This window comes from Streptomyces sp. NPDC051051 (assembly GCF_040682975.1).
Taxonomy (GTDB): Bacteria; Actinomycetota; Actinomycetes; order Streptomycetales; family Streptomycetaceae; genus Streptomyces.
The window spans coordinates 1-56,004 of the sequence record NZ_JBFBCB010000003.1; the positions used below are offsets into that span (position 1 = coordinate 1).

Annotated in this window: 49 protein-coding genes and 11 pseudogenes (1 of these 60 only partly in view); 28 read left to right on the top strand and 32 right to left on the bottom strand. The window is 70.8% G+C overall.

What is annotated here, in order from left to right:
• Positions 1-241: pseudogene (locus tag AB0N31_RS03140) on the bottom strand (hypothetical protein); the annotation flags it as partial.
• Positions 242-495: 254 nt separating this feature from the next.
• Between AB0N31_RS03140 and AB0N31_RS03145 the strand changes: the two are divergent.
• On the top strand, positions 496-1,221 hold the full coding sequence (locus AB0N31_RS03145) for a leucine-rich repeat domain-containing protein (protein WP_366056830.1): 726 nt from the start codon (positions 496-498) through the stop codon (positions 1,219-1,221).
• A gap of 412 nt (positions 1,222-1,633) precedes the next feature.
• Here the strand turns inward: AB0N31_RS03145 and AB0N31_RS03150 are convergent.
• The 5 genes and pseudogenes from AB0N31_RS03150 to AB0N31_RS03170 all read right to left on the bottom strand — a co-directional run.
• Positions 1,634-2,074 (bottom strand): annotated as a pseudogene (locus AB0N31_RS03150) (DDE-type integrase/transposase/recombinase); the annotation flags it as partial.
• A pseudogene (locus AB0N31_RS03155) lies at positions 2,074-2,304 on the bottom strand (VWA domain-containing protein); the annotation flags it as partial. The pseudogenes AB0N31_RS03150 and AB0N31_RS03155, both read right to left, overlap by 1 nt.
• Positions 2,305-2,571: 267 nt before the next feature.
• Entirely contained in the window at positions 2,572-4,620 is a 2,049-nt protein-coding gene (locus AB0N31_RS03160; protein WP_366056831.1) for a TerD family protein, read from the bottom strand.
• A gap of 409 nt (positions 4,621-5,029) precedes the next feature.
• The gene (locus AB0N31_RS03165) at positions 5,030-5,170 is read right to left on the bottom strand and encodes a hypothetical protein (RefSeq protein ID WP_366056612.1); all 141 of its coding nucleotides are present in this window, start codon (positions 5,168-5,170) and stop codon (positions 5,030-5,032) included.
• A 58-nt stretch (positions 5,171-5,228) separates the two neighbouring features.
• Positions 5,229-5,756 (bottom strand): annotated as a pseudogene (locus AB0N31_RS03170) (acyl-CoA dehydrogenase); the annotation flags it as partial.
• A gap of 199 nt (positions 5,757-5,955) precedes the next feature.
• Here AB0N31_RS03170 and AB0N31_RS03175 point away from each other — a divergent pair.
• Complete coding sequence (locus tag AB0N31_RS03175) at positions 5,956-7,242, top strand: DUF4241 domain-containing protein (RefSeq protein ID WP_366056613.1); 1,287 nt, start codon at positions 5,956-5,958, stop codon at positions 7,240-7,242.
• A 161-nt stretch (positions 7,243-7,403) separates the two neighbouring features.
• On the opposite strand, the pseudogene AB0N31_RS03180 reads toward AB0N31_RS03175, so the two are convergent.
• From AB0N31_RS03180 to AB0N31_RS03195, 4 genes and pseudogenes are all read right to left on the bottom strand, one after another.
• Positions 7,404-7,947: pseudogene (locus AB0N31_RS03180) on the bottom strand (Tn3 family transposase).
• Positions 7,948-8,113: 166 nt separating this feature from the next.
• Positions 8,114-8,344, bottom strand: a pseudogene (locus AB0N31_RS03185) (hypothetical protein); the annotation flags it as partial.
• A 76-nt stretch (positions 8,345-8,420) separates the two neighbouring features.
• Positions 8,421-8,777 (bottom strand): annotated as a pseudogene (locus AB0N31_RS03190) (IS3 family transposase); the annotation flags it as partial.
• A 9-nt stretch (positions 8,778-8,786) separates the two neighbouring features.
• Positions 8,787-9,017 carry a hypothetical protein gene (locus AB0N31_RS03195; protein WP_366056614.1) on the bottom strand — a complete coding sequence of 77 codons (231 nt, stop codon included), beginning with the start codon at positions 9,015-9,017 and terminating at the stop codon, positions 8,787-8,789.
• Positions 9,018-9,330: 313 nt separating this feature from the next.
• Here AB0N31_RS03195 and AB0N31_RS03200 point away from each other — a divergent pair, with 313 nt between their 5' ends.
• Positions 9,331-10,332 (top strand): hypothetical protein, encoded by a 1,002-nt coding sequence (locus AB0N31_RS03200; protein ID WP_366056832.1) that lies wholly within the window; start codon positions 9,331-9,333, stop codon positions 10,330-10,332.
• A gap of 521 nt (positions 10,333-10,853) precedes the next feature.
• Here AB0N31_RS03200 and AB0N31_RS03205 read toward each other — a convergent pair.
• Positions 10,854-11,501: a hypothetical protein gene (locus AB0N31_RS03205; RefSeq protein ID WP_366056615.1), complete on the bottom strand. Its 648-nt coding sequence runs from the start codon at positions 11,499-11,501 to the stop codon at positions 10,854-10,856.
• An 891-nt stretch (positions 11,502-12,392) separates the two neighbouring features.
• Here AB0N31_RS03205 and AB0N31_RS03210 point away from each other — a divergent pair.
• A complete protein-coding gene (locus AB0N31_RS03210) occupies positions 12,393-13,625 on the top strand; it encodes a PP2C family protein-serine/threonine phosphatase (RefSeq protein WP_366056616.1) in 1,233 nt (410 codons plus the stop codon).
• Between the two features lie 376 nt (positions 13,626-14,001).
• Here the strand turns inward: AB0N31_RS03210 and AB0N31_RS03215 are convergent, their stop codons facing one another.
• The gene (locus AB0N31_RS03215) at positions 14,002-14,847 is read right to left on the bottom strand and encodes a DUF3626 domain-containing protein (RefSeq protein WP_366056617.1); all 846 of its coding nucleotides are present in this window, start codon (positions 14,845-14,847) and stop codon (positions 14,002-14,004) included.
• A gap of 464 nt (positions 14,848-15,311) precedes the next feature.
• Between AB0N31_RS03215 and AB0N31_RS03220 the strand changes: the two are divergent.
• Together AB0N31_RS03220 and AB0N31_RS03225 are read left to right on the top strand one after the other, a co-directional pair.
• Positions 15,312-15,665 (top strand): annotated as a pseudogene (locus AB0N31_RS03220) (SUMF1/EgtB/PvdO family nonheme iron enzyme); the annotation flags it as partial.
• A gap of 104 nt (positions 15,666-15,769) precedes the next feature.
• Complete coding sequence (locus tag AB0N31_RS03225; RefSeq protein WP_366056618.1) at positions 15,770-15,907, top strand: hypothetical protein; 138 nt, start codon at positions 15,770-15,772, stop codon at positions 15,905-15,907.
• 27 nt (positions 15,908-15,934) lie between these two features.
• On the opposite strand, the gene AB0N31_RS03230 is transcribed toward AB0N31_RS03225, so the two are convergent.
• The gene (locus tag AB0N31_RS03230; RefSeq protein WP_366056619.1) at positions 15,935-16,486 is read right to left on the bottom strand and encodes a sugar O-acetyltransferase; all 552 of its coding nucleotides are present in this window, start codon (positions 16,484-16,486) and stop codon (positions 15,935-15,937) included.
• A 431-nt stretch (positions 16,487-16,917) separates the two neighbouring features.
• Here AB0N31_RS03230 and AB0N31_RS03235 point away from each other — a divergent pair, with 431 nt between their 5' ends.
• A complete protein-coding gene (locus tag AB0N31_RS03235; protein WP_366056620.1) occupies positions 16,918-17,457 on the top strand; it encodes a GNAT family N-acetyltransferase in 540 nt (179 codons plus the stop codon).
• 881 nt (positions 17,458-18,338) lie between these two features.
• On the opposite strand, the gene AB0N31_RS03240 is transcribed toward AB0N31_RS03235, so the two are convergent.
• Complete coding sequence (locus AB0N31_RS03240) at positions 18,339-18,698, bottom strand: hypothetical protein (protein ID WP_366056621.1); 360 nt, start codon at positions 18,696-18,698, stop codon at positions 18,339-18,341.
• Positions 18,699-18,951: 253 nt separating this feature from the next.
• Between AB0N31_RS03240 and AB0N31_RS03245 the strand changes: the two genes are divergently transcribed.
• A complete protein-coding gene (locus AB0N31_RS03245; RefSeq protein ID WP_366056622.1) occupies positions 18,952-19,158 on the top strand; it encodes an SAM-dependent methyltransferase in 207 nt (68 codons plus the stop codon).
• 93 nt (positions 19,159-19,251) lie between these two features.
• Here the strand turns inward: AB0N31_RS03245 and AB0N31_RS03250 are convergent, their stop codons facing one another.
• Both AB0N31_RS03250 and AB0N31_RS03255 read right to left on the bottom strand, forming a co-directional pair.
• Positions 19,252-19,776: a hypothetical protein gene (locus AB0N31_RS03250; RefSeq protein WP_366056623.1), complete on the bottom strand. Its 525-nt coding sequence runs from the start codon at positions 19,774-19,776 to the stop codon at positions 19,252-19,254.
• Between the two features lie 414 nt (positions 19,777-20,190).
• Positions 20,191-20,568, bottom strand: coding sequence for a hypothetical protein (locus tag AB0N31_RS03255; protein WP_366056624.1), 378 nt, complete (start codon positions 20,566-20,568; stop codon positions 20,191-20,193).
• A gap of 374 nt (positions 20,569-20,942) precedes the next feature.
• On the opposite strand from AB0N31_RS03255, the gene AB0N31_RS03260 reads away from it, so the two are divergent.
• Complete coding sequence (locus tag AB0N31_RS03260; RefSeq protein ID WP_366056625.1) at positions 20,943-22,265, top strand: helix-turn-helix domain-containing protein; 1,323 nt, start codon at positions 20,943-20,945, stop codon at positions 22,263-22,265.
• 98 nt (positions 22,266-22,363) lie between these two features.
• Here AB0N31_RS03260 and AB0N31_RS03265 read toward each other — a convergent pair whose 3' ends face one another.
• Entirely contained in the window at positions 22,364-23,248 is an 885-nt protein-coding gene (locus AB0N31_RS03265; protein WP_366056626.1) for an AraC family transcriptional regulator, read from the bottom strand.
• 349 nt (positions 23,249-23,597) lie between these two features.
• Positions 23,598-23,807: pseudogene (locus AB0N31_RS03270) on the bottom strand (hypothetical protein); the annotation flags it as partial.
• A gap of 72 nt (positions 23,808-23,879) precedes the next feature.
• On the opposite strand from AB0N31_RS03270, the gene AB0N31_RS03275 reads away from it, so the two are divergent.
• From AB0N31_RS03275 to AB0N31_RS03285, 3 genes are all read left to right on the top strand, one after another.
• The gene (locus tag AB0N31_RS03275; RefSeq protein ID WP_366056627.1) at positions 23,880-24,002 is read left to right on the top strand and encodes a hypothetical protein; all 123 of its coding nucleotides are present in this window, start codon (positions 23,880-23,882) and stop codon (positions 24,000-24,002) included.
• Between the two features lie 229 nt (positions 24,003-24,231).
• Positions 24,232-24,510, top strand: a complete 279-nt coding sequence (locus tag AB0N31_RS03280; RefSeq protein WP_366056628.1) for a GlsB/YeaQ/YmgE family stress response membrane protein — start codon at positions 24,232-24,234, stop codon at positions 24,508-24,510.
• A 668-nt stretch (positions 24,511-25,178) separates the two neighbouring features.
• On the top strand, positions 25,179-26,897 hold the full coding sequence (locus tag AB0N31_RS03285) for a SpoIIE family protein phosphatase (RefSeq protein WP_366056833.1): 1,719 nt from the start codon (positions 25,179-25,181) through the stop codon (positions 26,895-26,897).
• Positions 26,898-27,131: 234 nt separating this feature from the next.
• Here AB0N31_RS03285 and AB0N31_RS03290 read toward each other — a convergent pair.
• From AB0N31_RS03290 to AB0N31_RS03310, 5 genes and pseudogenes are all read right to left on the bottom strand, one after another.
• Positions 27,132-27,317 (bottom strand): annotated as a pseudogene (locus AB0N31_RS03290) (hypothetical protein); the annotation flags it as partial.
• 420 nt (positions 27,318-27,737) lie between these two features.
• Positions 27,738-28,124, bottom strand: a complete 387-nt coding sequence (locus tag AB0N31_RS03295) for an SRPBCC family protein (RefSeq protein ID WP_366056629.1) — start codon at positions 28,122-28,124, stop codon at positions 27,738-27,740.
• A gap of 46 nt (positions 28,125-28,170) precedes the next feature.
• Positions 28,171-28,434 carry a hypothetical protein gene (locus AB0N31_RS03300; protein WP_366056630.1) on the bottom strand — a complete coding sequence of 88 codons (264 nt, stop codon included), beginning with the start codon at positions 28,432-28,434 and terminating at the stop codon, positions 28,171-28,173.
• A gap of 869 nt (positions 28,435-29,303) precedes the next feature.
• Positions 29,304-29,996 (bottom strand): DUF4232 domain-containing protein, encoded by a 693-nt coding sequence (locus tag AB0N31_RS03305; RefSeq protein ID WP_366056631.1) that lies wholly within the window; start codon positions 29,994-29,996, stop codon positions 29,304-29,306.
• 79 nt (positions 29,997-30,075) lie between these two features.
• Positions 30,076-30,975: a PIG-L family deacetylase gene (locus tag AB0N31_RS03310; protein WP_366056632.1), complete on the bottom strand. Its 900-nt coding sequence runs from the start codon at positions 30,973-30,975 to the stop codon at positions 30,076-30,078.
• A gap of 279 nt (positions 30,976-31,254) precedes the next feature.
• Here AB0N31_RS03310 and AB0N31_RS03315 point away from each other — a divergent pair, with 279 nt between their 5' ends.
• Positions 31,255-33,564, top strand: a complete 2,310-nt coding sequence (locus tag AB0N31_RS03315) for a helix-turn-helix domain-containing protein (RefSeq protein ID WP_366056633.1) — start codon at positions 31,255-31,257, stop codon at positions 33,562-33,564.
• 157 nt (positions 33,565-33,721) lie between these two features.
• Here the strand turns inward: AB0N31_RS03315 and AB0N31_RS03320 are convergent, their stop codons facing one another.
• Positions 33,722-33,949, bottom strand: coding sequence for a hypothetical protein (locus AB0N31_RS03320; RefSeq protein WP_366056634.1), 228 nt, complete (start codon positions 33,947-33,949; stop codon positions 33,722-33,724).
• Between AB0N31_RS03320 and AB0N31_RS03325 the strand changes: the two are divergent.
• Positions 33,945-34,055 (top strand): annotated as a pseudogene (locus AB0N31_RS03325) (short-chain dehydrogenase); the annotation flags it as partial. The gene AB0N31_RS03320 and the pseudogene AB0N31_RS03325 sit on opposite strands and share 5 nt — an antisense overlap.
• Before the next feature lie 41 nt (positions 34,056-34,096).
• Here AB0N31_RS03325 and AB0N31_RS03330 read toward each other — a convergent pair.
• The gene (locus tag AB0N31_RS03330; protein ID WP_366056635.1) at positions 34,097-34,633 is read right to left on the bottom strand and encodes a 2'-5' RNA ligase family protein; all 537 of its coding nucleotides are present in this window, start codon (positions 34,631-34,633) and stop codon (positions 34,097-34,099) included.
• 256 nt (positions 34,634-34,889) lie between these two features.
• On the opposite strand from AB0N31_RS03330, the gene AB0N31_RS03335 reads away from it, so the two are divergent.
• Positions 34,890-35,459 carry a hypothetical protein gene (locus AB0N31_RS03335; protein ID WP_366056636.1) on the top strand — a complete coding sequence of 190 codons (570 nt, stop codon included), beginning with the start codon at positions 34,890-34,892 and terminating at the stop codon, positions 35,457-35,459.
• 466 nt (positions 35,460-35,925) lie between these two features.
• Here AB0N31_RS03335 and AB0N31_RS03340 read toward each other — a convergent pair whose 3' ends face one another.
• Entirely contained in the window at positions 35,926-36,699 is a 774-nt protein-coding gene (locus AB0N31_RS03340) for a response regulator (protein WP_366056637.1), read from the bottom strand.
• A gap of 115 nt (positions 36,700-36,814) precedes the next feature.
• Here AB0N31_RS03340 and AB0N31_RS03345 point away from each other — a divergent pair, with 115 nt between their 5' ends.
• Together AB0N31_RS03345 and AB0N31_RS03350 are read left to right on the top strand one after the other, a co-directional pair.
• The gene (locus AB0N31_RS03345; protein WP_366056638.1) at positions 36,815-38,419 is read left to right on the top strand and encodes an ATP-binding protein; all 1,605 of its coding nucleotides are present in this window, start codon (positions 36,815-36,817) and stop codon (positions 38,417-38,419) included.
• Complete coding sequence (locus AB0N31_RS03350) at positions 38,416-39,609, top strand: fused response regulator/phosphatase (protein WP_366056639.1); 1,194 nt, start codon at positions 38,416-38,418, stop codon at positions 39,607-39,609. Before AB0N31_RS03345 ends, AB0N31_RS03350 begins: the two co-directional genes overlap by 4 nt.
• Positions 39,610-39,712: 103 nt before the next feature.
• Here AB0N31_RS03350 and AB0N31_RS03355 read toward each other — a convergent pair whose 3' ends face one another.
• Positions 39,713-40,015, bottom strand: a complete 303-nt coding sequence (locus AB0N31_RS03355) for an aldo/keto reductase (RefSeq protein WP_366056640.1) — start codon at positions 40,013-40,015, stop codon at positions 39,713-39,715.
• Here AB0N31_RS03355 and AB0N31_RS03360 point away from each other — a divergent pair.
• From AB0N31_RS03360 to AB0N31_RS03370, 3 genes are all read left to right on the top strand, one after another.
• Entirely contained in the window at positions 39,975-40,175 is a 201-nt protein-coding gene (locus AB0N31_RS03360) for a hypothetical protein (RefSeq protein WP_366056642.1), read from the top strand. The genes AB0N31_RS03355 and AB0N31_RS03360 overlap by 41 nt on opposite strands.
• Before the next feature lie 344 nt (positions 40,176-40,519).
• Positions 40,520-40,888: a low affinity iron permease family protein gene (locus AB0N31_RS03365; protein WP_366056643.1), complete on the top strand. Its 369-nt coding sequence runs from the start codon at positions 40,520-40,522 to the stop codon at positions 40,886-40,888.
• Positions 40,889-41,131: 243 nt separating this feature from the next.
• The gene (locus AB0N31_RS03370) at positions 41,132-41,578 is read left to right on the top strand and encodes a YdeI/OmpD-associated family protein (protein WP_366056644.1); all 447 of its coding nucleotides are present in this window, start codon (positions 41,132-41,134) and stop codon (positions 41,576-41,578) included.
• Positions 41,579-41,804: 226 nt separating this feature from the next.
• On the opposite strand, the gene AB0N31_RS03375 is transcribed toward AB0N31_RS03370, so the two are convergent.
• Positions 41,805-42,239 carry a VOC family protein gene (locus AB0N31_RS03375; RefSeq protein ID WP_366056645.1) on the bottom strand — a complete coding sequence of 145 codons (435 nt, stop codon included), beginning with the start codon at positions 42,237-42,239 and terminating at the stop codon, positions 41,805-41,807.
• Between the two features lie 222 nt (positions 42,240-42,461).
• Between AB0N31_RS03375 and AB0N31_RS03380 the strand changes: the two genes are divergently transcribed.
• Positions 42,462-42,803, top strand: coding sequence for a hypothetical protein (locus tag AB0N31_RS03380; RefSeq protein WP_366056646.1), 342 nt, complete (start codon positions 42,462-42,464; stop codon positions 42,801-42,803).
• Between the two features lie 149 nt (positions 42,804-42,952).
• Here the strand turns inward: AB0N31_RS03380 and AB0N31_RS03385 are convergent, their stop codons facing one another.
• Complete coding sequence (locus tag AB0N31_RS03385) at positions 42,953-43,417, bottom strand: Rrf2 family transcriptional regulator (protein WP_366056647.1); 465 nt, start codon at positions 43,415-43,417, stop codon at positions 42,953-42,955.
• 312 nt (positions 43,418-43,729) lie between these two features.
• On the opposite strand from AB0N31_RS03385, the gene AB0N31_RS03390 reads away from it, so the two are divergent.
• On the top strand, positions 43,730-46,447 hold the full coding sequence (locus AB0N31_RS03390; RefSeq protein WP_366056648.1) for an FAD/NAD(P)-binding protein: 2,718 nt from the start codon (positions 43,730-43,732) through the stop codon (positions 46,445-46,447).
• A 240-nt stretch (positions 46,448-46,687) separates the two neighbouring features.
• The gene (locus tag AB0N31_RS03395) at positions 46,688-47,173 is read left to right on the top strand and encodes a DUF427 domain-containing protein (RefSeq protein ID WP_366056649.1); all 486 of its coding nucleotides are present in this window, start codon (positions 46,688-46,690) and stop codon (positions 47,171-47,173) included.
• A 68-nt stretch (positions 47,174-47,241) separates the two neighbouring features.
• Here AB0N31_RS03395 and AB0N31_RS03400 read toward each other — a convergent pair whose 3' ends face one another.
• The 3 genes from AB0N31_RS03400 to AB0N31_RS03410 form a co-directional block, all read right to left on the bottom strand.
• On the bottom strand, positions 47,242-48,393 hold the full coding sequence (locus AB0N31_RS03400) for an alkane 1-monooxygenase (protein ID WP_366056650.1): 1,152 nt from the start codon (positions 48,391-48,393) through the stop codon (positions 47,242-47,244).
• Positions 48,394-48,557: 164 nt separating this feature from the next.
• Positions 48,558-49,175, bottom strand: coding sequence for a TetR family transcriptional regulator (locus AB0N31_RS03405; RefSeq protein ID WP_366056651.1), 618 nt, complete (start codon positions 49,173-49,175; stop codon positions 48,558-48,560).
• Positions 49,176-49,592: 417 nt separating this feature from the next.
• Positions 49,593-51,014 carry a pre-peptidase C-terminal domain-containing protein gene (locus tag AB0N31_RS03410; RefSeq protein ID WP_366056652.1) on the bottom strand — a complete coding sequence of 474 codons (1,422 nt, stop codon included), beginning with the start codon at positions 51,012-51,014 and terminating at the stop codon, positions 49,593-49,595.
• A 293-nt stretch (positions 51,015-51,307) separates the two neighbouring features.
• Here AB0N31_RS03410 and AB0N31_RS03415 point away from each other — a divergent pair, with 293 nt between their 5' ends.
• The 5 genes from AB0N31_RS03415 to AB0N31_RS03435 all read left to right on the top strand — a co-directional run.
• Entirely contained in the window at positions 51,308-52,255 is a 948-nt protein-coding gene (locus AB0N31_RS03415; protein WP_366056653.1) for an ABC transporter substrate-binding protein, read from the top strand.
• Positions 52,255-53,226: an amino acid ABC transporter permease gene (locus AB0N31_RS03420; protein ID WP_366056654.1), complete on the top strand. Its 972-nt coding sequence runs from the start codon at positions 52,255-52,257 to the stop codon at positions 53,224-53,226. Before AB0N31_RS03415 ends, AB0N31_RS03420 begins: the two co-directional genes overlap by 1 nt.
• 8 nt (positions 53,227-53,234) lie before the next feature.
• A complete protein-coding gene (locus AB0N31_RS03425) occupies positions 53,235-53,987 on the top strand; it encodes an amino acid ABC transporter ATP-binding protein (protein ID WP_366056834.1) in 753 nt (250 codons plus the stop codon).
• Complete coding sequence (locus AB0N31_RS03430) at positions 53,984-55,225, top strand: M20/M25/M40 family metallo-hydrolase (protein WP_366056655.1); 1,242 nt, start codon at positions 53,984-53,986, stop codon at positions 55,223-55,225. The genes AB0N31_RS03425 and AB0N31_RS03430 overlap by 4 nt, the downstream gene beginning before the upstream one ends.
• A gap of 132 nt (positions 55,226-55,357) precedes the next feature.
• Positions 55,358-56,004 carry the beginning of a cyanophycinase gene (locus tag AB0N31_RS03435; protein ID WP_366056656.1) on the top strand. It continues 649 nt past the right edge of the window, so the window shows 647 of its 1,296 coding nt (coding positions 1-647); its start codon is at positions 55,358-55,360; the stop codon falls past the right edge of the window.

The window sequence follows — 56,004 nt, forward strand, 5'->3', positions numbered from 1 at the left end:
AGGTCGTCGCGGATGTCATCGGGCTCCCACTTCGATCCGGCGAGGAGGTGCTGCAGCCCGTCGGGCGTGCGGTGGCCGGCCTGTTCGGCCAGCTGTTCTTGCGGGCCACCGGGGCGAGCAGCCCGCGTACGTAGTCACGCATGCGGCGGCGGAGCTCGACGCGGCCGAAGCGGTGTCCGATGGTCAGGAACAGATCGTCCAGTTCGAGGTCCCACTGCGCGGCGGCATACTCGGTGATCACCCTCGGAGGCTGCCCCGCCGCTGTCACTACCAGCGGCGTTGTCGCACGATCGAGGGGCGGTCCCCGTAAGACCGCCCCCACACGATCGAAGCCGCGCTACACTCCGCCCGCCCGGCGAAAGACCAGGTCAGACAGCGAAATCCTGCTGGAGTACTAAGGACAGTTGATCTTTCCCTAACTGTTTTGCTGTCGCCCGTCGCCGCCGAGGGAGGTCCCGGATGAGAATCGGAGCCCAGACTGCTGACGAAGGGGAGATGGCGGTGAGACACACGCTGAACTTGTGGCGTCAAGAGCTCGGAGAGGTGCCTGATTCGGTCTGGCGACAGACCGAGCTCGATGTGCTGATCCTCGCGGACAACGGACTCACGACCCTCCCGCCGGACATCGGGCAGCTCCACCGGCTGAAAACCCTGGACCTGGGCCACAACGCACTGGCGTCGGTACCCGAGGAACTCGGCAAGCTGACCGAGCTCAGCGACTGCCTCTACCTGCACGACAACCAGCTGTCTCGGATTCCTGACTCTCTGGGAAACCTGACCCGGTTGCGTTACCTCAACGTCGGTGAGAACTCCCTCACCACCCTGCCAGAAACCATCGGTGGGATGAGCGGCCTCATCGAGCTCAGGGCACAGCACAACGGGCTTACCGCCCTGCCCGATGCCATCGGTCAGCTCCGCTGCCTGCGTGAGCTATGGCTCCGCGGAAACGCCATCGAGCACTTGCCGTCGTCAGCAACCAAGCTGCACGAACTGCGTCACCTGGACCTACGCGAGAACTTCCTGACCGAGGTGCCGGAGTCACTGGCCGGCCTACCGCGACTGCGTCAGATCGACCTGCGGAGCAACCACCTGGGCCAGCTGCCCGACTGGCTCGCCCTGATGCCATCGCTGGAGAAACTGGATCTGCGTTGGAACGAGGTCGATCCCTCCCTACCGCTCCTCAGCGAGCTGGAGCGGCTGGGATGCGTCGTCTTGACCTGACAGTGACGCCCGGGCCAGGGCCAGGCCCGGAGGGTGATACCAGGCCGCTACTTGGTGGTCGGGACGGGCCTGCCGATAGTGGCTCAGACCGAGTCGGTGTCACCGGCGCGGAGGCGCTCACCCGTGTGAGTGCCCTCTCCCTGGCAGCCGGGGCTGCTCAGGGCGCGGGCGATCCGGACCGCGCCGGTGTACGCATCGCTGATTCCACAGAATGATCCGGTTGACGTGGCCTTCGACCACGCCGGAGCTCCACGGCAGTGTGAGGCCGGCGGTGACGGCGTCGAGGTCCTGGCGGAGGAAGGCCGCGAACTTGGCGATCGGTGAGAGGTCGGACGGCGCTGTCACGTTGTTGGGCACCTGGGTCTCCGACGGCGCTTCGGAACGTGGCGTGGGTCGGGTTTCGGGCCGGTGCTCAGGCCTCGGCAGGCAGGTCAGCGGCGCCGGTGATCTGGTCCCGGACGGCGAAGCGGACGGTCGTCTCGGCGCGGTAGTCGGTGGCGGTCATCGGGTGGCGGCGAGGCCGGAAGTGGGGTGAAATGCCGCTGAACGCGGACAGGAACCGCTGCGCGGCGCCGGCCGAGCGGAAGCCCTTCATCGCGTGTTCGCGTCGGCGGGTGGGCTGGTGGCTGTTCTCCGCCCGGTTGTTGAGGTACTTCGACCGCCGGTGGTCGACGGAGGGCGTGATGTCGCGGTGGGCGGCGCCGTATGAACGGAGTTTGTCGGTGACGGCCACGCGCGGGACCGCACGCGTCTTCTTCATCAGGCGGCGGAAGAAACGCCTGGCCGCGACCTTGTCCCGGCGGCTCTGCACGAGGACGTCCAGGACGTTGCCGCCGGCGTCGACGGCCCGCCAGTGGAGAAGAACACCACCGGCACGGTGCCGTCGTCATCGAGGTGGGCCGACAGTGACAGAACCTGCTCGGCCAAGTGCTGCATGGTGCCGTTTTGGCAGTAGGGCCGCATCGACCCGGAGCGGTCCAGCACGAGGTACACCGCAGCCCGTACGCTTTCCAGCCCATGACTGCGCACGCTGGCGCCCGCTGTCTTGTACAGGCTGACCAGATCGGGCGCCCTTTCCCGCATCTTGGTCAGGCTGATGGCCGCAGCATGCTCAATGCCGTTCGTCGGGATCACTCCCCCATGGCGGCACCCCGCTTCCCAGCAGGTGCTGGCGGTTGCCTCCTCGGCTGCGAACAGTGCGGTTCGGACTCCATGACCTGGCAGTAACGGGCGGTATGGCGTCGGGTTGTGCGAGCGTCCCCTTGCAGAACTCAGGCCGAGTACGGGCCTGTGCAAGAGGACGGTCTCGCGTCGGGCGCAGATGGCGTTGCCGCCGCCTGCGCCCGGGCGTCATCCCGCTGCCGCGCGTTCCTTGGACGGTGTCCGGCGTGTTGTCGGGGTGTCCAGGTGGACCACGACGGTGGTGTAGAAGCGCTGTACGGCGTCGTCGACGCTGCGGATGAAGCCGGTCTCGGCGTTGCCGCGGCCGCTTCCCATGCTCTTGAGCAGGGACAAACGGAATCCGGTGATCTTGGTGCCGTTGTCCTTGGGGAGCAGGTCCGCCGGTTCGGGGCGCAGCCGCTCCAGCGTTCCGCGTGGCCCCCCGGCTTCGCTGTCGACCAGGGTTTCGATGTGCAGGTCTGCCGGTGCCTCGGCCAGGTGCCGGACGAGTCGCTTGGCCCAGCTCAGGGGGTAGCCCTGCTCGGGAGCAGGGATGTCGATGCCGGTGCGCAGTTTGCCGGTGCGCAGGTCGGCGCTGACGATCAGGACTCCGGGGGTGCCGTCGATGCGCAGCTCCGCCTGAAGCTGCCCATCGAGGCAGAGCTGATCGGCGAGGTGATTTCGGCGCTCGTTGGGGTCCGTTCCGCGCTTGGCGCGCTGGACGGGCAGTACTTTCTGTCCGAGTTCGCCGCCCAGCCTGAGGCAGACCTGGCGAATGAGCCGCTCCCAGTTCTCGACCACCTCCAGCGCCCGCGCGTCGCCCTGGCAGAGGGTTTCGTCGTCGATCCCGTTGCGTACGGGGACCCAGGCCGGACCCATGTTCTGGAAGCCGTGGCAGCCGGAGTTCTCGTGCTGCAGGTAGTGCAGCAGTTCCTGCAGCAGCCAGGCGTGCGTCGCGTTGCCCACTCCCTCGTGTCTGATCAGCATCTGCGCCTGGTAAGCGACTTCCGCCCAGGACAGGTGCCAAAGGGCGACCTTGTGCTTGCGCCGCTTGTCGATCTTGACGTCGACGAGCGGACTGCCCTCCAGCGCGACGTCGTTCGTCAGCGTGATCACGGCCTCGTAACCGCGGCGCGCGGCGATGTCCATGTACGCCTGTACCTGGTCGGCCTTGAGCGCGTTGCCGTTGGTCTTCGTCTCGACCAGCGCGGTCCACAGCTTGCCGGCCCGCTCCACGCGGATCACCCCGTCCGGGCGCCGCGGACTGTCGCCATGGGGCAGGGAGACCTCCGTGAAGGTCTCCATACGGCCCGCCGGAGCCCCGAACCCCGCGGTGAGCCTCCTGCTGAACTCAGGCACCTGCGCCATCACCGACAGCAGCACCGAAGTGGCACGCATCTCACGGTCCCGGTCGCTCTTGAGCACCGAGACGGGGAAGAGCCTGGCCGGCCTCCAGGAGTCGTTCTCCGCCAGGGTCTTCTTGACCGTCTTGGGAAGGGTGACCTTCTTCTTCGCGGTGCGGGGGCGCGCGGCCGACTTCCTCGGCTCGACGGCCTCGCCCTCAGGCCGACGAGGAGCGGGGATGGCCTCCAGCGCCGCCTGCGGAGCCGGCTCCTCGGCCGGTATCGCAGGCGCTGCATCCGCCTGCTCGTCGGCTTCCGTGCCGTCGAGCGCTGCCTCCGTCTCCGCCTCCGTGGCCGCGTCGTCCTCGATGTCGACCCCGAAGTCGGTCGCCAGCCCCGCCAGGCCGCTCTCGTAGCCCTGCCCGACGGCACGGAACTTCCATCCCTCGCCCCGCCGGTACAGCTCGCCGAAGATGACCGCTGTCACCGAGCCGACGTCATCGACGGCGAACCGCAGGAGACTCTCACCGGCCGCGTCGGCCAGCGTGATCCTCACATCCTCCAGCTCACCGAAACGGGCTTCGCCATACCTGCTCGCGGCGACGACGATCCGGTCGATCCCGGACGGCACCGCGGTGAGGTCGAAACTGATCCGGTCCTCACTGCCGTCCGCCGTCGGCGTTTTACCCAGAAGCTGCACGCTCCCGTCAGCGGCCACCGGATGGTTGTAGAAGTAGAAGTCGCTGTCGCTGCGCACCTTGCCGTTCGCATCCAGCAGCAGGACCGACACGTCCGCGTCGCCCTCACCAGTAGGGCTGACCCAGCCCAGACTGACGATCACTGAACCGACGCTGTCACTCAGGTCCGCCAGGGCCACATTCGAACCCATGATCATTTCCTGCACAAAGCCCCCCAACGGCGCACCCTGGGCATGCGGAAGATTCCAGCCCATCTGTCTCTTGCGCGACACAAGCTGACGAGTCGCGCGGAGAAGACTGTAATACGCACCGAGCTCGATCGTGGAGGTTCCGTGAAGCCGGATGTGTAACAGCGGTGTCCGGCGCTGAACCGCGTCTGCTTCCCCCGCACGCCTGCCGCGCCCGTACGCGCAGAGGCCCCGCACCGGAATGTCGGGCGGGGCCGCTGTCATGCGGGGAGTTGCGTGTCACGGTCCGGGCAGGGATGGGCCGACAACCTGTCCATCACGACACTTCGACCCTCGACCGGGGTGAGGCGGCGGCAGGTGTCCTCGACCACACCCGCCTCACCCGCACGGGACACGGCGGAAACCGGTCCGGGACGCGTCACTTGTCGGCGACCGTCTCGGCGAACTGTGACCAGTCGGTGAACCCCCAGTCCCAGCGGTGGCAGAAGCGCTCTTCGGGAAGGTCGTCTTCCGAAGGATCGAGCAGCATCGACTGGGCGTGCTGGCCGTCACCGACCACGAGGGTGAGCAGATAGCCTCCCGTACCCCGCGGACTCGTCCGAGGCCGTGCCGAGGCCTCAGGACATCATCTCGTACGCCCCCGACAGCGCCTCGACGCGCTGCCAGACGCGCTTCGAACGCGCCTCGTCGACCGCCGGGCGCCGGACGGTGCCGAGTGCCCAGAGCTGCTGTTCCTCGGTTGCGGAGTCCTTGCCGTGCAGCTGGACGGCGTGCGCGGAGAAGTCACGTACGAGGACGGCGAACAGTTCGTCGAGGACGTCCTCCTCGACGCCGGCCAGGGCCGCCTGCTCCAGGACCAACTGCCCGTGGGCGACGAGCGCGAAGAGCTGCCCGACGGCGAGGAGGAGGTCGAGGTCCCGGCTCTGCTCCTCGCCGGGAGCGGCCGTGCGTACGAACTCGCAGAGCGCGTCGGCCTGTTCACGGAACCGGGCGACGTTGAGCAGGTGGGCGTAGGTGTCGAAGGCCGGCCGCCAGTCGTGGAAGCGCACCGAGCCGAGGCCGCGGGCCGGGCCCTGGCGGAAGAGGCAGTCGTCGTCGGCCGCGTCGAGGCGGGTCGGGACGGGCTCGTAGGCGACCGGGTCGAGCCGACTGTGTTTCGTCACCTGGGGCGGCCCATTTCGTCGGTAACCCCAGGTTGCCAGCCTCCCACAACCCTATGTGTCACACCTCAGTGGAAGACTGGCGGCACAACGAAGCTTCGGAAGGGCAGCGCGATGCGGCAGGGTCACCCGTCGAGCGCCACTGCTCGGGGGTGGCTGGTGCCACGGGGGGAGATGCGCGGCTGTGATCTTCGACAGTCTTGATGTGTCGTACGGCGACATGTGGGGTTCCCATCGGGGAATGACCCATCCGGACCCGATGTCGCGCGCGGTCGCGGCACGCAGACATGCTGCCGGGATGGATTACGCGGTTCTGCTGTCCGCGCGGGAGCGACCGCTGGCACTGGTCGAATACTGGCCGCGCCGGATGTGGCGTATGTATCTGTTCGACGACAGGTCCTGGTGCATGCAGATGATCGACCTCAAGCCGCACAGCACGGGGATGTTGTTGGCTCACCGGAACACCCGATGGCAGTTTTCCAACGAGCAGGAGCACTCGTCCGGGAAGTGGGATGTTCAGGAGACCACGACCGTCTCGGCCGACGGGCAGGTCGAGGTGAGGTCCGAGTTCGCCGGGCCGAGGGGAGCGTCGACGGAGCCACTGCACGCTCGAACATCCGGTCCGTCGAGCGTCCCCGTGCGGCGGTTCCCGGCGCCCGTCGAAAGCTTCCTCTGCCCCGTACCGGAATTCGGCGACTGGCAGGTGTTCGCGCCGTTCCTCGCCCAGCAGGGCCACGAGCCCGCCACGACCGTAGTCCTGAGCGACGTGTCGGTGGACGAAGGGTCGGGACCGCTGCGCGCCACCGGAATCGAGCAACTGTTCAGTCCGGGCGCGTGCGACACTCCGGACGGGCCGGCCGTCGTCGAGCCCGTTGTCGCCGGCCTGCTGCGGATCACGTCAGGGCAGCTGGCGGTCTCGGACCCCGGCTGGATCGGAGAGACCCCGCGGACCGTCGCTGTGCCACCGGGCGAGTTCCCGGTCACGCTGTCGCTTTTGCGCACGACACGCGGGGCCGGTGTCGCCGCGGCCAGGGTGACGTTCCTGGACGTCCCGCCCCGCGAGTGGGAAATGGCCCTCCGACCCGACGAGGACCTGGGGCTGCTCGGCGAGGGCCAGTTCTACGGGGTTGGCGTGGATACCGGCACAGCGGCTTTCATGGATGCGACTCGGACGGTGATCGAAGACAAGCTGGACGAGGACCTGTTCGTACCCCTCGACAGCCATTTCAGCGTCGAACTGCCCAGCACGGAGCTCGAGCCGAACCTCATCGCCTTCCGTGCCGGCCGGGGCGACGGGGCATACCCCGTCTGGATCGGCCGCACCGATGACGGACAGGTTGGTTGCGTCGTCGTCGACTTCCAGCTCCATTCCGCCGACGGGGGAGAGCAAGGAGCCGCCGACCATCGGCGCGCGGCCGCACTGCCCGAGACTGGGACCACGGCGAACCTCCAGAGTGCACACGGCGATTGAGAAGCTCGACGACTCGATCACCGACTTCGGCTTGGTGGACGCCTTCCCGGGGGACGTCAGGGAAGCTCGCCAGCATTACTACGCATCGACGTAGCCGTGCCCTAACAACGGCTGAACATCCCTGGTTGCCTTGCGGCCCGCATCTGGACCTGGCCCACGTCTCACCCCGGCACGGCAGCCCCTTCCCCCTGACGAGTGCGCAGGCCCGGTACGGCGCGGGTGGCCAGGTCCAGATCCAGGCGGCGGTTCACATCCGGTTCGAACCGGTCGTAGGGATTCACATGCGTCCAGAACAGCGGAGACAGTGCGCGCCGGTCCGCATCGGTGAGGATGTCAGCCCATTTCGGATCAACGAGGACCTGCTGCATCAGCAGCGTGTCGACGTGGACCAGGGCGGACGGGAGCAGGTGCAGCGCGAGCATGCTGACCTCCTGGGATTCCTTGTCCGCACCGGTCAGGTCGCCGTCCTTGCCGTAGAAGAGGTCCTTGTTCGCGGAGTTCCAGTTCTCCACGACCTGGAGTCCTTCATGGATCTCGCGCCGCATCTCGACATCCGCGAGGTAGTCGCACACGAACGCCGTGCGCACCGCGCCCCAGCTCTTCGATCGCCTGGTGGGTGGGGTGCTTGGGGCCGCCGCGGGTGAAGCGCCGCAGGACCTGTTCGGCCTCGGCGGCGCCCAGACGCAGGGCAATGGTGTACTTCACAATCTGGTCGTACTGAACCGCTCCGGGATCGGTGGAGGCTCCATGCGTTGACTCCAGCCGCCGGTTGAGGCTGGTGTTGAGCGTAGTGGTTGGTCTCGTGTTCGTGGGGCGGGATGTCTCCGACCGCTGTGCGGAGACGCTGGTTATTGAACCAGTCGACCCATTCCGCGGTGGCGAGTTCGACGTCGGCAAGGCCGTGCCAGGGCTTGCGGGGTTTGATCAACTCCGTTTCGCAGAGGCCGATCCGGGATTCCACGAGAGCGTTGTCCAGGGCGTCGCCGACGGTGCCGATCGAGGCGTCGATGCCGGCGTCGAGGAGATGCGCGGTGAACGCGAAGGACGTGCACTGCCCGCATCCGAGTGATGAACCAGGCCCGGACCAGCGGATTTCCTGCACGATCCCGGCGCCACAGCGCCATGTCGAGGGCGTCGAGGGCGTCGAGGGCGTCGAGGGCGTCGAGGGCGTCGAGGGCGTCGAGGGCGTCGAGGACGAGCTTGGCCCGTTTGCTGGTGGCGGCGGACCAGCCCACGATTGCCCGGGAGAACACGTCCACGACGAATGCGACGTAGACGATCCCGGACCAGGTGGAAACGTAGGTGAAGTCGGCTACCCACCGCTGGTTCTGACGGGACGCGGTGAAGTCGCGTCTGAGTAGGTCAGCGGCCCGTTCCTGGCCGTCGTCCCGGATGGTGGTGCGGATCTTCTTCCCGCGTCGGGCGCCCTCCAGGCCAAGATCGCGCATCAGTCGGGCGACGGTGCAGCGGGCCACCGGTATGCCTTCGCGATGCAGCTGCCGCCAGACCTTGCGCACCCCGTAGACGCTGAAGTTGTCCGCCGCCTACGCGGTCCTGCCGCCCGTGTGAGGCCGGGGTACGGCGCGCAGGGCGACGTCGACGGTGGCGTGGAGCGCCTCGCGGCCCGCGTCGGCGTTGGCGTGGAGGAAGGTCTCGGTGACCGCGTAGGCGGTGGGCTGGGCGAGGGCCTCGCAGGCGTAGGCCATGTCGGCTTCGGCGTAGCGGGCGACGGCGCGGTGGAACAGTTCCTCCTTGTTGCCGAACGCCGCGTACATGCTGGTCCGGTTGATGCCCGTGTCATCGGTGAGGTCGGTCAGCGACCGGGCCCCGGTACGGGGAGGCGGTCCATGGCCGGCGCGCCGTAACGGGTGAGCCGGTCCTCGGCGGCCGGGCCGAACTCGTGTGACTGCAGCGCCTGTTCGATGTCGCTCGCACGGGACACAACCATTTGGCGGCGACATGAGTCTTCGTCAGCGATCACATGGTGATCGCACTGACGAGGAGACCATCATCACCGCCATACGCAAGACCCTGACCGCCACCGCAGTTGTCGGCGCCGTCCTGGCGGGCTCGGCCGCCTGCGGCACCGTGGAGCAGCTCTCCGCCGGGAGGAAGCTCGACCAGGCCTTCGAGAAGCTCGCCGGGGAGAAGACGATCTCCTTCGAGCTCGATCTCGACACCGACGCCGGGAGTCTGAAGGCGCTGGACGCCTCGTCGGACCCGGAGCCCGGTGAGGAGCTGCCCGACGAGGCCGCCGACCTGCTCAGTGACGCGAAGATCAGTGTCACCGTGCAGTCGAAGAAGCCGATCGAGGAGTCCGGGGAGAAGGACTACGTCGGCATGGCGCTGAAGATCAGCAACAAGGACGGTGACCTCACCGAGTACCGGGTCGTCGGCGATTACACCTACATCCGCTCCGACGTGAACATCCTCGGCAAGGCGATGGGCTTCCCCGTACCGTCGGTGAAGGACCTGCCCCCGGAGGCGAGCGGGCTCAAGAAGGTGCTTGAGGGCGAGTGGGTGAAGATCAACACCAAGGAGATGGAGAAGACCACCGCCGAGCTGGGGGCGGAGCCCGGTGCGAAGCCCGCGCCGGAGCCCACCCTCGACGCCAAGACGCAGAAGCACCTGCTGGAGGCGCTGCGCAAGACCGTCGCCCGCGAGGTCGACTTCAAGACAGCCGGTGACGAGGACGGTTCCGAACACATCACCGCCACTGCTCCGTTCCGTACGCTGATCACGGAGTTCCTCGGCGAGATCCGTCCGCTCGCGAAGAGCTTGCCGCCGGGTATGGAACTGCCCACGGACAAGGACCTCGAGGACGCCCCCGACGCCAAGGTCACGGCTGATTTCGCTCTCAAGAACGGCGAGCTGACCGAGGTCTCCGTCGACCTCGCCAAGCTGGCCGAGAACGCGAAGGTGAAGAAGCTGGGCCTGGTGGTGCGGATGACCGAGGGCCGGACGCCCACGGCTCCGGCCGGTGCCACCGAGCTGAGCATCGACGAGGTCCTGGGCGGGTTCGGCGCCGCGATGATGGACGAGGAGGCCTTCCTCGGGGACGAGGAGGCCTTCCTCGAAGACGCGGCGTAGGCACGCCCCTCGTCGGGCGGGCAAGGCGCGGTGCGAACGCGCCGCGCCGAGCCCTCTCGACGAGGCCGGACCCTGCGGCCGGTGGGCTGCACGCTTCGGGGAACGCACCCACGCGGCCGAGGAGGCCGTCGCCCTCCGCAACGGCCGCATCCTGCTCCGGCGCGCCCACGGGGGCGGACCGGACTGCCGCTTCCTTCCCGACGGCGCCCCCGGGATCACCACCGTTCAGGTCAGCCGCGTCCGGTATGCCGGCGGACGCGAGCCGGACGCCCTCAAGCCGGCACGTGCCGGCTGGCTCCCGTGCCGGACGGGGGCAGCGATCCGGCTCGGCTCCTCCCCGGGCCGCAGGAACCCCGAAGCCGGTCGTGTGCGCCTTTTCCCCGTGAGCGACCTACAGCGTCAGGTCCAGGTCGGCGACGGTCCGCCGGGGTCTCCGTACGGCACTGGCCGGCCGGTGAACGCATCGAGCAGAAGACGGTCGCCCAGTGGCCGCCGCAGCTCCACTTTCACGTTCTGCTGGATCATCTCGGCGCTGCAGGGGCCGCTGCGCTCCCCGCGACGGAGGCGTGGACAACGACGCTCCCGTCGGTCTCCAGCGCCTTTACGACGGGGCCGTCGTCGCAGGCTCCATGAGTGGCCTTCACCGTGATGGACCGACCGTCCCCCGACACTGCGGCCAGCCGGACGACGCTCATGAGGCCGCCGTCGGAGTCCTGCCGCGCTTGCCCGATCGGCGGCTCGGGAAGCTGTGACGGGGTGACGGCGACCCGCTTGAGCGGGGTGTCGTAGCCCTCCAATGTGAACAACCACGCGGGAACGGTTGCGGCGCCGCGGCTGGTGGTGATCGTCATCCGGCCGAGCCGCGCGCCCGTCACGGCCAGCCTGGGTCCCTCGCTGTCGTTGAGGGCGAAGGACCGGTACGCCTCCTCCGACTGCACCAGCGGACGGCTCAGGGCAGTGCCGTTCTTCCACCGCACGGTCCCGTGCACGGCGGTGGTCGGCAGTCTGCCGCGCAGTTCGACCACGTCACGAGCGCGCTTCTGCTGCAGGGACTCATCGTTCGCACGGCCCTCGTCGGCCCGCTGGTCATCGCCGCAGCCTGCCAGGAGGCAGGCGCCCAGCAGGGGCGCCAGGAGCAGGCTGACGAAGCGCTTCGCTTGTGGGTTCATGGTGTTCCCCCGGAGTGGCCGGTGACGGATGCGTCCTGCTGGGAGCGTGGCGCGCGAGGCCCTCCCCCGGCGGCGCCGGCTTTGCTCCGCCCCTTCGACGCACAAAGGGGCGTGGAGGTTCGCTGATGGCTGCCTGCGCCGCCTGGCGGTTGGGTGGCGTTTCTCGCGGACAGCCAGCGCGATGACGAGCCGCCTCCCGCCATCGACAGAGCGCGAGTCCGCGAGCCAACGGGATCCTGATCGTGCCCTACGACTCCGTGCAGTACCTCGCCTTGCGTGATGACAGGCAGATGCCGCTTGGCTGCCGGCCGATCCTCGCCGACCTGGAACGCGGAGACGTGCGGTTCGGGACCCTGGATGAGCGGCGTCCGTGGAGGAACCCGAGCGCCCGACGAGGCTGTCGCCGGCCTCAGACGTAGTTGCGGGACAGCTTTTGGAACCGGATGGTCCTCACCGGCAAGCCGGTCCGCCGGGAAGCTCCCCGATCGAGCAGAGGGTCGTGACGTCCATGTCTCCGACCCTGCTGTCTCCAGTCACCGGAGACTCAAGGTCATTCCCCTGCCGGGCCCCGACCGAGGCGTCCTCCGAGTTGCTCAGCACGCGTCGCGTGGTTTCCGCCGACCGCCAGAACGACCGGCACACTTGCACGCGCCGGGCGGGCGGTGGCAGCGCCATGTGCCACCGCCCGCCGACGGCCTATGTCTACAAGCCCTTGGACTCATTCATCCAGAGCAGTCATGAGGGGCGCGTCTGTGGATGGATACCAGAAGACAAACCTACTTACATAACCCCATAAAGTGACAATATTCGCTTATTATGAATTTCTTGGGCTGACGTTCCTCGTGGTCATTCTCAGGCCGGTAGGCGAGGCGGGTGAAAGGGACTGCGGTCGTGAGTGGTGGACAGAGCGGACTTTCCCGGTTGCTGACGGCGGCGGAGACGGCGGCGCCGGTGGATGCGGTGGACGTGGTCGCGGAGGACCTGCGGCGGCGTTTCGAGGCCGCGAAGGTCTCTTTCCTCATCGTGGACCTGACAGGGAGGGCGGTGGCGCGGCTGTCCACCGCCCCTGGGGAGGGTGGGCGGGAGGCGGAGCGGATCCCCTTGTCCGGCAGCGTCTACGAGGAGGTGATCCGTACCCAGCGGGTCTATCAGGAGGCGACCGGGCAGGGACACCAGGTGATTGCGCCGGTCACCAACCGGGGGGACGCGATCGGGCTGCTGGAACTGCTCCTGCCGGCCGCCCCCGGCGAGGACGTCCTGCATGCGGTCGGGGAAGCCGCCCACGCCCTGGCCTACGTCGTGATCGCCAACGGGCGCTTCACCGACCTCTACACCTGGGGCAAACGCTCCAGGCCCCCCACCCTGGCAGCAGAAATCCAGTACCAGCTACTCCCCCTGGCACTGTCGTGCGAGGCGGCGCAGTTCACCCTGTGCGGGAACCTGGAGCCCTCCGAAGGCCTCAGCGGTGACACGTTCGACTACAGCCTGGACCGCGACACCCTCCATGTCTCGGTGACCGACCCCATGGGCCACGACATCGACGCCGCCCTGGCCGCCACGGTCCTGGTGAGCGCCCTGCGCGGGGCCCGCCGCGCAGGAGCCGGCCTGGTCGAACAGGCTCACCTGGCCGACCAGGCGCTGGCCGACCACGGCCGGGGTCACGCCACCGGGCAGCTGCTGCGCATCAACCTCCGCACCGGGCAGACGCAGCTCGTCAACGCCGGTCACCCCTGGCCCCTGCGCATGCGCGACGGAACTGCGGAGGAGATCACCTGCGAGGTGGACCATCCCTTCGGGCTGTCCCTGTCCGCGCCCCACACCTACCGTGTCCAGGACCTCGATCTGCGCCACGGTGACCGTCTGCTCATGTTCACCGACGGCATGCTCGAACGCCACGGGGAGAAGGTCGACCTGTACACCCTGCTGGAGCGCACCCGGGACCTGCACCCACGGGAGACCGCAATGGCGCTGACGTCCGCAGTTCGGGACGCTGCCGGCGGCCGGCTCGAAGACGATGCCACCGTGATGTGCCTGGACTGGCACGGCCCCCAGGAGACCCAGCGGCACGTCAGCTCCGGCGCGGACACCGGGCAAGCCTCAGCCGGCCGCACGAAGCAGCCGTGACCATGGCGCTCTCCTGGACGGCGCCAGGCGGCCGGTGAGCAGGTCCCGCGTCGCGCCTCTTTCCGGAAGCCTGAGTTCTCGCCCTTCCCCAGCCCCTACGGGCGGCTCCGGGATCTACCCGCATGAGACATCACGGGGGGTCTGGAGAACCAACTGGATCCAGGCGGTGCTCAGCCTGGCCGAAGTGTGCGCGTTCATCATGCTGCCGGTGTCGTCAGCGACCTCTTCGGCGTACGCAGGAACACCGCGACCCGACAGGCGGCACTCGTCAAGAACGGTTGGGCCGGCCGCCTCGCGGCCCCCGGAGCTACCGGGTGAGGCCCTGTCAGGAGTCCCTCGGCAGCCGGCCGGTCCGGCCCCGAGGTGGCGTTGCCGGTCAGCAGGCGGTGCGCTCGCCGAAGCGTGCCAGGCAGTGCCAGACCTTCTTGAGGTCCTGAAGGCGGTATCGGCCGGTGCGGGCGGCATCCCCGATGACCTTGGGGTCGAGCAGGCCGTCAACGGCGATCTCGGCGCCCAGGTCAACGTATTCCTGCCCCCGGTAGCTTGAGCGACGTCGTAGTCCAGCCACGCCGAGCCGGAAACCTGGATGCCGTTCGATTGGGCATGGGAGGCGATGCGCTGCGGCTTCGACTTCCGTACCGCGATGGCTGGGGTCCAGCACCAGCGCCTCGACGTCACGGTCGAACCTGACCCGGCCGTGAATCTGTGCCTCGATGTGACGGTCCAGGGCGTCCGACGTGCCCGCCTCAGCCAGCTCCACGAGCGAACAGCGGTCGGCCATGCCGAAGTCGGAAGGCTCGGTGGAGCTGTCGGGGCAGCAGAACGTGGTGCGTCTCAGGGTCTCTGTGGTGAGCCTGAAGTACGAAGAGCCGAACCGCGGTGCACCGCCGACCGGGTCACGGCGGTGGTTCAGCCCACCGTATACGGGGCGCTGGTCAGCCGGGGCCTCGTCGTACGCACCGCCGAAGATGTGACTCTCCCAACGCCACCGTTCCCCACCAGGATGAGCGGTCAGACCACCGTTGCTCGTGCCTGTCACGAACTGCGAGCGGTAAATACCGTCTTCCGCCATCTGGGCCAGGATCAGACGGTCCCCTGCGGGACGATCGGGATGAAAGTGCATCGTCACCCGGAGGTCACCAGCGAGCGGCTCTCCGCCACATGAAGCCGCGACATGCTGCAGAGCCCTCTCCTGAGGCGATACGGCGATGTCAGCACCCATGTGTGAAGTGTGGACGGACGGCACTGCGCAGTGCACGTCAGTTTGTGAGGAGCCTGCGGCCTTGCGCGCACTCCATCAGTTCCAGTGGCTTCGCCTTGGCGCCGTGGGCATCGAACCGCCTGCCTCGATGATCCCCGGCTTCGCCGCGAGGCGCATCGAGCGGACGTCGGCGGTCCGGGTGGCGAGCACCACCGGTTCGCCGGGAAGTGCGTCAGCGGACCAGTCGGGTGCCGCTGACGCGGCGAATGCCGGGTCCGCCTTTCTCAATCGCCTCATGCCGACGTACGCATGAAGATGCTCAGCCCGGTACACGCGAACGTGCACCGCTCGCCGTGCCGGAGCCCAGCCGGTCCGCGGCCCGATGCCCTGCTCCCAAGGTCGCTGTCGGGACGGGGCCTTCGGCCGATGCCGGCCCCGGCCACCGACGCGATCATGAGGTTGTCCGCTCGAGCCGAGGAGGAGCCATGCGGGTGGAGCAGGTGCACCGGGTCGAAATCCCTGCCGGGTCGCCACGACGGGGGACGCCGGCCGACGAAGTGGCGTCAGCGGCCCGCCACTACGCGGACACCGGGGTACCGGTGGAGTGGTACGTGAAGGAAGCCCCCCGCGCGGAGATCCACGTCCCGGCGTTCCGGATCGCCCGTACACCGGTCACGGTCGGCCAGTGGACACGCTTCGCAGCGGACACCGGCCGGCCGGTCCCACAGAAGCCGGCGGACCACCCGGTCGTCGGGGTCGCCTGGGAGACGGCGACGGCCTACTGCCGGTGGCTCGGGGAACGGCTCGGCCTCGGCGTGCGGCTGCCCACGGAGAACGAGCCGGATCTCGAAGCGATCGGCGTGGGCTTCCGCCTGGCGGCACCGGCCGCGTAGAACCGGACACCGTGCCGGCATCGCACGACGGGCGGCGTCTCCTCAAGACCGTGCATTTTGGCTGTACCAACCTGTGCACATTCCGGTGCACACCGGCCCCCAAGCAGTGGCGCGGTATCGCCACCCGCCACGAGAAGACCGCCACCGTCCACCTCGCCGGACTCCGTGTCGCGGACGTCTTCCTCTGATCCGCCCGCTGGCCTGGACGCAACCCTCTAATGTCCGGCAGCACGTGTGGCGAGGTCCTCGTCCGTGATGGAGCGGATCACCCGGCAAGGTGTTCCGAGCGCGACGGTCATCGGGGGAACATCGCGGCTGACGACGCTGCCGGCGCCGATGACCGACCCATAGCCGATACGGACGCCGGGCAGGACCACCGCGTTGCTGCCGATCCACACCTTGTCCTCGATCACGATCGGCTCGGAGAACCGCCCGAAGTCAGCGCGTCGCGAGGGATGCACCGGGTGTCCCGTCGTGGTCAGTGTCACGCTGGGAGCGATCATGACACCGTTGCCGATGCGGATGTCCACGTCGTCGACGAACGTCAGGTTCACGTTCCCGAAGAAGTCGTCACCGATGTGGACGTTGCTGCCGAACCCCGCGTGGAACGGCGGCAGCAGCACGGTGCGTTCACCGACCGAGCCGAGGATCGCGACGAGCAGCGAACGACGCTTCTCCGTTTCGCTAGGTGGTGTGTGGTTGTACTCGAAGATCTGCTCTGTGCGGCGCCGAGGGGCCTGAAAGGCCGCTTCCGACTCGGTGTACACGAGGCCCTTGGCGATCCGGGCCAGGACTTCTTCCTCGTGGGCATCCGTCACAACGGGGCGCTCCCTTCGTCCAGTTCCTCGGACACAGGCCCGGCGCGCCACCGGTCGGCCGCGCGCGCCCAGAGCCTACGACCACACCGGCCTCCGCAGATGGCTCGCGGCAAGCACATCGGCGTACACGTCGCCGGCAAAGGCATCGAGTCCAGCAAGCGATGAGGACGAGCCGCTGGGTCATCGAACGCACCATGTCGTGACTGTCGGGCTACTGCCGGCTCGGCCTCCACTACGAACGCCGTCCTCGCAACCACCTGTGTCTTTTCCGACCTCGCTGTCGCCCTCTGCTGCTATGAACGGCTCGCCCGCCCCACCACGTAGGACACGGTCCAGGCGTTTCCCGTCCGGCTGGTTTGACTTCCTGTTAGCGTGCGCGGATGGAAGGTCTGGGACCCGTGGCTTGGCCGCCTGAGCCGATCAGGACCGAGAGGCTCGTGCTCCGTGAGCCCGAGATCCGGGACCGTGCGGCGTTCATCGAGCTGCTCGCCTCGCCGGAGGTGCACGCCTACCTCGGCGGCCCCCGACCGCGTGACGAGCTTGAGCGCGAGATGTCCGGGGCGCCCGAGCGGTGGCCCGGGAGCTTCGTCGTTGATCTCGACGGGTCGATGATCGGCCAGATCCTGCTCAGGAGAGCAACGGGGCACCGACGCCCGGCTGCCGCGGGGAAGACCGATCTCGGCTACCTGTTCCTGCCGCGGGCCTGGGGGTTCGGGTACGCCGCCGAGGCGTGCGCGGCGGCACTCGGCTGGCTCGCCGGCGCGCTTCCCGGCGAGCCGGTGGTGCTCACCACCCAGACCGCCAACGTCGCCTCGATGCGTCTCGCGGCGAAGCTGGGGTTCACCGAGGTGGAGCGGTTCGAGGCCTGGGGCGCCGAGCAGTGGCTCGGCATGTGGTCCCCGGTCACGCCGGCCGGTTGAGTCTGCGACGGAAGCGCCGGGGAGTACCCGCCCATCCACGCGCGAGCGGCCCGCAACCGCGAATTGCCCGCGCGCATGCCGGGCGTCACCTCCAGATCCTGTTTGGGGTTCGGATCCAGGTGAGGCTCGGTGGCGTGCCGGCCGGGGGAGACAGAAATCGGGTGTGGCGCGTTTTGACGTGCCGGATGCCGAGTGGGCCCCGGCCCTCGCTCTTGGGGTCTGCACGCCGCGGCCTGTCGGGCTGGCATGCCCTCGGCGCGGAGGCGGAGGCTGTCGGGAAAGTGGGCCGCCCGGTCGAGCCGTTGCGTGACAGGGTGACGACGACGAGGCCAGAAGCGGTCGCCCGGTCGTCCAACGCCGTTTGCGGGGACGGCATGCGGACGGAGCACGACCGGCTGAGCGGCCCTCGGCGTGCCCCTCGTCCAGGAGCCCCGGGAGCAGGGCCGATGATCACGACCGTCTTGGACGACACGGTCGGCGACCACGTACGGCCGGCCCGGCCGCAGGGGTACGTCAGCGAGGCAGTTCCGCCTGCCGCAGGGCACGACCACTCCCCCGAGCCCGCACACCACCGCGCTGACGCTGACGACGAAGACCGGGCCGGTCCCCCAGATCCCGATGGCGGCGGCGGACAAGGGCATGCTCAACGCGAACTGGAGGTTCGGAAATCATCGGAGAAATTCCGCAGCCCCAGCACGGCAGTCCCGGCATGGCGGCGTTCAGCACGGGGCAGCGGATCCCGCGGGTCGCCGCCCGACGAGTGGTGGGCGGAACCGGGGCGGCGGCAGCAGGAAAGGCCGTGGGAGCAGGTGGCGTGCGGCGCGGCAGCGGGAGGGCCCGCGGGAGCGGCGCGCCGACGGCGACAGGAGCCGGCGCACGCCTCACCCGCCGGCGGACATCGTCTCGGTGCGGTGGTCGTAGTACGCCCAGAGGGCCACCGCGACCGCGGCGGTGAGGGCCACGGCCGCGACGCGCACGCCGCCGGAGGTCAGGTACGCGACGAGGCCGGTGAGCACACCTCCGCCGAGCATGATCAGACGGCTCACGACGCGGTGGCGCGGCCGCTGCGGCTCCTCGCGGTCCTTGAGGTCGCGCAGGGCGTCGCGGCCCGGATGCCGCGAGCCGCGCCGGACCCGCGTGCGGTACTCCAGTCCGTAACTGATCAGTGCGTACAGCGCGAGTGCGGCCAGCGCCCAGAGCCAGTCGCCGGGATCACCGACGGATCCGCGTGCCAGATGCATGACACCACCCTCCCCTTCGGCATCCGGATGCCCGGCCCTCCCGTTCATGAACCCGGCAGATCTCCGCACGGGCGGAGGGCGTCGCGGCCGGCCGTCCGCGAGGAGCGCAGCGTGACACAGGACGGCGTCCGCGCCGAGCAGATCGACACCAACAGTCCGCACCCCCGTACGGATCCACGACCACCTGCTGGGCGGCAAGGACCGCTGCGAGGTCGACCGGGAGGCCGCCGACCGGCTGCTCTCCGATTCGGGCGTGACCGGCATCGAACTGGCCGACATCCGGCACCCGCAGGGGATCGTGGACCACCCGGGCGTCCCCCGCGTCATCGACTTCGACGAGCCGGTCGCCCTGTTCCTCGTCGCGGTGCCGCACTTCCCCACCGACGCCGGGGGCCCGGCCCGATCGTCACGGCACTGCGCGACGCCCTGCCCGCCGGCGACTGCGCGGTCTGTCCCCTAGCGACGAAACCCGGCGCCTCGGAAGGCGCCCGTCGGCTTGCCGCTCCGCCTGCCCCGTCCCGGCCGGGACGGGGCAGGCGGAGCGACTCCGTCGTCAGCGGGCGCTCGTGGTGTCGATGTCGACGATGTGGTTGTACCGCTCCACCAGCACGAAAAGCCTGGTCTTCTGCATCGTCTCCCCACTGCCGAAGGTCAGGGTGACGATGACCTCATGGCCGTTACCCACGGTGCCGTTGTCGGTCACCGTCCACCGCGCCGGGACGTTTTGGGCACGCAGGACGCCGTCCGCCTCGTTCTTGTTCTCCCAGGCCGCCAGCCGCTCGGCGAAGTCGGGCGTCAGGTAGTGCTTGCGGAGCGCCGTGGCCAGCGTGATGTCCGGGTCCGTGTAGTCGCCCTTCGCGTCGACGTACGCGCCGTAGAAGTCGGCGACCCGGGTCACCGCCTGGCCGAACGTGCCGCTGACCGGCTGCGGTGCGGCGGTGGACGCCCGCGCGGGGGCAGGGACGGACGCCTGCGCCGACACCTGTGTCGACACACCGAGTCCGACAGCCAGGACGAGGCCGGCGGCGAAGGCCGCGCGGCGGCCCGGACGACGGTGTGCGGGGAACTTCCTGTTCATGTGCGTCTTCCTTCTCTGGTCCGTATGTGGTTGCTCCCGGCCGGTGCCGGTTCGCGTAATGGAGGCGCCTGCCGGCTTGTCGCCACCTGGTCCGCGTCCGATTCGAGGACAGGACGGCCCGACTGCCCGACCGGACAGGAGCGGCCGGTGTCTTCGCCGCGGGGCCGTCGTGTGACGGCGGGCGCCGCGGTGTGCCGAACGCCGCACCTCGGGCATCCGGGCACAGAGGTGTCCCGGTACGCAGGCGCAGGATGGGGCTGTCGCCGAGGCGGTCGTTCTGCCACGGCCGGTGCGGCACCCAGGGCTTCGAGGACGGCCGGGCGTCCACGCCAACGGCTGCCACCGCACCTGCAACGGCGGAACCGTCCCCTCCCTGCTGAACCGCGGAGGCGCCCGCCGGCCGTTCGAGCGGATTCAGCAGGTGGAACTGCTGGAGATCTTTATTCCGGTGACGCTGTAAGTGCCGGCGAACACGGTTTCGTTGTTAGGCGGCAGGCAGATCGAGTTCCCGTCCTGGAGCCGTAGATACGCCACGTCGTCCTTCCGGGTGTTCACGACGTGGTAGTGCGGGCGGGACCTGACCGTCTGGTAGGAACTGGTGACATCGCGGTACTTCGCGATCGGCGTGCCCGCGTCGTAGGCGTGCTCGTCCACGTAGAAGCAGACATAGGGGTACGGGCAGCCGTGGGTGGGGGGCTCCGCGTGGGCTGCCGATGCGCCGGTCACGGACATGGCTGCGACGGCCATGCCCACGGCTGCGAGACCTGCCGCCTTCCGGGCGACGGACTTCATCAAACCTCCAAGAGTCAAGTAGGTCGTCCGACACTGCGGCGTTGGATCGTGATCCGTCGCGGATGCCGCCGACCGACAGGAACAAGGCCGGTGCTGCGACGAGTACGGCAACCGCATCGTGAGTGTGTGACGACGTATCAAGCGGAATGGCCACGGAGGCGACCGTTGGTGCATGCGTGCCGGACGTCGTCCGGCACCGGTTGGTCCCTGTGGCCGTGGTCGGTGCGACACCAAGAGCATCGGCGATCACCGGAGTCCGGCACAACGGCTGTCGTCCCTTTGGCGACGGTGGAACCATCCCAGCCCATCTGACGTGCAGGGATACGAGTGCCTGGGATACGGGATCGCGGGTGGACGGCGGAGGAGCGGTGTCGATGCGGGACGATGTCGAGGAGTTCGCGGCTCTGCTGCGCAGGCTGAAGGACCGCACGGACCGGAGCTACGGCTCGCTGGCCCGCCGCATCAACATGAACACCTCCACCCTGCACCGGTACTGCACGGGCGAGGCGGTGCCGCAGGACTTCGCACCGGTGGAGCGGCTCGCGGCCTTCTGCGAGGCGACACCGACGGAGCGGCTCGAACTGCACCGGCTGTGGTTGTCGGCGACGGCGGCTCGGCAACGGGTGCGTACGGCCGACTCGGCGGAGGCGGCGGTTCCGGCACCGGCGCCGGCGCCGGACGCGGACGGGGCGCTCGTCGAGGAGAGCGACTCCGCGGAGCAGCCCGGGGACCGTCCCGACCCGGACGAGCCCGTCCCCTCCCCCGCTCCCCGCCCCTGGTACCGCCGCCGACGGGTCCTGGCGTCCACCGCCGTCGCCTGCGCGCTGCTCGCCACTCTGCTGAGCACGTCCGCCCTGCCGGACGACAGCTCCTCCGGGGCGGACGCCTCCCGCCCCGCGGGCCCGCGGACGAACGCCCCCGGCGTGCCCCGCCGTTCGGCGCAACCTCCGGCCACCGGCTCCCCCTCCTCCCCTTCCCGGAGTTCCGCGTCGTCCGGCCCCGGGCGGAAAACCCCCGCCCCGTCCGCCGTCGGCAGCGGTCCCCTCTCGGCCGCGAAGCCGGCCACCGGCCTGCCCCTCGCCTGGAGCACGGACTCCCTGGTCTGGGACAAGGGCTGCGACCACGACTACGTCATCGACAAGCCGCCCGCACAGGTGCCTCCGCCGCCGGTGGAACAGGACGCCGAGGTGTGGGCGGCGACGCAGGGCGCGGTACACGGGCGGCACACGACGGTGCGGATCTCGGTGCAGGGACGGTCCTCCACGGCCGTGGTCCTCGAAGCGCTCCACGTCCGCGTCGCCGGCCGCGGCAACCCGGCCGCCGGTAGCGCGTACGCCATGGGCCAGGGCTGCGGCGGCGACCTCACGCCCCGCCGCTTCACCGTGGACCTGGACGCCGACCACCCCGTCGCCCGCCCGAAGGACGGCGCCGACATCGAACAGACCGTCCCCGCACTGCACTTCCCTTACCGCGTCTCCGCCGAGGACCCGGAGGTGCTGCTGGTCGACGCGATGACGCAGGCCTACGACGCCCGCTGGTACCTCGAACTCGACTGGTCCTCCCAGGGCCGCACCGGCACGATCCGCATCGACGACCACGGCCGCCCGTTCCGCACCACCGGCATCAAGGGAATGCCGCACTACTGGTACGGCACGAACGACGCGGGCGGGCGTGCCTGGGTCCCGTACGACAGCTGAGGGCTTTCAGCTTTCCATGTCCGAGCGGCTGCGGCGGGCGGCGCAGGGGCTGAACGGCGCGCACAGCGAGCGCCGGCAATCGTGCTTGCCTGTGGCGCTCACCTGATCGTCCGGGCATGGCCGTGCTCGGGCTCCACCGGGAGCCACAGTTCGGCGTCGGCCTCGGTCCTGTCCGGCGACAGGCGGGTGCGCAGGATCTCGGGACCGGTGCGGCTGCGGTACGGGTTCGACGGGAACCACTCGGTGAAGACGTCCCGCCACAGCTCCTGGATGGCCTGCGGCGCCGGCCCGGAGGTGGTGAAGACCGCCCAGGTGCCGGCCGGGACGGCCAACGTGGTCGTGCCCTCGGGAGCGACCACGGAGGTGATCACGCCGTGGTGGTAGTCGAGTTCGGTGCCTTCGGCGCGGCTGGGATCCAGATCGTCGCAGACGGCGAGGATGCCGTGCGGCTCCTGGTCCGACAGCTTCTCCAGGCGCTCCAAGGTCTCCGGGGCGATCCCGCGGACAAAGTCCATGATCGCCTGGTTCGGCCCCGCGTGCACCAGCGGTACCCGGGCCTTGAACCCGACGACGGTGAAGTCCGCCTTGTCCACAACGCGGTATCGCATACTGCTCCTCCCTTCGACGGTGAGACGGAAGGTCATCCGGGACTGGGAGCCGAGCTCGGCACCGGTACGCCGGGCCTCGCCCGGTCCGATGCCGTGCATGGCACGGAACGCCCGGGCGAACGCCTCGCCGGAGCTGTAGCCACAGCGCACCGCGATCTCCAGCAGCGTCTCGCGCCCCGCGAGTACTTCGGCGCCCGCGAGGGTGAGCCGACGGCGCCGGACGTACTCCGACAGCGGCATGCCCGCGAGCGCGGAGAACATCCGGCGCAGGTGGTACTCCGAGGTGGCCGCGATGCGTGCCAGCTCTTCCACCTCGATGTCCTGGTCGAGATGGCGCTCGATGTGCTCCATGGCCTGGTTCAGCCGCTCCAGCACGCCCGGTCCCCTTCCTCTTGACGACCACCACGCTAGGCAGGGTCCACCATGCCGGACCCGACATCTTGTGCCCGATCAAGTCGGGTGCACCAGGCGGCCCGGGAGATCGAGCGGCAGGTGGCCGGCCCGGCTCGCTCCCCTTTGAAGACCGGTAGCCGTTTACCACTTCCCGTCGGGCCACGCCCGTCGGGCCACGCCCGTCGCTCGGACAGGCCGGCTCAGTCGCTCGGAGGCCGGTTGAAGGGTTCGGTCGAGACACCGGAGACTCCGGTCGCCACGTCGCGCCCACTCGCCAAGTGGAGCGCTCTGTCACATCCGGCTCGCAGGCTGTCCGGGGAACGGCCTCCACCACGCCGAGGTCGGCCATCGTGGTGAGGCAGGGGGCGCGGAGCAGGTTGCACCAGCCGTCCAGGTAGCGGCCCTTGCCGTAGCGGACCCACGCCTCGATCGGCGCGACGTCGTAGTCGAGCTCCACCGCGGAGGTCCACGAGCCGGGCGGCTCCGGGTCGAAAACCGGAGGCTTCACGTGCGTCGCTGCGACAACGCCGAACCGAACTCCACGATGCTTTCGTCTCGTTGACCTGCAGTCTCATCTGCTGGAGACGCCTCAAGAAGGCCCGCCCATGATCGTGTGACGAGCTCTCGTGACCGGCTCGCCGTGGCCGCGGACGGCAACCGCACCGACCGTCTCCTGCCCGGCAAGGTGCATGCGTCGCGCGCTGGGCTGCGGATCAGCGGCGCATGGCGGCGGTAGCCGCTGTGGTCGACGGCCGCTGTCCATCCGTCGCGGTCGAACCACTCGGTGATGGTGCGCGCCCTCGCTTTCCCGTCTTGTCCCACGTTGCCGCAGCCCGCTGCAACGTGGGACAAGTTCGGACCAGAGACCGGCAGGGCCGATGTTTCCGAAGGTGACGTTTGTTCGGGCGCAACCGGTGCAGACGATGAGCTGACACAGTCTTTGTACGAGGAAGCGGAGATACACCGTGGGCATCATTGCGTGGATCATCATCGGCCTGCTCGCCGGCGCCATCGCCAAGGCCCTGATGCCGGGCAAGGACCCTGGCGGCATCATCATCACCCTGCTCATCGGTATCGCCGGCGGGCTGCTCGGTGGCTGGCTCGGCAAGGTCGTCTTCGGCGTCGACTCCATCGACGGATTCTTCGACCTCTCCACCTGGATAGCCGCCATCGTCGGCTCCGTCATCCTGCTCGCCGTCTACCGTCTCGTCGTCGGCAACCGGCACTCGCACCGTCACGCATGACCCGATGAGGCATCCGCACACGCTGACGGCTCCCGTCCTGAAAACAGGCCGGGAGCCGTCAGCGTGTGCGGATGCCTCATCCGAGCAAGCAGCTCCTACTGGTCGGTCCAGGTGCTCGATGCCGTGAATCGGGCGTCCCTCCAGCCGGCCGGCGCGGAGAATACACCTCCATTGCCGTGAGAGCCTCCCGGGCGGGACGGCGGGCACGGCGGGCACGGCGCGCAGAGCGGCGGCGTCCGGAAGGCCGGTGGCCGCCGCGCCGGCGTTCGCGAGCAGCCGCTGTATCCTCGCTTCGGTCGGGCCAGGAAGGCCCATGACCGTGCGCGTGTGGGGCAGGGAAGGCGAACAGTCGGTCTCACCGAACCCCTCCAGCAGATCAGCGACGCCGGGTGAGGACGGCACGGCAGGCGGGTACCGGACGCCGTGGTCGCGGGCGAAGCGGCCGGCCTCGAGGCAGGAGAGCGGATCGCGGCCGGCGGCCGCAGGACGTACCGCTCAGCGCACCGCCAGCCCCTCCCGGGGCGGCGGCTCAGCGCGCGTCTCCCGGTCGGCGATCTCCCTCACACCCGACGGGACGGTACGCAAGGCGTACCGTCTGTCGGGACGGCGTCCACCCGGGACGGGCCGATCAGGAGGCGAAACGAGTGACGGGTCCAGAATCCACGGACATCGCCTCCGAGCGGTGCCCGGAGACAACGGACGCCACGCTCACCGTGGTTCTGGCCGCTCTTGGGACGGCGGCCTACGCGGTGGATGAACAGGGCTGCATCATCGCCGTCAACGCTCTCGCCGAGCGCGTGCTGGCCCTCCCCGCCGCAGAGCTCGTCGGCCACGACGCGCACGACCTGCTGCACCGTGATGCGCACGGTCAGCCGCTGCCCAGGACCCAGTGCGCGATGCGGTCTGCGTTCCTGGCGGGTCACGCGGCCCAGGCCGACCGGGAGTGGTTCGCCCGGGGGGACGACCGTGGCCCACTGCCCGTCTCCTGGCTGACCACCCCTCTCGACCCACGCGGCCTCAGTGGCCTCAGCGGCCACGAGAGGGTGACGCTGGTCCTTTTCCACACCGCCGACGAAGCCGAAGCGTCCAGTGCGCCATCGCAGCGGGTGGCGCAGCCCCTGCCGGAGCTGGAACGGCTGGCGCTGCTGGCCGAGACGACCACCCGGCTGACCTCCACCCTGGACGCCGACGAGGCGGTGCGACGGCTCGTGGCCCTGGTGGTGCCGCGGCTCGCGGACTGGGTGGTCGTCGACCTGATCAGTGAGCGCGACGAGGTGTGGAGGACCGTCGTGGCCCACGCCGAAAACGGTGCCGTGACGCACCACGAGGATCTCCAGGGCCCGATGCCGCCGGTGCCCGAGCGTTCCTTGATGCCTCTGTCGCGGGCCCTGCGCGGGGTGGCTTCCACTCTCACGAGCCCGCAGACCTACCAGCAGCCCCCGGATTCCGGCATCGCGGCCGAACAACGCCGTCTGTTCGAGGCCACCGGCATCCACTCCGCGGCCATCGCCCCCCTGCGCAGCACCCGCAAGGTCCTGGGAGCGGTGACCTTGGGCCGCTCCCAGACGTTGCAGCCGTTCGCCCCCGCCGATCTCGCCCTGCTGGAAGACATCGCCCGCCGTGCCGGTCTCGCCCTGGACAACGCCCGCCTCTACCAGCGCCAGCGCGCGGTCGCCGAAACCATGCAACGCCACCTGCTGCCCCAACTCCCGCAGGTGCCCGGCCTGCAGATGACCGCCCGCTACCTGCCCGCGCCCGACGCCTCACAGGTCGGCGGCGACTGGTACGACGCCTTCCCGCTCTCCGACGGCGCCACCGCCCTCGCCGTGGGAGACGTCGTCGGACACGACTTGGACGCCGCGGCCGGCATGGCCCAGCTCCGCAACATGCTCCGCGCTTACGCCTGGTCCCAGCAAGAACCCCCCAGCAGGATCGTCAACCGGCTCGACCAGGCGATCATGCACATCACCGACGTCGCCATGGCCACCATGATCTTCGCCCGGATGGAAACGACGGACGACGGGCGGTGGCGCCTGTCCTGGACCAACGCCGGCCACCCGCCGCCACTGCTGGTCACCCACGACGGCCTGGCCTCCTACCTCACCGACGGCCACGGCATCCTCCTGGGCACCGGAACACACCAGTCGCGACCCGACGCATCCGCCCTCCTCCCGCCCGGATCCTCCCTCCTGCTCTACACCGACGGCCTCATCGAAGCCCACGGTCACTCCCTCGACGAGGGCCTGGACCGACTGCGCCAGCACGCCGCGGCCCTCGCCCACCGCCCCCTCACAGCCTTCGCCGACCAGCTACTGCGCCGAGTCCGCCCGGCCGACAACGACGACGACGTCGTCCTGTTCACCCTGCGCACCCCCACGCGAGCCTGACCGGACCCGGGCACTCCCCGTGGCCTGGCCGCGCCGAACGGCCGGGGTCAGCGCCCCTTCCGTCCGCGTTCGCGCACGCGTACGCCGTGGAGAACCTCGGCAGTCCCAGGAGATCTCCTCCCGCATCGCCTGCCGCCCCGCCGAGGCCACTGGACGAGCTCATCCGCATCGGTGTCCCACCCGCGTCAGCCACTGCGAACGACGCGGACACAGCTCCTGAGAACTGCCCGGCGATCAGGACGAACACCGTTGCAGCCCTGAGAACTCCCAACGAAGTGAGAGGTTGACCGGTCGGCGCCGGCAGATGATGCCGCAGGCCAGGCTGAGGAAGACTTCGTGGATGTCGTCGCGGATCTCCCAGCGGATGCGCAGTCGGCGGAACCAGTGCAGCAGTGCGAAGCTCTGCTCGACCGCCCAGCGGGTGAGCAGGGTGAACGGTGAGGAGACTGGAAGTGGCAGCAGACTCGTCTGGTGGATGAGCGGTGGTCGGCCGGACAGTGAAGCACGACCACGCACGACACCCCTGCCGATGGTGCGGAACTGCTCCGCATCGGAACCCCTGCGTTCAAGGCCGAGGCCCGTCAGCGGCACGAACTGATCGACGCCTTCGCCGAACGGGGCGGCACCGATCTCGTCTCCTCCTACACCACTCCCCTGCCGATCACGGTGATCTCCGAGCTGCTGGGGTTCCTGAGGAAGCCCGCGGGGACCTGTTGGCCTGGACGCGTCACTCCATGGGTGTCCCGTCCGGGCAGCAGCGGGCCGGGCTGCTCGCCCTCAACGGCTGCCTGAGCGAGCTGTTCTTCGTGTGTGCACGCGGGAACCTGCCGTCGGGTGAGGTCACGGCCGCACGAGGCGGCGCAGGGCAAGTCGCGCGAGCGGCGCATGGGCAAGGATCACCGGCCGCGGCCCCTCCATCGTGAGGCCGGTCGTGCTGCCACGCCCGTGTGCCTGCACGTTGTGGTGCAGGCGGAGCCGGGTCGGCCCCAGACGGACGCGCCAGGTCCAGGTGCGGCGGTCGTGGTCGACGTGTTCGACGGTGAAGGCGACGCGGATACCGGCTATCGACTCCACCGTGCCGCACATGCCGGAGGTCAGTCGACGATCGGGGGTGTGCACGGCCCTGATCTGCGGGGACCACGAGGCCCACCGGTCGATGCAGGCGTAGCGCCGCCAGACCGTTTCGGGACCGGCGGGGCCTGTGGCGTGGACGGTCAGGCGTCCCATGGCAGGTCCGTGTATCGCTGTGCCGGGCGGGCACGGCGTGCGGTGCTCATCGGAGCTGGTCCTTCAGGTATTCGACGAGGGCGGTGCCCGGCCGGAACGTGGCGGCGCCGTCCGCGCCTTGGAAGCTGCCGAAGCTGCCGAGGGTGACGGCCTCCTGGGCCTTGAGCGCCTCGGCGATGGTCCCGGGGTGCTCGACCGTGCCGAAGAGCGTGTCGAGGATCAGGCTGACGTCGTCCGCGGTGAGCTGCGGGGCGGCTGCGCCGTCGGCGGCACGGTGAGCGGTCTTCTCGGCGAGCTGCGTCTTGTCCATGGAGGCATCCCTGTCGCGTCCTGGTGCCAGTGCTGTGGTGGTTCCACCATCACAGCAGGTCGCGGCACCCGCATCTTCGGGCGAGCGCTCGGGTTGCGAGCCGACGATCGCGCTTGCCACGGCTGACACGACGAGGCGTGTTCGTCCCGGTCGCCCTGTCCGGCAGAGGAGTTGAGCGTCCGCCCCGGTGTGGCCGCGCCGCCGTGGATCGTGCCGAAGGATCCTTCGACGACCCGACGACCCGACGACCCGACGGCGGGGCAGGGGCTGAAAGCCGTTGACGTCGTCGCTGCGGCGGACGATGCCGAGAACGAGGCCGAGGTGCTGGACGGTCCGGTCGGTGAGGTGGCCGGCGCGGCCGCGGTCGGCGCAGATCCGGGAAGGCAGCCGGGAGCGGCTCTTCGCCGTGGGCGGTCGGACGGGAGCAGGCCGCCGTCCGGATCCGGGTGCGTCGTGCCGGCTTCGACCGCACGGTGCGGCTCGGGTGGATCCGCTCGCCGTGCTGCAGACCGCCCGGGACTGATCGGCTCCGCCCCGACCGACGACACCTCTTCCCTTCGGCTGCCGCGGGAGGGAAGAGGTGTCGTGGTCTCCAGGCGGCTCGCCCGCCGGGGTCGACCTGCCGGAAATGCACGGTGTCCGGTTCGGGGGCTCACACCTCCGGTCCCGCCGTCGGCCCCCCCGCCGTCGGTCCCCGCCGGAGGCAACCGTCCGGCCGACGGTTCAACCGCCCGTCGGTGCGACCCCCTGGTCGGTGACGATGCCGAGCCGCCGCACGTGTCGCGGTCACACCGGCGTGGGCCCGGACGTGGTGCCGAAGCCGGTGTGACCGCCTCACCCGAGGTGGCCGTCGTCACCTGGCACAGGACTCAGAAGTCGTCCGCGCCGTTGCGGAGTTCGGGGGTCCAGTATCCGATGAGGGCCTTCGCCGGGTCGACGGCGATGCCGTCGCTGCCGGGCGCGGTGACGGCGATGACCGTGGAGTCGCCCTCCAGCACGACGGAGAACGCCGACACGGGTTCGTTGTCCTCGTCGACCCCGCCGTCGGACAGCTTCACCAGGGCGTAGGCCGGGGCCCCCGCCGTGAGCACGACCGGCGCGGCCGGCTCGCTCTTGGCGACGGACGGGACGTCCTGCTTGTGGCTCTCCAGGAACTGGACGTGCGGGAAGCCCGTCAGCCGGCAGGAGTGCCGGGTGGTGTTCCGCGCCGTCAGGACGATGTGGGTGTAGGGCGGACCGTCCTGCGTGGCGGCGGTGACGCGGACGTCCCGTGCGGTGCAGACCGGAGTGGAGGCGGTCGCCTGCTCGCCGGTCGGACCGGTCGTGCCCGCGGAGCCCGCGGAGCCCTTCGATCCGGCCGAGCCCGCGGAGTCGGTCGCCCCCGTCCCGTCGGACGTGCCGGCACCCTTGCCGGCGGTCGTCGGGGACGAAGTCACCGTGGCCGAAGTGGTGGGCGCAGAAGTCGACTTGGAGTCCGTGTCGCTCTGGCAGGCGGTGAGGGACAGGGCCAGAGCCGTGCCCGCGACGGCGAGCAGCGTGGAGCGGTGGCGCGGAGTGTTCATGGAGAGTTCCCCCGTGAGTGGTACGGGGCCGCGGCGCGGTGCCGTCGGCCGATGTCGTCCTGCTTGTTTTTCGCAGTGGTCAGTTGCCCTTGCCGGGCCGGTAGTCGGACGGCAGGGTGTGCACGAACTCGCGCGGATCGGCGTGCGCGGCCTCCAGCAGTTCCGGGACGCTGTGATAGCCGAGCGCGTACAGGTTCCGGCTCGGGTCCCAGGTGTTGTAGGCGTAGATCGCATTGCGCTTGGCCTTCATGTGGGAGCCGGGGATGTCCAGCACGTACGCGGCGCCGTTCGCGCGCTCCTCCCTGGGGCGTTCGTACGCGTAGACGTGGTGGAAGCGCACGTCGGAGATCGTGCCGTCGTTCATCAGGCGGTAGGCCACGTCGCTGCACGCCTTGTGCGTCTCGGTGTGTTCCAGCCAGCCGGCGGTGAACTCGTGCGAGGCGCCGGGGTACTGCGCGGCGAGCGCCCTGACCTTGGCGTCGATCCGGTCGACGAGTCTGTCGTAGGCGGACGTACTGGCGAACCCGTCGTCCACCACCTTGAAGTTGATGACCTTGTCCACGCCGAGCGCCTTCGCGGAGGCCATGAACTCGGCGGTCCGGGCGGCGACGATCCTGGTGGTCCCGTCGGTCGGCCAGGACAGGTCGTGCCTGCCGCCCGCGGCGCACGGATGGGGGCTGGACCACTGGGTCAGGGGACACGGGTCGGTGTTCATGCGCACAGCCAGATCCGGGTTGCGGCCGTTGCCCACCAGGACGAGGTGGACGGGCCGGCCCGCCGCCTTGTGCTCCAGGATCGACCCGGCCAGGCCGATCGCGTCGTCGTCCTGGTGGGGGGCGTAGAAGATGGCGGGCTTGGCGGCGGCCGACGCCGCGGGGGCCCGGCCCGTCTGGTACGCCACGGCTGCGGCGGTCAGCGCACCGGCTGCCAGGAGACTCCGTCTGGACGGTCCGGCGACGTGTTCATCGCTGTCGTTCATGTGAAAGATCCCCGTTCGATGAGCTACGGCACGCATGCCGCGGTCGTGGGACGACGGATGGTCTTCGCCGTTCCCGGGCCTGCACAGACTCGTTCTCCGATGGGTACGTGCGCCGGGGCGCCCGGACCGCGCAGGGCCGGCAGGGGCGTTCCGCGTCGGTCTTCAGTCGATCACTTCCGGTCTCCACGGCCCAGGCGGTTCTCCCGGCAGAAGTACCGACGGCGATACTTCTGCCGGGGGCTCGCGTCCGGACGAGCCGGACGACAGGGGACATCGACGGTGCGCGACGGCACGCCTTACACGGGAGACTTCGGGCCGCAGGTGCGGGCTCTGCGGGTCCGCGCCGGACTGAGCCAGGAGGCCTTGTCCCATGCGGCCGGGGTGAGTGTCAGGGCCCTGGCCGACATGGAACGCGGGCGCACCCGGGGGCCGCAGCGCCGTACGGTGCAGGCGCTGGCCGAAGCACTGGGACTGGAGAGCGACGAGGCGGCGGGTCTGGAGAAGTCGGCCGCCCTCGGCAGACCGCGCCCCGGGCCTGCCGCCGGCCCGGCCGGCCCCGGCACCTTGGCGCTGCCGCGCGACATCCAGGACTTCACCGCCCGCGGTCCGGCCCTCGCCCGGCTGCTGGACCTGGTGCGGGACGCCGATCCGGACCGGCCGGTGGTCACCGTGGTCGCCGGGCAGCCGGGTCTGGGCAAGACCGCGTTCGCGGTGCATGCCGCGCACTGCCTCGCCCCGCACTTCCCCGACGGGCAGTTCGCCCTGGACCTGCACGGCATGGACCCCGAGCCGACCACTCCCCGGGACGCGCTGGCCCGGCTGCTCGGCGCGATGGGGGTCGCCGACGCGGCGATACCGGCCGGCACCGACGACCGTGCCGGTCTGTGGCGCTCCCTGTCCGGCGGGCGGCGCATGCTCCTGCTGCTGGACAACGCCGCCGACGAATCCCGGGTCGCCCCCCTGCTGCCGGGCACCGGACCGTCCCTGACCATCGTCACCAGCCGCCACGCCCTGGCGGGTCTGGAATCCGTGCACCGCACCGATCTGGCCCTGCTGCGACGCGAGGAGGCGGTGGAAATGCTGACCCGCATCATCGGCCCGGACCGGGTGCGGGCGGAGGCACAGGCCGCACGCGACCTCGCCGACCTGTGCGGGCACCTGCCGCTGGCCGTCCGGATCGCCGGCCAGCGGCTCCTCAGCCGACCGCACGAACGCCTCGGCAAGCTCGTCGCCCGTCTCGCCGCCGAGGGCCGGCGGCTGGACGGCCTCCAGGCCGGAAATCTGCGGGTGCGGGCCGCCTTCGCGCTCTCGTACCGGCAACTCCCGCCGGTCTCGCAGAACGTGCTGCGCCGCGCCTCGCTGGCCGCCGGAGCGGACTTCAGCCCCAGGACCGCGGCGCTCCTGGCCGACCTGTCCTACGACGAGGCGGTCGCCTGCGCCGAGGAACTGACCGACGCCGGACTGCTCCAGAGCGATGCCGTCGCCGAGCGGTACCGCTTCCACGACCTGCTCAGGCTGTACGCGGCCGAGCAGGTCGAGGCCGAGGACGAGCCCGGGGTCCGCGACACCGCCCTCGACCGGACCGCGTCCTGGATGCTGCGCCGGGCCACCGTCGCCGCGCTGCACTTCGACGTCGACCACGAACGGACCACTCCGTCGGACGACCCCGACCCGGACCGAGCGCCCACGGGCCGGGAGGAGGCCCGGGCCTGGCTGGAGGCCGAGCGGGCCCAGTGGCTCGCCGCGCTGCGCCGGGCCCATGAGACCGGCGGGTACCGGCAGGTGCTGGACACGGCGGAGGCGATGCACTGGTTCTCCGACCTCAACCAGCACTGGGAGCAGTGGGTGGAGGTGTTCCGGCGCTCGGCCGACTCCGCTCGTCTGCTGGGCAGCAGGCTGGAGGAGGCGGTGCACCTCAATTACCTCGCCTGGGCCTACAACCACTGTGTCCACGACCCGCACGCCGCCCTGACGAGCGCTGACGCCGCACTCGCGGCGGCCCGCGAATGCGGGGAAGGGCTTCAGGAGGGCTGGGCACTCGGCTACGGCGCGGGCGCACTCCACCGGCTGGGCCGCACGGAGGAGGCCCAGGAGCGCCTGCGCGAGGGGGCGCGCTGCCTCGCCTCACAGAAGTCGCCGCAGAGCCGGCTGGCCGAGCTGTCGATCCTCAACCGCCTGGGCACCCTGCTGCGCCAGACCGGCCGGGCGGCCGAGGCGCTGGACATCCACCGCCGCAGCGAGCGGATCTGCCGCGCGGGGATTCCCGGCCGGACGGACCAAGTGATCACGGTGTACCTCGCGGTCGCCCGGCAGCAGATCGGCAACGACCTGGCGGCCCTGGAACGCCGGCACGAGGCCGAAGCACCGCTGCGGCAGGCCCTCGCCGCCTTCGACGCCGCGCAGATGTCGGCCTGGACGGAGCAGGCCCGGCTCGACCTGGGTCAGGTGCTCGCCGCCTTGGGGCGCCCGGAGGCCCGCGAGACGCTGCGCACCGCCCACGACGCCCTCGCCGCGCTGAGAAGCCCCCTCCGGGTCGAGGCGGCCGCCGCCCTCGCCGCGCTCGACGAGGCCGCCGCCGGCACCGGCTGACGCGGGGAACGGCACACACCGGCCCCGGCCCGGGCCGCTGCTGCGGATCGGTGCTCCGCGGTGTCGGAGGGCTCCTCCCGGAACGGGAAGCCGATGTCGCGGAGCGAAGTCGTGCGGCGGGAGGCGGAGGGGGCGGAAGACGCACGCCGGGCGGGTCTCAGAGGAGTGGCCAGTTGCGCAGGACGGCGTCGGCCGTCTCCTGGAGTTCGTCGCGGCCGACACCGCTCGCGGCTTGTACGGCGATGCCGTAGGAGAAGGTGCACAGGTAGCAGGCCAGTAGCGCCGGGTCGGTCCGTGGGGGCAGGTCACCGTCGTCGACGGCGCGCTGGAACCGCTCTCGGATGCGGGAGCAGCCGTCGCTGCGCCAGGCGACGAGGTTCGGCATCGGAAGGGCGCCGGAGGAGAGTGCCAGGGTCGTGCGTCCCGCGACTCTCGACGCGGACGGTCCGACCGGAACTTTCCAGGACGAGAACGGGGAAGTGCCCTGGTGACCGTGTGAAAAAACGGTCGGTGCCGGCCCGGACGACCGGGGTCAGAAGCCGATGCGGTCGGTCGTCCGGGTGAGCGAGTCATAGTGCCGGGCGGCCTCCCACCGGCCCGCCAGGACGCCCGCCGGTGCGGCGGTCTCCTGGAACAGGTCGTCCTGCGGATCGCGCCCGACGGCGTCGCGGCCGCGGCCGAGCGTGATGTGGGGGATCCAGCGGGCCGGGTCGTGCAGGGGGTTCAGCCGGCCGCTCTCCGGCGCGTCACGCAGCGTCCGCCAGACCGTCTCGTGCAGGCGCAGCAGGACGTCGTCGGGCCGCACCGCCCACGCGAGCACCCGGGTGCGGCCGGTGAACCGCACAAGCCCCTCCAGGTGCAGGGGGATCGGCAGGACCGCGAGTTCGCGCCGCAGCCAGCCCCGTACCTCCGACGTGAGGGCGTCGGCCGTGGCCAAAGTGAGGTGCGGACGGTTCGTCGGATGACGGTGCGTGGCCTGACTGGGCAGGCCCAGGCCGAGCAGGCGGCGCCACACGTCCTGGACGGCCCCTTCCGTCGCCGGGTCGGGCAGCAGTTCCACGGTGTGCACCCCGTCAGGGTACGGCCGGCTCGATCATCTGCGCCTGACCGGCCACGGCGCGGAGGAGCCGGTGCCGGTGGACGCGGTCGGAACCCGCGTGCCCGGCCTCCTCCGCGGCGTCCGGCCGTTCTCACATCGTCGTCCTGTGGGGTGCACCCATCCGGCCTGCCGTGGTGGCGGGGCGTACGGAGTCCGGTGAGGGTGGGGTGGGGCCCGCCGTCCGCGTCGGCCGGACCCCTCCGACCACCCCCGAAGGAGCACTGCCATGTCTGAACGCAATACCGCCATCCGCAGCCTGCACGATCTCGGTCTGGCAGCCTGGTTCGGAGGCTCGCTGATGGGCGCGATCGGCCTCAACGGCGCGGCCAAGGCCGAAGGCGGAACGGAGGCGGCCGAGGACCGGATCTCTTCGTCGGGATGGGCGAAGTGGGTGCCGGTCAACGCCGCCGCGATCGGCGCGCACCTGTTCGGCGGGGGCGGGCTGCTCGCCGCGAACGCCCACCGCGTCGCCACCCAGCAGGGCGTGGCCGCCTCCACCACGGCCAAGACGGTCGTCACCGCAGCGGCCCTGGCCGCCACCGCCTACGCCCGCGTCCTCGGCAAGAAGATCGAACTGGCATCCTCCTCCGACCCCCAGGACGCCGAGAAGGCGCAGAAGCACCCCATCGACCTGCACAAGGCGCGGCGGCAGCTGGCTTACGCGCAGTGGGCGGTACCGGCCCTGACCGGCGGCCTGGTGGTGCTCAACGCCCTGCACGGCGAACAGCAGCGCCCGACCGAGCAGATTCCCGGTATGTGGGAGCGGGCGCGCTCCGTGACCCACCTGTGCGTGTGAAGCCTGCGTGACGCACTGGAGGTGATCACCGGCTGTGGCTCGGGCCCGCGAGATGCGTGCCCGGCGCTGCCACGACACGTCTGTGACGGCTGAGGGCGCTCGGGGAGGGCCGTGACGGACCGGGCACGGCGCTGTCTCCTCGCCGGCGGCGCCGTCAACCCGGCCCTGTGGCCGTCCGGAAGGAACCGGCCGGCGGAAGCCGCACCGAGCTCGACGGCCACGGCCCGGGACGCTCGCACGGGGGCCGGACGGCGAAGGTCCGTCTCGCCCACGGGCAAGGGTCGAACGGGTCCTGGGCCGGGTCAGCATCCGATGGCCTCTCGGAGAAGCAGTACGGTGCCGCGGCCCGGGCGGGGTTCCGCTTTGAGGATGAACCGGCTGAGGAGCGGTCCGGGACACCGCGGCGATCGGTTCACGGCCGGCGCCGCCCCCCCACCCCCCACCGGGCCCGTATCCCGAACGCGGCCTAGTCGCGGGGCGGGCGGGTGGCGGTGTCGAGGTAGAAGGCGTCGATGCTCTGGACGGCCTGCTCGAACTGCTCCAGGTTGACCGGCTTGGTCACGTACGCGTTCGCGTGGCTGGTGTACGCGCCGGTGACGTCCTCGGGGGCGGCGGACGTGGTGAGGACGACGACGGGGATGGTCTGCAGGTCCTCGTCCGTCTTGAGGATCCGCAGGAGTTCTCGTCCGTTCATCCGGGGCATGTTCAGGTCGAGGACGATCAGGTCGGGGCGGGGGTTGCCGGGGGTGCGCAGGTGCTCGAGTGCGGCGACTCCGTCGGTGACCTGGACGAGGTTGCGGGCCCCGCGCTCGGAGAGAGCTTCCTCGATGAGGAGGGCATCGGCCATGTCGTCCTCGACGAGGAGGACGTCGAAGGGCCGTGCGGGGGTGGTCATCATCGGGTGCTCCATGGGTGCTTCGTCGGAGTGGTGGAAGAGTCCGGGCCAGCGACGCCGGGCGCCCTGGCGGGTCATGCCGCAGGCGGCACCGAGTTGCGGGTATCCGGCACCCGCGCGGGCGGCGGAGACGGCCGCGCTCCGCTGGAGGCGTTCGGCGGCCTGCTGGAGCTGGTCCAGCATGTACAGCAGGGTCAGCGCCTGAACCGGAGCGCCCGCCGGCGCGGGCGGGTCCTCTTCCAGGAGTTGGAGAGTGAGGCGCCTCGCAAGCCGGCCGACCGCCGCGTCCGCGACGGCCGCCGTTTCTTCGGGAGTGATCCGCAGTCTGAAGTTCTCGCCAGGCACATTCAGCACCTTAGGCTCCGATCAGCCACCACGACAACAATGGTTGTCACGGTGCATCTAAAGTGGCGGCTGCCCCCGCATGGTGCAGGCGGCATCACATCGGAGGGGTCACGGCATGAGCGGGAACGCGAGACCGCGTGCGCGAAGGTTTTCCACCTGGACGACGCGGCGGTGGCTGCGCGTCGGGGTCGCGGTCTCGCTGACGGTCCTCGCGCTCCTCGGGGTGACGGGCGCGTGGGTGCTGGCGCAGACGGAATCGATCAGCGAAGACCTCGTGGAGGTGAGATCTCCCGCTCTGAGCACGTCGTTCCGGCTGGAATCGGCGCTGCTGAACCAGGAGACCGGGATTCGCGGATACGGCGCCACCGGCATCCCGGAGTTCCTGGTCCCCTACCGGCAGGGCCTCACCGACCAGGCGACCCACACCGCACGCCTGACGGAGCTGCTGCACGATGACGCGGCCGACCTGAAGGACCTGGAAGCCGTGCAGGGCGCCGCGGAGGCCTGGCAGGCGAGGATCGCCCGTCCGATCGCCGCCGCGCCCGCCGGAACGCCTTCATCGCTGGCCACCGAACGCGCCGCGGAGGGCAAGGAGGCATTTGACGCGCTGCGTTCCGCCCTGAGTGGTCAGCAGGAGCGGCTGCGGACGGAGCGGGCGCACGCGGCGGAGGACCTCTCTTCCACGATGGCGCTGCGGAACTGGGTGTTCAGCGCGATCGCGGCCGTCATCCTCGCCTTGACGATCTTGATCTTCGAAGGACTGCGCCGCGGCATCACCGCCCCCCTGGCCCAGCTGGGGGCGGACGCCCGCACCATCGCCGGCGGTGCCTTCGACCACCCCATCACCCCTGCCGGGCCCGCGGACCTGCGCCGGCTGAGCGGCGAGATCGACTTCATGCGCCGACGTCTGGTACGCGAGCTGGCGTTCACCGAGGAGGCCCGGCTGCGCCTCGACGCGCAGACCGCCGACCTGCAACGCTCGAACGCCGAACTGGAACAGTTCGCGTACGTGGCCTCCCACGACCTCCAGGAGCCGCTGCGCAAGGTCTCCAGCTTCACTCAGCTCCTCCAGCGCCGCTACGGCGGCCGGCTCGACGACCGGGCCGACCAGTACATCGACTACGCGGTCGACGGCGCGAACCGCATGCAGACCCTGATCAACGACCTGCTCGACTTCTCCCGCGTCGGCCGCGTCCACCACGAGCTGCAGAGCGTCGACCTCGGCTCCGTGCTGGAGCGGACCCTGTCCTCCCTCAGCGTGAGCATCGAGGAGACGGGCGCCTCGATCACGCACGATCCGCTGCCGTCCCTGGTCGCCGATCCCACCCAGATGGGCATGCTCTGGCAGAACCTGATCGGCAACGCCGTCAAGTTCCACCGCCCCGAACGGACACCCGAGATCCACATCTCCGCCGCACCGGAAGGCGCGTTGTGGCGGTTCGCGGTCACGGACAACGGCATCGGCATCGACCCCGAGTACGCCGAGAAGGTGTTCGTGATCTTCCAGCGGCTCCACACCAAGGAGGCCTACAAAGGCAGCGGCATCGGCCTGGCCATGTGCAAGAAGATCGTCGAGTTCCACGGCGGCACCATCCGCGTCGACCCCGATCACCACGACGGGGCCCGCATCACCTTCACCCTGGCCGCCGAACCGCCCCAAACCGCGGCCGCCTCCACCCTGCCGGAAGCGACCCGTGCCGATGCGGAGCCGACGCGGTGACCGCGCCCGCCACGCACATTCCCGGCGGTCCCGCGCCGGACCCGGTGTACCGCGTCCTCCTGATCGAGGACGACCAGGCGGACGCCCTGCTCGTCGAGGAGCTCCTCCACGACACGGGGCTGCGGTTCGAGCTGACCACGAGAACGACCCTCGCCCGGGCCCGCACCGAGCTCGCCGCCTCCGCGATCGACTGCATCCTGCTCGACCTCCACCTGCCCGACGTGTCCGGCACCAAGGCCATCGCCGCCGTCCGCGAGCTCGCCCCGCACACCGCGGTGATAGTCCTCACCGGCCTGTCCGAGACTCAGGCGGGAGCCGAGGCGATGGCCGCCGGCGCCCAGGACTACCTCGTCAAGGGCAAGGTCGAAGCCGACCTGCTGCACCGCACCGTCCGCTACGCCGTCTACCGCAGCCAGACCGAACGCACAGCCGCCGACGCCCAGAAGTCCCGCCTGCGCGCCGAGGAGAACGCCCGCCTGGAACGGGGCCTGCTGCCCCAGCCCATCCTCTCCACCTCCACCGTCACGGTGACGACCCGGTACCTGCCCAGCGCCGAAAGAGCGCTGCTCGGAGGGGACTTCCTCGACGTCGTCGAAGACGACGACGGCCTCCTGCACGCCGTGGTCGGCGATGTCAGCGGACACGGCCCGGACGCCGCCGCACTCGGTGTCTGCCTCCGCATCGCCTGGCGCTCCCTCGTCCTGGGCGGACACCACGGCCCCGGTCTCCTGCACCTCATGGAACGCATCCTGATCGCCGAACGCGGCCCGCAACCCCTGTTCGCCACCTGCACCCTCCTCACCCTCGACCAGAACGCCGCCACCGTCACCCTGTACCTGGCCGGCCACCACGAACCCCTCCTCACCACCGCCGAAGCCACCCGGGAACTGGCCGCCGCCCACGGAATGGCCCTGGGCATCGCCCCCGAGCACGGGACCTGGCCGGCCACGGTGATCCCGCTGCCCTCCGTCGGGGCCCTGACCCTCTACACCGACGGCCTCACCGAAGGACACAACGGCCCGCACGCCGAGCGGCTGGGCGTCGAAGGACTCCTCACCCTGATCCGGAACCTGCCGGCGGCAGACCCGGCCTCCCACGTCGACCGCCTGATCAAAGAGACCCAGGCACTGAACGCCGGACGTCACACCGACGACCTCGCCGTACTCCGCCTCGACTGGGGCGACAAGTAGGTGACGGCCACCTCTTCAGTCGTCCGCGTCCGCGCGGGACGGAGGCCGCAGCCTCCGCAGCACTTCGGGCTCCGCGCGACCGGTTCGGCCGTCCGGCGCGGCCTCAGTCGCCGAGCAGTGCGCCCGTGCCCTCGGGGGTGAATCGGCTGAGTGCCTGGTCGATCCGGGCCAGGGTGTCGGGGTGCAGCTGCACCCGCACGGCAGCGAGGTTCTCCGCGATGTGGGCGGGGGGGCGGCCGCCCGGGAGGGGGACGACATGTTCGTCCTGGTGGAGCAGCCAGGCCAGAGCCAGTGGGCCAGAATGAGACGGCCGCGAGCCCCGGGTCGGCGCGGAGGCCGCCTCGGCGGACGAGGTCTTCGAGGCAGTGGTCTCCGGGCAGGGCGTGGTGCTGATCGCGGAAGGCAACGTCAGTCTCCACCAGCGCCCGGGCCTCGTCCATCGGCCGGTACGAAGGCTGCCCGAAGCCGAACTGGCCATCGCCTGGCGCGCCGACGACCACCGATCGGAAGTGGCGGAACCGGTCGCCGCCCTGACGGACCGTGGCCGTCGGCGGCGAGCCGGCTGAAACACTCCGAGACGCCTTCCGGACCACGAACGCGGGACGCGTGCCTGCGCCCTCCGGCCGCCCGTGTGCGCGTCACCTCGGCTTCCAGCGCTTGAAGCGGGTGTGCGGTGCCGCACAGACCCGGAGACACGGAGGAGGGCGTGGTGACGAGCGGGACGACGCGGAGGGCGCGGGGAGGGGTCCGGTCCGGCGGGACGACTGCGCACGGACGAGGAGACGGCGATGTCCGGCAGACGGGCATCGTCGGCCCGGCCGAGGGCATCAGCAGGCCAGGAGCATCGTGCGGCCGGTTCGCGGCCGGTGCCGGCGTCAGCCGCAGACAGTCACACGAGAAGGGGCGGACCATGACCCTCGAGCATCCGGCCGAGAGAGGCGGGCGCCGACGCGGACCCTTCGAGGAACTCGCCGAGCGCGCGTCGAACTTCACCAGCAGCCCGGCGTTCTTCGGCGTCTGCCTGCTGCTGGTCGGCATCGTCATCGGTGTCCACATCGCCAAGGCGCCCCTGACCTGGATGCTGCTCGCCGGCGAGTCCATGACCGCCGTCACGCTCCTGCTCCTGGCGCTGCTGAAGAACAGCGAGCGGCGCGCCGAGCACGCGGTGCAGCAGAAGCTGGACGCCATCGCGGCCGCCCTGCTGGAGACGGGACGCGGTGAAGCGGGCCCGGCCCAGCTCTCCCTGCGCACCGCCATCGGCATCGAGGAACAGACCTGACCCCACGGCGCGCCGGACCGGCAGGCCCTCGGCGGCACGCCCCCGACCTCCTCGGACCGCCGGCCGCCGCCCAGGCCGGCCACACCCCTCCCGGCCAACTCCCGTTCGCGCCACACCGATCACGGCGAATGCCCGCCCCCACCGCACCCGCTCGCGCCAGAATGTGGCACAGCACGGTCACCGGCCCGCCCCAGAGCCGCACCGTGCACGCCGGGCACGCCGACACACGGACAGGATCAGACCATGAAGTTCCGCAGCCTCGTCGAACCCCCCGAACCCATGCGGGGCCTGGAAGTCCCCGCAGAAGTCATCGACGAACTCGACGCCGGGAAACGACCACCCATCACCATCACGATCAACGGCCACTCCTGGAACAGCCGCATCGCGATCATGCGAGGCCGCTACCTCATCGGCTTCAGCAAAGCCAACCGCGAGGCCGCGGGCGTCGAGACCGGCGAAGAAGTCGAAGTCGACCTCGCCCTCGACACCCAGCCCCGCACCATCACCGAACCGGACGACCTGGTCCAAGCCCTCGACGCCGACCCCGTCGCCCGCACCGCGTACGACCAGCTCTCCCCCAGCCGCAAGCGCGCCTACATCCACACCATCGAAAGCGCCAAGAAACCCGAGACCCGCCACAGCCGCATCCAGAAAACCATCGCCACGCTCCGCAACCAACCGCTCACATAACCGTCCCGCCTCCTCCCGCGGGCCCGCGGCGCCCTCACTCCGACCGCCCGCCGGACGGCGATCCGCCGGCGGTGGTCGACGGCCCCCTCAGCCCCCCGCCGACGCCGTCCGCCCGCTCGCGTGGTCGGCGCCCGCCGTCTCCGGGCGCGGGCGGGCTCGTGCCTCGACTGAGCGGCGGGGCGGATGACGAACCATGTCACCGCACGAACACCGTCGACCCGACCGCTCAGTCGAGGCAGAACTCGTTGCCCTCGACGTCCTGCATCACGATGCACGACTCGTTCTCGTCGTCGGCGGGCAGCAGTCGTTCGCGTACCGCGCCGAGCGCGACCAGTCGTGCGCATTCGGCCTCGAGGACGGCCAAGCGCTCCTCGCCCACGAGTCCGGTGCCGACCCGCACGTCGAGATGCAGCCGATTCTTGACGGTCTTGCCTTCGGGGACGCGCTGGAAGAACAGCCGCGGGCCCACACCGGAGGGGTCGACGCACGCGAACCACGAACCCTGCTCCGCGGGCGGCAGCGAGCGATCGTAGTCGTCCCAAGTGGCGAACCCCTCCGGCGGCGACGGGACGACGTACCCCAACACCTCGCACCAGAAACGAGCGACGCGCTCGGGTTCTGCGCAGTCGAAGGTGACCTGGAACTGCTTGATCGATGACATAGGGCCACCGTAGCAGGAGGACTTGACTGGTCAATTGCCTTTCTGAGCAGGCAGGTTGATGCGAAGCGAGCGGTACCGCACCCGCACGAATCCGCCGCGGTGGACCACGGTCCCGCACGGTCGTCCCCGAGTCCGGCTCCGCCCACCGCTTGAGTACGGTGCGCCCGGCGTCTGAGCAGTTCTACGGATGCCCGGCGTCGACCGCTCGGATGGGATGGGGCCATGAGTTCACCCGCTTCCGACTCCGCTCCCCCGGTCCGACCCGCGCCGCCGACGGACCGCACGAGGCTGTGGGCCGCCCTGACCGCCGTCCTGTTCGTGCCGGCGGCCGTGGTGGCCGGTCTGCTGACCTTGACCTCCGAGCGGGCGGGGCGGTGCATGACCTACGGCGAGCAGTGCGTCCGCGGACTGCCCGGCTGGCTGTTCGAGTGGAGTGTGGGCGTCGGCGCCATGGCGTTCCTCGTCGCCCTAGCCGCACCGGCGGTACGGGCGCGACAGGCGGGTCTCGCCGTCCAGATCCTGGCGGAGGGCACCGCGTTGCTGGTCCCCCTCAGCCACGCGTGACCGCCGCGGACCGAACCCGGGACGATTCGCGTGGAGGACGATCGCGTCCGGCGAGGGCGGCAGCCTGCCGATCCCACGCGACGGACCGCTTCAGGTGACGGCGACCGGATCACGGTCGGATACGGGACGTCTCTGGGGACGCAGAGGCGTCACTTTCCGTAGCGGCGAACATCGGCGGTGTACTGCTGTGCCCGCTCCCGCACGATGTCCGGCAGCTCGCCGTGTGCGAGGTCGGCAAGCGTGGTGGCCTCCAGCACCTGGCGCAGGCTGGTGCGCACCGCCCGCCACACGTCCGGGAGCACAGCTGCCGCCCCCGGATGCTCCAGGTCGGTCAGGCTCAGGTCCCGCACCTTGGCCAACGGGCCGTCCACGGCGCGGATCACCGCTGCGAGGCTGATCTCGTCGGCCGCTCCGGCCAGCAGATACCCGCCTTGTGGGCCCCGCACGCTGCGCACCAGATGGGCCAGCCTCAGCTCCCTCAGAATGCCGAAGAGGAACCGGACCGGGATGTCCTGACGGTCCGACAGCTGCTCGGCCGTCAGGGGCGTGTCGCCGGCCGCCGCCAGCTCCGCCATCGCCCGCACCGCATAGTCCGTCCTCGCCGTGATCCGCATCCGGCCAATTTCTCACACCCGAAAGGGCTTTGACGTCATCGCGCAGGTTCGACGGCGGTCGGCGCCGGCACGGAGCGTGAAGGGGAACCGTTGGTGATCACGCCGAAGCCGAAGCGGCTGCCGGACGAGGAAGACCACGGCTCTTGCCTGTAGTTCACAAAAATGGTGAACTACGGCGCACTCACTCTGGGGCCTCCGTGGCCCGTGAACAGCTCCACGCGACACCAGCGCAGCCGTCCACTGCGCACGGCGCGAGCGACAACGCGCACGGGCGCCCACCCGGCCGAGCGGCCGGCAGACAGGAGGCATGGCATGACGTCATTAACACCGCGGGGATCCGTGGCCATCGTGGGAGTGGGGGCGGCCGGCGCTCTGGTCGCCGTACAGCTCTGCGAAACCGCCGTCCGCCGCCGGATCCCCCTGGAGCTCCTGCTGATCGACCCGGCGGGGGAGGCCGGCCGCGGCACCGCCTACTCCACCCGCGACCCGCGCCACCTCCTCAACGTTCCTGCCGGGAACATGAGTTGCTACCCCGACGACCCGGGGCACTTCGTACGGTGGCTGTGTCGCCACGGCGAACCCGCGATCACCGCCGCGGACTTCGTCTCGCGCTACCGCTACGGCGCCTACCTCGCGGACACCCTCGGCCGGGCCGTCATCGCGGCCCACGGCACGGTCACCGTCCGCCGGCTGCGCACCCGGGTCGTCGACTGCCGCTGGAGCGACGGACCCGGCGTGACCGCCCGGCTCGAACTGGCCGACGGCACAGCTGTCGACGCCGACGGCGTGGTGCTGGCCACCGGTCCCGCTCCCTCCTCCTCCGCGTGGCTGCCGCCCGCCCTGCACGGCAGTGACCGCTTCGTCGCCGCCCCCTGGGCGCCGGGTGCCCTGGACGCCCCGGCCCACGAGCAGTGTTCCGACGACGTGCTGCTGATCGGCACCGGGCTGACCGCCGTGGACGTGGCCCTGCGGCTGAACCGCCCCGGCCGAACGGTGCACGCGGTGTCCCGCGGCGGACGGCTGCCCCAGGCACACGCCGTGACCCCCCTGCCCGCCGTGGCCTGCGCCGAGCCGCTCACGGGGCTGCCGCTGCCGAACGTGCGCACCGCGGTCTACCGGCACGTCGGCCGGGTCGTGCGCGCCCAGGGCGACTGGCGTCCCGCGCTGGACGGGCTGCGCCCGATCACCGCGCAACTGTGGGCGTCGCTGTCCGTCGACGAGCGTGCCGAGTTCCTCGAACGGGACGGCTCCCTGTGGAACGTGCACCGTCACCGGATGCCCCCGGCCACCGCGGAGAGCGTGGCCCGGATGCGCCGTACGCGAAGACTGAGGGCGGTCCGGGGGCGGATCACCGACGTCCGGACGCTCCCGGACCGCTCGCTGCGGGTTTCCCTCACCGACGGCCGTGAGCTTTCCGTGGGCTGGGTGGTGGACTGCACGGGGCCGGGCCTGCGGCTGGCGGACACGGCCGATCCGCTGTGGCGGAACATGCTGCGACGCGGCGACGCGGTGCCCGGCCCGCTGGGCATGGGCGTGTCCACCGACGACGGACGGCTGCGCGACCGGCACGGCCGCACGAGCCGCGCGTGGTGGACACTCGGCTCGCCACGCCGCGGCGAGCTGTGGGAGACCACCGCGATCCCGGAGATCCGCGTACAGGCCGCGGCCGCGGCCGAAGCGGTGCTCGACCGGCTCACCGCTCCCCTCACCGGCGCCGCGTCCGCCCGACGTGCGGCCCGGCGTCCCACCGACGGCGGCGGTCTCGCCCTCAGCACCCACTCCGCCGCCGCGGCCGCCTACCGGTCAGGGGTGGACCGCCTGCTGAAGGTGCGGGCCGGTGCCCCGGAGGCGTTCCGGCGGGCCACGGCCCTCGACCCGGGCTTCGCGACCGCCCACGCCGCGCTCGCGCTGATCGGACACGAGTGCGGGGCCGACGTGGACGTTTTCCGCGCCTTGGCCGATGCCCGACGCAGCGCACGCGAGCGGGCCGACGACCGCGAGCGTTCCTTCGTCGACGTGGTGACCCGGCGCGTCCGGGGCACGGTCGCGGAGGGCGACGCGGCCCTCCTGCGACATCTGGAGGACCATCCGGGCGACCGGCTGGCGCTCGCCACCGCGGTGCCGACCATCGCCTTCTCCGGCCTGTACGACCTCGACGGCGGCGCCGCGCTCCGGCTGCTGGAGAAGACCGCGCCGGTCCACGAGGGACACTGGTTCCACACTTCCCTGCTCGCCTTCATGCGCCAGGAGCAGAGCCGCTACGACGAGGCCGAAGACCTGGCGGAGCAGGCCCTCGCGGTGGAGCCCGGGTCGGGGCACGCCATGCACGCCCTGGCGCATGTGCACTACGAGCGCGGCGACCACGACAAGGGCCGCGAACGGCTCGACGAGTGGCTGAGCGGCCAGGGCCGCGGCGGTACGCACCGCGCCCACTTCGCCTGGCACGCCGCCCTTCACGAGCTGGCCGTCGCGGATGCGGCGGCGGTCCGGCGCAGGTGGGCGGGACAGCTGTCGCCCGGGAAGGTCAGCGGCATCCGGGCGCTGGTCGACTCCGGTTCCCTGTTGTGGCGGGCCCGGATGTCCGACAGCTGGCCGGGCCGGATACCGATCGACGACGTGCTGGAGTCGGTCTCCGCCGACATCCTGGAGCGTCCGAGCACCGCCTTCACCGCGCTGCACTCGGCCATCACCCTCACCGCCGCGGGCGACCTGCCGGGGCTGCGGCGGCTGCAGACCCATGCGCTGGACGCCGATCAGGTGCAGCGCGAGGTCATCGCCCCGCTGTGCGAGGCGTTCACCCACCTGGTGGAGGAGAACTGGGCCGAAGCGGCGCGGCGGCTGGAAGGCCTCCTGCCGATGCTCCGCATGGTGGGCGGCAGTGCCGCGCAGCGCGAGGTCGTGGAGGAGACCTTGTTGTACGCGCAGGTCTCGGCGGGCTTCTGCACCGCCGCCCGAGTGCGCCTGCAGGAACGTCTGGACCGCCGCTCCTCGCCGCACGACCGGCGCCGGCTGGCGGCACTCCCCTCCTGAGGGACCGGGCGAAGGAGACGGAGCTCCGGTGAACAGCTCCGGCGTCCCCGGCCGGCATTCCGGGGACGCCGGTGAAAGCGGCGCGACGCCGTCGGACGGCAGTGCCCCGGCCACGGCCGGAGCCGCCCTCCTCACGGACCTTCTCGTCACCCGTGTGCGGGCCGGGTGCATCCGGCAGGGCCCGCGGCGACGAAACACCTTTGACCGACACCGCGCCGTTCTGCACACCACGAGGACCTCATGTCTGCTTCCGCACCCCTGCAGCCCGAGTCCGTCTGGGACTACCCCCGGCCGCCCGGCGTGCGGGAGGACGCCCGTCGCGCTCGTGTCGAGTACGGCGGCCTGCTCGTGGCGGACACCAGGAGGGCGGTCCGCGTACTGGAGACCAGTCACCCGCCCGTGTTCTACATCCCCCCCGCGGATGTGCGTCTCGACCTGCTGCGCCCCGCTTCCGGCGGCAGCTGGTGCGAGTGGAAGGGCAAGGCGCGGTACTGGGATCTGGTGGTGGGTGACGACGTGCGCGAGCGAGCCGCCTGGAGCTACCCGCAGCCCACTCCCGCCTACGGCCTCATCACGGGCTTCTTCGCCTTCTACGCGAGCCGGGTGGACCGCTGCACGGTCGGGGACGAGGAGGTGCAGGCGCAGGACGGTGACTTCTACGGCGGCTGGATCACCGAGGAGGTGCGGGGCCCTTTCAAGGGAGCACCCGGAACGCTCACGTGGTGAGAGGGGTTTCACCAGGGCAGGGCGACGTCCCCACTCGCCACTCGCCACTCGCCACTCGCCACCGAGCGTCACGTGACGGGACGGACGCCGTGGTGCCGGTTGGCGCGCGTCGGGTCTCCTCCGTAGTGCGCCATGACCTTGGGGTCCATGACCCGGCGCCACAGTGGGGTCACCCACGCCAGGACGATCATCGAGGCGTAGCCGGAGGGTAGTTGGGGTGCCTCTTCGAAGTGGCGCAGCGTCTGGTAGCGGCGCAGGGGGTTCGCGTGGTGGTCCGAGTGCCGCTGGAGCTGGTACAGGAGGATGTTGCTGGTGGTGTTGTTGCTGTTCCAGCTGTGTCGCGGAGCGACCCGCTCGTAGCGTCCGTCGGGACGGCGCTCGCGCAACAGGCCGTAGTGCTCGATGTAGTTGACGGTTTCCAGCAGCAGGACGCCGCAGGCTGCCTGGACGAACAGGTAGGGAAGGACGCCCGGTCCGAATCCGGTCGCGAGTGCGGCGAAGAGCACGAGGGTCAGGCCCCACGCGGTCAGCACGTCGTTGCGGTGCGACCAGGTGCGGTGCCGTCGCCGGTTGAGGCGGCGGGCCTCGAGGTGCCAGGCGGACCGGATGCTTCCGGCGACGGTGCGCGGCAGGAACGCCCACAGGCTCTCCCCCAGCCGTGAGCTGGCCGGATCCTCCGGCGTGGCGACGCGCACGTGGTGGCCGTGGTTGTGTTCGACGAAGAAGTGCCCGTACGCGGCTTGCGCCAGGGCGATGCGGGCGAGGCGCCGTTCGACCGTCTCGCGCTTGTGTCCGAGTTCGTGAGCGGTGTTGATGGCGACGCCGGCCACGACGCCCACGGTGGCGGCCAGGCCGAGTGCGTCCGGCACCGCCATTCCCCCGGACCACAGCAGGCAGGCGTAGAGCAGTCCCACGTACTGCAGAGGCAGGTACAGGAACGTGCACCACCGGTAGTACCGGTCGTTCTCCAGGAGCGGCACCGCCTCCTCCGGGGGGTTCTCCTGGTCCCGGCCGACGAGGGCGTCGAGCAACGGGATGATCACGAAAGCGAAGAACGGTCCCCACCACCACAGCACGTGCCGGCCGCTGACTTCGACGAGTGCGGCGGCCTGGAAGGGCAGCGCGGGAACCGCCAGGCCGAGGAGCCAGGCGTGGCGCTTGCGATCGCGCCAGGGCGGCGCCGCGGGCTGTGGGGAGGGTGTGGTCGTCGACGCTGTCATCGCACTGCGCTCCTCGGGACGATCGGCTCGGGAAGGAACACTCGTGCAGGCCGCGGCGACCGCTGGAGCGGTCCGGGGCCGCGTGTTCCGGCGACCCGGCAGAGCGTGGCACCGGCGCCGACCGCTGACAATGCGGGACGTCGCGTCAATGTTCTGACGATGCGTCACGAGGATGTCCGGTCACGGGACGGCCGGCGAGGAGGTGTGCGGGGGCGGGGGGCCGACGGCCACCCCAGCGCACCCAGCGCGGCGGCGGTGATGACCTCGGCGGCCTCGCCGAGGGTTCCGGTGCCGGGCGGCAGGACGATGTGGGACAGGGTCAGGCGAACGGTGACGTCGGCCGCCCGGTCCGCCCGCACCGCGTCGGTGTGCGGGAACCGGTCCCGACACCACGACCGCACCAGTCGCTGCGCCTCGGTGACGACGGGATCCGAGCGGGTCGTCAGGTAAGGGAGGAGGGAATCCGTGCCCTCGCGGGCCGCCCTGACCGCCGCGGCGATCAGGGGGTTCCGCGCCGCCTCCCGCAGGGCGAACAGGACCGCGGCCGCCAGGATCTCCGGCGGATCGCCCGCAGGCTGCCGAAGCGCCCGGTCGACGCCGCGGAGGAAGTGCTCCGCCTCACGGTGGACCAGTGCCAGGCTCAGGCCCTCGCGACTGCCGAACGCCTTGTAGATGGACGGGCGCGACACCTCCGCGCGTGCCGCCACCTCGGACAGGCTCACGGCGTCCCAGCCCTTCTCCGCCGCCATGACACGGGCCGCGTTCAGCACGTCCTCCCGCATCTTCCTGCGCCACGACTCGCGCGGGGGAAGAACCGTCGCGGAGTCCTCCGCTCCCCCGAGAAGCGGTCCTTGCCGGTCCTGCGGTCCTCGCCGTCCGTGCCCCACCCTGTGCCTCCTCACGCCGAGATGCCCCGATGCCGTTCCGCGCCGGGACCCTCCGCGGTCCCGGCGCGCCCCAAGAAAGGCAGCCCGTCCGGCCGCGTCCGTGGACGGTCGCGCCCACGGACGGTCGGACGATGATGCCGGGGAGGATCGCTTCTGACGAAGTGTCATAACGTTGACGACGGGTCGCCCTGTGCCTCCGGCGACGCACCTGGGAGCCTGGCCGTCGGCGGGCGGCAGCCCGTGCGCCGCCCGCCGACCCCTTTGCCGTCCGTGCCGTCGCCCGTCCGGCGGGCACGCCCTGTCCGTCGGGCCTCAGGACTGCCGCAGTGTGCAGCCGTAGCCCGCTTCACCGGAACCGCTGCAGGCCTCGAAGTCCACGGAGTACGTGCCGGTGCCGGAGGCGGTACGGGTGAACGTGACGGCCTCGTCGCTGCCGCTGCCGTCGTCGACGGACCGCTGGAGGGTGCGGCCCTCCGCGTCCAGCAGGTACAGGTCGGCGTCGGAGGCGGAGGGGGTGTCGCAGTGGACGGCCGCCGTCCCGCCGGACGCCAGGGTGATGCGGTAGTAGTCCCGGTCGGAGGAGCTGTGCAAGGTGCCGTCGAGGGTCGCCGGCCGGACCAGGGCGGTGGCGTCGTCGGCGCTGGTGCGGGAGTCGTTGGGTTCGCTCTCGTTCAGCACGGTCGTACCGGGGGCGCAGCTCTCGGGCGTGCCGTCGTAGAGGTTCGCGTCGACGACTCCCCGGGTGACGCTGCGTCGGTAGTAGCCGCATGCGGGGCGATCGGCGAAGTCGTACGTCGCACCCGGCGCGAGCCTCCAGATCTTGTAACCGGAATACGTCAACGGCTTTCCCGGAGTGGCCTGTTCGGGCTGGTGGTCGCCGAGGACGACGTAGGCGTCGCCTCCGTACTGGGTCCCCAGGCCGTTCTTGTCGACGAAGAGGGAGGCCTTCTCGTCGACGCCGACGCCCCAGGCCCGTCCGCCGGGCGCCAGGCCGTCCTTGACGGCCCGGGCCACGAACGCCATGGTGCGGCCCATGCGGTCGCGGGCGCTGAAGTGGGAGTCGTTGACGACGCCCGTGCAGGACGGCCACTCGAACATGCCGGTGGTGAAGGTGAGGGCCGGGTCGTAGGGGTCGGCCAGGGCTTCGGCGGTCGTGACGCCGCCGGCGCAGGCGTCGTAGACGACGGGGCTGTTGATGTGGTGTCCCGCGCTCCCGCCGCCCGCACCGCCCGCCTTCGCGACGACGGATTCGACGGACGCCTCGAGTGCGGTGCCCTTCCAGCGGGCGTACCGGCACTGGTCGCCACCGGCGAAGAACACGAACTCCGCGTTGCGGATGTCGGTGTTGACCGCGGCGCCGTCCGCGTCCGCCGCGGAGGTGAGCGTCCAGGTGGTGCAGGAGTTGACCCCGGCCAGTCTCATGACCGTGTCGCACTCGGGCGTCCTGCTGCCGGAGGAGGGGGCCGAGCCGGCGAGGACGACGACGTCGAGCGTGCCCGTGCCGCCGCGGATCGCGTCGATCGCCCGGGTCATGGAGGCGGCGACGACCGTGCCGTCGCCGTTCATGGTGAACGCCGGACCGTTCCATCCGGTGCGGCTCACGTCTGCCGTGCTGCCCAGCCGGATCCGGTCGGCCGCGGCCTCCGCGGGTGCGGTGGAGACCAGAGTGCCGGTGAGGGAGAGGAGCGCGGCGGTCACCGCGCTCGCGGGACGGCGTGGGAAGCGGCGGGGCATGGGGCCTCCAGGGTCGGGGGGAGGGCGAGCGGTGGGGACGACTCGTGCTAGCGGAAGGTACAGATGAAGGCGTCCGTCGTGAAGATGTATCGCGGAATCACCCACCCGTGGACGCGCGAGACCGATCGAAAACGCCTCAACCAGTCCGTATCAAAGGCCTGAGTGCATTCATTCATGGCGTTACGCCAACGTAACGCTTGATACATCTAGCCAAACAAGACGGTCATCTGTAATTTCCGGAGTGCGGTCGACGTGTCCAGCGTCGGCCAAGGCATCCGAGAGGTCCGCACCCCATGAACGCTCGTACCGTCCGCCGCCTGGCGGCCGCCGCCGCGGTGAGCACCGCCCTGACCGCCCTGACCGCGTGCTCGGGCGGTGACGACACCGCACCGGCCGCGAACGGCGAAGTCGCCGTCGCGGGCGTGAAGATCGCCGAGGACGGCGCACTGCACGACGCGCTTCCCGAGGAGATCAAGAAGGCGGGCACCGTCAAGGTGGCCACCGACGTGCCGTATCCGCCCTTCGAGATGTACGTCAAGGAGGGCGAGAGCCGGCTCACCGGCCTCGACTACGACCTCGGGCAGGCGCTGGGCGCGAAGCTCGGCGTGCGCTTCGAGTTCACCCCGCAGAAGTTCGACGGGATCGTGCCGGCCATCCAGGCCGGCAGGTTCCACGCGGCGATGTCGGCGATCACCGACAACAAGGAGCGGCAGAAGGTGGTCGATTTCGTCGACTACTCGCAGTCCGGCTCCGGCATCCTCGTCGCCGAGGGCAACCCCGAGAAGGTCGCCACCCTCGACGACCTCTGCGGACGCGAGGTGGCCGTGCAGGCCGCCACCAACCAGCTCGACCTGCTCAAGTCCCACCAGTCGGCGTGCCGGAAGGCCGGCAGGGGCAGCATCGACATCCAGACCTATCCCAAGGACTCCGACGCCCAACTGGCCCTGCGTTCCGGGAAGGCGGTCGCGCAGTTGCTGACCGAACCGGCGGCCGGCTGGACGGCCAGGACGGCCGACGGGGGCAAGGCGTTCGACCTCGTCGAGGATCCCGCGGCGCCCGGCGGGTACAACGCCTCCCCCAACGGCATCGTCGTCAGCAAGCGCCTGCCCGAGCTGAGGGACGCGATACAGAAGGCGCTGCAGGCCCTCATCGACGACGGCACCCTGACCAAGATCTACGACAAGTACGGCGTCGCCTCCATCGCGGTCGAGGTGGCCACCAAGAACGCGGCGGTGGACTGATGAGGACCGACGCGAAGACACCCGCCGAAGCCGCCGCGCCCGCGCCGGCCGGCCGACGGGCGGCAGAACTCCGGGTCGTCCCGGTACGCCACTACGGCCGCTGGGCCGCCGCTGTGACGGCCCTGGCCGGGCTCACCGGGCTCGTCGGATCACTCGCCGGGAACGACAACCTGCGCTGGGACATCGTCGGGGACCACCTCTTCGCCGACCTGATCTTCGACGGACTGTTCACGACCGTGTGGCTCACCGCGGCCGCCATGACCCTCGGGCTGGCCCTCGGCACCCTGATCGCGGTGATGCGCCTGTCCCCCAGCCCCGTCCTGTACGGCCTGGCCACGTTCTTCGTGTGGATCTTCCGTGGCACACCGCTGCTCGTGCAGATCATCTTCTGGGGCTACGCGGCGGCGCTGTACCAGTACGTGATGATCGGCGTCCCGTTCACCGACATCACCTTCTTCAAGGCCGACACCAACAGTCTGCTGACGCCCGCCGTCGCGGCCCTGCTCGCCCTCGGCCTCAACGAGGCCGCCTACGCCTCGGAGATCGTGCGCGCCGGCATCCAGTCGGTCGACCCCGGCCAGGCGGAGGCCGCGCACTCGCTGGGCATGCGCCCGGCGCTGACCATGCGCCGCATCGTGCTGCCGCAGGCGATGCGCGTCATCATCCCCCCGATGGGCAACGAGACCATCAACATGCTGAAGATGACCGCCCTGGTATCGGTGATCTCGGCCCACGACCTCATGTCGAACATCCAGGACGTGTACGCCCAGAACTACCAGGTCATCCCCATGCTCGTGGTCGCGAGCCTGTGGTACCTCGCCCTGGTGACCGTACTCGGCGTCCCCCAGGCGTACCTGGAGCGTCGCTACGGCCGCGGCACCACGCGCGCCCGGCACGTGTCACCCCTGCGGCGCGTGCTCGGCGCCGCCGCACACCCCACCCGCGCGAAGGACGAGGAGGCGGGCCGGTGAGCGCCCCCATGGTGCACGCGGAGGGCGTGCGCAAGCACTACGGCAGGCTCGAGGTCCTCAAGGGCGTCGACCTCACCGTCCGGCGCGGCAGCGTGTGCTGTCTCCTGGGGCCCTCCGGCTCCGGGAAGTCCACCTTCCTGCGCTGCATCAACCACCTGGAGAAGGTCGACGGCGGCCGGCTCACGGTCGACGGCGAGCTGGTCGGTTACCGCCGACAGGGCGACGCGCTGCACGAACTGCGCGAACGGGAGGTGGCCGAGCGACGGCGCGACATCGGCATGGTCTTCCAGCGCTTCAACCTCTTCCCGCACATGAACGCGCTGGAGAACATCACCGAGGCACCCGTGCGGGTGGCGGGCGTGAGCCGGGCGCAGGCCCGCGAGGAGGCGCACGGCCTGCTGGAGCGGGTCGGTCTCGCCGACCGCGCCGGCCACTATCCGGCGCAGCTGTCCGGCGGGCAGCAGCAGCGCGTCGCCATCGCCCGGGCGCTGGCCATGAAGCCCAAACTGATGCTGTTCGACGAACCGACCTCGGCCCTCGACCCCGAACTCGTCGGAGACGTCCTGGACGTGATGCGGCAACTGGCGCACGACGGCATCACCATGGTCGTGGTCACCCACGAGATCGGCTTCGCCCGCGAGGTGGGCGACACCGCGGTGCTCATGGACGAAGGGGTGATCGTCGAGTCCGGCGACCCGCGGCAGGTCCTGGTCGAGCCGGAGCAGGAACGCACCCGCGCCTTCCTGTCCAAGGTCCTGTGAACGCCCCCTCGCGGCAGCGGCCCCGCCCCGCCGAGCTGCTCGACACCGCCCGGGACCGGCAGGCGCATTACCTGCGTGACCTCGCCGAACTCGTCGGCATCGACTCCGGCTCCTACAGCCCCGAGGGCGTGAACAAGGTCGCCGACTGGGTGCAGGCCCGCCTGGAGTCGCTCGCCTTCACCGTCGAGCGGATCTCCCCTCTCCCGCCGGGCGACGCCGCTTCGGGCACGTACCACCGCACCGGCGACGTGCTGGTCGCCCGCAGGCCGGGGCGGCTCGCCGAGGCCGACGGCGGGCGCCGGATCCTGCTGGCGGCCCACATGGACACCGTCTTCGAGGAGGGCACCGCCGCGGAACGGCCCTTCGCCCTCGACGGGACGCTCGCCCGCGGCCCCGGCGTCAGCGACGACAAGGGCGGACTCCTGGCCGGTCTGGCCGCCCTGGACGTCCTGCGCCGACACGGCGTCGAGGAGTACGCCGAACTGGTCTTCCTCGCCACCCCCGACGAGGAGATCGGAGCACCGCACAGCCGGCCGACCACCGAAGCCGTCGCCCGCGGCGTCCACTACGCGCTCGGCCTGGAGTGCGCACGGGAGAACGGCGACCTGGTGATCGCGCGCAAGGGAGTCGCCGACTTCCGCCTCGTCGTCACCGGCCGGGCCGCCCACGCCGGCATCGAGCCCGAACGCGGTGCCAACGCGGCCCTGGCCGCGGCCCACCTCGTCGTCGCCCTGCAGGCACTCAACGGCCGCGGGGACGACGTCACGGTCAACGTCGGGGTGGTCCGGGCCGGCAGCCGCGCCAACATCGTCTGCCCGCAGGCCGTCCTGCGTCTGGAGGTGCGTGCGGCGACCGCCGCCGGGATGCGCGGCGCCCGGCGCGCCGTCGAAGCGGCCGCCGCCCGCCCGGCGGTCCCAGGCACCACCGTGACCGTGGAGCAACTGGACCACTGCCCTCCGATGGAGGACACCGCCGCGTCGCGCCGCATGCTCGCCGCGGCCGGGAACGCGGCCGCGGCCCTCGGCCTGCCCCTGGGCGCCGCGGCGACCGGGGGCGTCGGCGACGCCAACCTCATCGCCGGTGCGGGCGTCCCCGTGCTCGACGGCCTCGGTCCCGTCGGCGGCGCCGACCACACCCCGCAGGAGTGGCTGGACACCGCCACCGTGGCACAGCGCGTCGCGCTGCTCGCCTCTCTGATCACCACGCTCGGCGCGGGCGACCACGCCGACGGAGCATGACTCCTCCCTCCGCTTCCCCTCTCCCTCCGCTTCCCCTCCGCCGCCCGCGAACTCGTCCCCTCCCCCGCGGCCGCGGTTCGCGCCCCGCGGACGAACCGAACGTCCCGGACCTCTTCCCTCCCAGGAGCGACCATGCCCCTTCACCCGAGACCCGCACGGCGTGCCGTCCTCGTCGGCGCCACGGCCCTGGGCCTGACCCTCACCGCCGGCCCGGCGGTCCGGGCCGACACCCACCACCAGGCCCGGACACCGGCCGGCTCGCTCGTCCTGGTCGGGGGCGCCCTCGAGGACGACAACACCCCGGTGTACCGGGAGATCGTCCAGCGGGCCGGCGGCCCCCGCGCGCGCATCGGCGTCCTCACGGCGGGCTCGGTGCCGGCCCGCCAGGACCCGCACGCGGACGACCCCGACCGCTGCGCCAACTCGGCCTGCAACGGCGCCCACTACGCCGCGCTGTTCGAACGGCACGGAGCGGCCGACGCCCAGTGGATCCCCGTCGACCTCGACCACGTCGACAACGCCGACTCCGACGCCGTGGTCGAGCAGGTCAACTCGATGACCGGCTTCTTCTTCGGAGGGGGAGACCAGTACCGGTACGTCACCACCCTGCTGCACGGCGAGCTGCACACCGACTCCAAGGTGCTCGCCGCCATCCGCGCCAAGCTGGCCGGCGGCGCGGTCGTCGCCGGGACGTCGGCGGGAGCGCAGATCGCCTCCGGACCCGACATGGTCACGGGGGGCGACTCGTACCCCGCCCTGCGCGACGGCACCACGCCCGG

Bases quoted from the DNA above. Each gene is read 5' to 3' on its own strand.
- AB0N31_RS03145 (WP_366056830.1), top strand. From the start codon at position 496: ATGGCGGTGAGACACACGCTGAACTTGTGGCGTCAAGAGCTCGGAGAG.
- AB0N31_RS03160 (WP_366056831.1), bottom strand. From the start codon at position 4,620: ATGATCATGGGTTCGAATGTGGCCCTGGCGGACCTGAGTGACAGCGTC.
- AB0N31_RS03195 (WP_366056614.1), bottom strand. From the start codon at position 9,017: ATGTACGCGGCGTTCGGCAACAAGGAGGAACTGTTCCACCGCGCCGTC.
- AB0N31_RS03205 (WP_366056615.1), bottom strand. From the start codon at position 11,501: ATGAACCCACAAGCGAAGCGCTTCGTCAGCCTGCTCCTGGCGCCCCTG.
- AB0N31_RS03215 (WP_366056617.1), bottom strand. From the start codon at position 14,847: ATGGGTGCTGACATCGCCGTATCGCCTCAGGAGAGGGCTCTGCAGCAT.
- AB0N31_RS03235 (WP_366056620.1), top strand. From the start codon at position 16,918: ATGGAAGGTCTGGGACCCGTGGCTTGGCCGCCTGAGCCGATCAGGACC.
- AB0N31_RS03240 (WP_366056621.1), bottom strand. From the start codon at position 18,698: ATGCATCTGGCACGCGGATCCGTCGGTGATCCCGGCGACTGGCTCTGG.
- AB0N31_RS03250 (WP_366056623.1), bottom strand. From the start codon at position 19,776: ATGAACAGGAAGTTCCCCGCACACCGTCGTCCGGGCCGCCGCGCGGCC.
- AB0N31_RS03255 (WP_366056624.1), bottom strand. From the start codon at position 20,568: ATGAAGTCCGTCGCCCGGAAGGCGGCAGGTCTCGCAGCCGTGGGCATG.
- AB0N31_RS03260 (WP_366056625.1), top strand. From the start codon at position 20,943: ATGCGGGACGATGTCGAGGAGTTCGCGGCTCTGCTGCGCAGGCTGAAG.
- AB0N31_RS03295 (WP_366056629.1), bottom strand. From the start codon at position 28,124: ATGGGACGCCTGACCGTCCACGCCACAGGCCCCGCCGGTCCCGAAACG.
- AB0N31_RS03300 (WP_366056630.1), bottom strand. From the start codon at position 28,434: ATGGACAAGACGCAGCTCGCCGAGAAGACCGCTCACCGTGCCGCCGAC.
- AB0N31_RS03305 (WP_366056631.1), bottom strand. From the start codon at position 29,996: ATGAACACTCCGCGCCACCGCTCCACGCTGCTCGCCGTCGCGGGCACG.
- AB0N31_RS03310 (WP_366056632.1), bottom strand. From the start codon at position 30,975: ATGAACGACAGCGATGAACACGTCGCCGGACCGTCCAGACGGAGTCTC.
- AB0N31_RS03320 (WP_366056634.1), bottom strand. From the start codon at position 33,949: ATGCCGAACCTCGTCGCCTGGCGCAGCGACGGCTGCTCCCGCATCCGA.
- AB0N31_RS03335 (WP_366056636.1), top strand. From the start codon at position 34,890: ATGTCTGAACGCAATACCGCCATCCGCAGCCTGCACGATCTCGGTCTG.
- AB0N31_RS03345 (WP_366056638.1), top strand. From the start codon at position 36,815: ATGAGCGGGAACGCGAGACCGCGTGCGCGAAGGTTTTCCACCTGGACG.
- AB0N31_RS03365 (WP_366056643.1), top strand. From the start codon at position 40,520: ATGACCCTCGAGCATCCGGCCGAGAGAGGCGGGCGCCGACGCGGACCC.
- AB0N31_RS03370 (WP_366056644.1), top strand. From the start codon at position 41,132: ATGAAGTTCCGCAGCCTCGTCGAACCCCCCGAACCCATGCGGGGCCTG.
- AB0N31_RS03375 (WP_366056645.1), bottom strand. From the start codon at position 42,239: ATGTCATCGATCAAGCAGTTCCAGGTCACCTTCGACTGCGCAGAACCC.
- AB0N31_RS03380 (WP_366056646.1), top strand. From the start codon at position 42,462: ATGAGTTCACCCGCTTCCGACTCCGCTCCCCCGGTCCGACCCGCGCCG.
- AB0N31_RS03385 (WP_366056647.1), bottom strand. From the start codon at position 43,417: ATGCGGATCACGGCGAGGACGGACTATGCGGTGCGGGCGATGGCGGAG.
- AB0N31_RS03390 (WP_366056648.1), top strand. From the start codon at position 43,730: ATGACGTCATTAACACCGCGGGGATCCGTGGCCATCGTGGGAGTGGGG.
- AB0N31_RS03395 (WP_366056649.1), top strand. From the start codon at position 46,688: ATGTCTGCTTCCGCACCCCTGCAGCCCGAGTCCGTCTGGGACTACCCC.
- AB0N31_RS03400 (WP_366056650.1), bottom strand. From the start codon at position 48,393: ATGACAGCGTCGACGACCACACCCTCCCCACAGCCCGCGGCGCCGCCC.
- AB0N31_RS03405 (WP_366056651.1), bottom strand. From the start codon at position 49,175: ATGCGGGAGGACGTGCTGAACGCGGCCCGTGTCATGGCGGCGGAGAAG.
- AB0N31_RS03410 (WP_366056652.1), bottom strand. From the start codon at position 51,014: ATGCCCCGCCGCTTCCCACGCCGTCCCGCGAGCGCGGTGACCGCCGCG.
- AB0N31_RS03415 (WP_366056653.1), top strand. From the start codon at position 51,308: ATGAACGCTCGTACCGTCCGCCGCCTGGCGGCCGCCGCCGCGGTGAGC.
- AB0N31_RS03420 (WP_366056654.1), top strand. From the start codon at position 52,255: ATGAGGACCGACGCGAAGACACCCGCCGAAGCCGCCGCGCCCGCGCCG.
- AB0N31_RS03425 (WP_366056834.1), top strand. From the start codon at position 53,235: ATGGTGCACGCGGAGGGCGTGCGCAAGCACTACGGCAGGCTCGAGGTC.